The organism is Edwardsiella sp. EA181011 (genome assembly GCF_000800725.1).
In the GTDB taxonomy this organism is placed as follows: Bacteria; Pseudomonadota; Gammaproteobacteria; order Enterobacterales; family Enterobacteriaceae; genus Edwardsiella; species Edwardsiella anguillarum.
Genome location: NZ_CP011364.1, coordinates 2,238,686 through 2,296,356 on the forward strand (window position 1 = coordinate 2,238,686; position 57,671 = coordinate 2,296,356).

Sequence of the window (57,671 nt, forward strand, 5' to 3'; positions counted from 1 at the left end):
TTCCCGGCCTGCAGCGTCCGGACGGCACCCTGTTTTGCGCTAATGTGCCGGCGGCGATGGATCGCCCGCTGGCCCGGGATCTGGCGGCGCGGGTTGGCCGCGAGGTGCGGGTAGAGAACGATGCCAACTGTTTTACCCTGTCCGAGGCGTGGGACAGCGCGGCGCAGCCCTACCCCAGCGTGCTGGGGATCATTTTGGGCACCGGCGTCGGCGGCGGTCTGGCGATCGATGGGCGGGTGTACCGCGGCGCCAACGGCGTCGCCGGCGAGTTTGGCCATCTGCGCCTACCGCTGGATGCGCTCGATCTACTGGGCGCCGATACGCCGCGCCTGGCCTGCGGCTGCGGTCAGCGCGGCTGTATGGAGAATTACATCTCGGGGCGCGGATTTGCCTGGCTGTACCACCATGTCTACGGCGAGGCGCTGACGGCGCCGCAGATCGTGGTCCGCTACCGGGAAGGCGACGCCCGGGCGCAGGACCACGTCGCACGCTTCGCTGAGGTGCTGGCCATCTGTCTGGCCAATCTGTTCACCGTCCTCGATCCCCATCTGGTGGTGATCGGCGGCGGATTGTCTAACTTTAGCGAGCTGTTTGCCCTGCTGGAAACGCGAATTTCGCGTTACCTGCTGCGCGTCGCCCGGGTGCCGCCGATCATTGCGGCCCGCTATGGGGACGACGGCGGCACGCGCGGCGCCGCTTTTTTACATCTGAGCGACACCCGCTGTATGGCCCGTACGGCGGCATGCGCGGATAAGGAGCCATCATAATGAAAACGCGTCATCGTATTTGTCGCATCAGGAAAAACAAACGGCTACGCCACCAGCGTCTGCGCTCTCTGGTCTATTATCAGGATATCGTCTGGGGACACGTCGCGGAGGCCGATAGGGGGGAGACCATGAAGCTGCCTTTCATCGTGGTACTGACGGGGGCCGGCGTATCGGCGGAGTCCGGGATCCGGACCTTCCGCGCGGCCGATGGCCTGTGGGAGGAGCACCGGGTGGAGGATGTGGCCACGCCGGAGGGGTATCAGCGCGATCCTGCGCTGGTGCAGGCGTTCTATAACGATCGCCGCCGCCAGCTACAGCAGCCGGCGATCCAGCCCAACGCGGCGCATCTGGCGCTGGCTCGTCTGGAGCAGGCGCTGGGCGACCGTTTTTTGCTGGTCACCCAGAATATCGATAACCTGCACGAACGCGCCGGGAGCCAGCGGGTGATCCATATGCACGGCGAGCTGCTCAAGGTGCGCTGTACCCAGTCGGGGCAGGTGGTGAAGTGGCTGGGCGATCTGAGCGTGGACGACCGCTGTCACTGCTGCCAGATCCCGGCGCCGCTGCGTCCGCACGTGGTGTGGTTCGGCGAGATGCCGATCGGGATGGATGAGATCTACCAGGCGCTGCAGCAGGCCGATGAGTTTATCGCCATCGGCACCTCGGGCCACGTCTATCCCGCCGCCGGGTTTGTCCATGAGGCGCGCCTGTGCGGCGCTCATACGGTGGAGCTGAATCTGGAGCCGAGCCAGGTGGAGAGCGAGTTCGATGAGCGACACTACGGCCCGGCCAGCCAGGTGGTGCCGCAGTATCTGCAACAGCTGCTGATCCGCTGCGGTTTTCCCTCCGACGGGCAGTAATGTCCGCGCCCGCCGCGCTGCGCTGACGTCAGGGGCGGCCGACGGCCGCCCCGTTTACGGCGTGACTTACGCGCGCGTTCAGTCCTGAAAGAACCAGTACCCGCTGTTGATAAGCCCGGTCAGGGCGGTTAGGAAGGCGGGATCGTCCAGCGCACTGCCCAGCGCGGCGGCGTTCAGGCAGGTATGGCGCGCCAGCGTATCGAGCGCGGCGGCGTTTTCGCAGTCGAGGGGCTCCCCGTTGATGTAGCAGCGTTCCGCGATACGCAGTACCCGAATCCCCCCAGACGCTCCAGCATCTCGCCGGCCTGCAGCAGCTCATAGACCTCGCCGGCCTGGTAGGGCGGTTCCGGCGGAGCGATGTCCAGTTCGTGGCGAGACTGGCTGATGAACTCGCCGAACCAGCGCTGGAAGCTGTCGCCGTCGTTGAGCTGGGCCACCATCATGGCGCGCAGAGCCTCCAGCTCCTGCGGCAGGATCTCCGCCGGATTGTCGCGCTGCGCCAGCCGCGGATCGGCATAGTGGTTGCCGCCGAGATCGTGGGCCAGCATGTGGTCGGCAAAGCCGCTGATCAGCTCACGGGCGTTGGGCGCCCGGAATCCCACCGAGTAGTTCAGGGCGTTCTCCAGCGCATAGCCCTCATGGGGGAAGTGGGGTGGAATATACAGAATATCGCCCGGGGACAGCTCGACGTCGATGATGGCGTCAAAGGGATCGACCTGCAGCAGATCCGGGTGCGGGCAGTGCTGCCGGCGCTGCCCTTTCTCGCCGACGCGCCAGCGCCGCCGCCCGCTGCCCTGGATGATAAAGACATCATACTGGTCGATATGGGGGCCGACGCCGCCGCCGGGGACCGAGAAGGAGATCATCAGATCGTCAAGGCGCCAGTCCGGCAGGCGCCGAAACGGCCGCATCAGCGCCGCCGCCGGCGTATGCCAGTGGTCGACGGCCTGCACCAGCAGCGACCAGTTGGTCTCGCCCAGGTGATCGTAGCTGGTAAACGGGCCGTGGGACACCTGCCACTGCCCATCGTCGCGGCAGACCAGGCGGCTATCCACCTCTTGCTCCATCGCCAGCCCGGCCAGCTCATCCGGTGAGAGCGGATCGATGAAGTTTTTGAAACCGTGCCGGATAACCAGCGGGCGTTTTTGCCAATAGTTTTGCAGAAAGTCCTGCCAGTCGAGATCGAGCTGATAATCCATGGTGAGTGTCCTGTGATGGTGGTGGGCACAGAGGTCGCAGGTGCTCCGCCGCGGCAGGACTCCGGGGTCACATCGCGCGGCGGGACACAGCCTAGTATAACGGATGACGCGGGGCGATCCGCCGGGCTAAGGGGAATATTGTGCGGCCGGTGGCCGATTTAATCGCAATCCGGGTGCTGCTGGCCAAAGCGTACGCAGATGCGCGCGCCGCCCAGCGGGCTGTCGCCGACGGTGATGCTGCCGTCGTACTGATTGACCAGCTCGTCCACCAGGGCCAGCCCTAGCCCCTGGCCGGGGCGTAGGGTGTCGGCGCGCTGGCCGCGGGCGAACACCAGCTCGCGTTTGTCGCGCGGAATGCCGGGGCCGTCGTCGTCGACCCACAGCATCAGACCGTCGCCGTGCAGGCAGGCGCTGACCTCCACAAACTCCAGGCAGTATTTGCAGGCGTTATCCAGCAGGTTCCCCATCACCTCCATCAGATCGTTCTTTTCGCCGATAAAGGTGAGCTCCGGCGGGATATCCAGCGAGATATCCACCCCCTTGCGCTGATAGACCTTGTTCAACGCCGAGGTCAGGGCGTCGAGGATCGCCGATACCGAGTGCACCTCGCGGTTGAGCACGCTGTGCTCCGAATGGGCGCTGGCGCGGTGCAGGTAGTAGCCGATCTGCTGGGAGATACGGCTGATCTGCTCCAGCATGATCGGTTCTGCCTGTTCGACGTTCAGCGCCTTGCCGTTGCGCAGGGAGCGCAGGGTACTTTGTAGCACCGCCAGCGGGGTCTTCAGGCTGTGGGTCAGATCGGCGAGGGTGGTGCGGTAGCGGGTATAGCGCTGGCGCTCGTTGCTCAGCAGGATGTTCAGGTTGCGCACCAGCCCGCGCAGCTCATGGGGCGGGTTTTCGCTGAGGCTATCGCGCTGTCCCTTCTCCAGCTCGCGCACCTGGGTGGCCAGGGCCTTGATCGGCTGCAGGCTCCAGTAGGCGGCGAGCCACAGCAGGGGGATCACCAGCAGCACGTTGGCGATCAACACATAGCTGAACCAGCCCCAGACCATGTCGGAGTTTTGCAGCTCTTGGGGAATGGTATCGACCACCACGATGGTCAGCGCCGGCAGGTGCTCGGTGGCGGCATACTGGCTGACGGCGACGGAGTGGGTCATGGCGTCGGCGCTGTCGTCGTCGTAGTCGTAGTCCTTCAGCTGATCCTGCATCTGCGGGTTGTCGCCGAGCACGGTGCTACTGAAATGCTTGTTGCTGTCGATTTCATAAAAGCCCGGCTTCTCCAGCCAGCTGCGCTCAATGCGTTTTTCCAGCGCCGGCACCTGGCGCTGGGACCAGAGCAGACGTCCTTCGCGGTCGTAAATCATCACCAGCGTCGGGGTATTCAGCGCCATATTGGGCGGCGGGGTGATGGTTAGGCGCCCATCTTGCCAGTGGGCCAGGCTAAAAAACAGGTTGCTCTCGCCGCGCAGCAGGCGATAGGTGGTTTTGTCAAAGCTGACGGCGTAGCCAACCACCGCCACCAGGCCATAGGCCAGCGAGAGCAGGAACACCATCGCGGCAGTGGCCAGCATAAAGCGGGTGCGCAGCGAGAAGGGGCGGGTCTTCCATGCCCGCCAGCGCTGCAACATCATGCCGGCACGTCGAAGCGGTAGCCCTGACCGCGTACGGTGGTGATGACATCGCCTGGGTATTCATTCTGCAGCTTTTTACGCAGGCGCCCCATCAGTACGTCGATGGTATGGCTTTCGCGCAGTTCGGCGTCGGGATAGAGCTGCAGCATCAGGGCATCTTTGCTGACCACCTTGCCGCTGTTGCGGATCAGGGTCTCCATGATGGTGTACTCGAAAGCGGTGAGCTTGATCAGCGTCTCGTTGACCCGCAGCTCGCGGCGCGAGAGATCCGCCTGGAAAGGGGGCATGCTAATGATCTGCGAGGCCAGACCGCTGTTGCGGCGCATCAGGGCTTGCATGCGCGCCAGCACCTCCTCCAAGTGGAAGGGTTTGGTGACATAGTCATCGGCGCCCGCCTCCAGCACCGCGACCTTTTCCTGCCAGCTTTCCCGGGCGGTGAGCACCAGAATGGGCAGGGTGATCTGCTCGCTGCGCCAGCGGCGGATCATGCTCATGCCGTCTTCCCCCGGCAGGCCGAGGTCGACGATCGCGATATCAGGGCTCTGTTCACGGACAAAAAAGTCCGCCTCTTTGGCGTTTTCTGCGGCATCGACCTGGTGGCCCAGCTCGCGCATCTGTACCGACAGGTGATGGCGCAGCAGATTGTTGTCTTCGACGACTAAGATACGCATGTATAGATTCTTTCACTCCCGAATCGGGTTACCGGCCGTTCGCCGGATCCACTGTTTCACCCTAGCGGAAAGTCTGTGCAGCGTCCACGCAAATGATGCCGAGATCTACTCTCCCTAGGCCGCGGCGGGCCGCCGTAGCGTACCCTCCGTCGGCTAACCATAAACACCGCAGCGTCAACGGTAGGTAAACTGAAGGAGAGGCAGGGGCGATAGTGGACATTTGAGTGATGGAATAATGCGATCGGGGGCGGCGGGGATCGCTGCCGTAGACTGTCTGTTGTGGTGTCATTAAGGTACTATGTGGCGCCGCGGCAGCGTCGCCGTCGGACAGAGAGAGAGGAAGGTATGACATTATCCGCCGCACAGGCAACCGCACAAACCACGGGCGAAGCGGAGATCGAGCAGCGCATTCTCGGCGCGCTGTACGGGCAGATGCTGGGTGATGCGCTGGGGATGCCGTCGGAGCTGTGGCCGCGTGAGCGCGTGCGCCGTCACTTTGGCTGGATAGATCGCTTTCTGGACGGGCCGCAGGAGAACTGCGCCGCCTGCTATTTTGGCGCCGGACAGTATACCGATGATACCGCGATGGCGCTGGCGCTGGCCGATGCGCTGCTGGAAGCGGAGGGCGAGGTCGTCCCGGAGCTGATCGCGCGCAATATCATGGCCTGGGCGCAGGGGTTCGGTGCCTTTGAGCGCAATATTCTTGGCCCCAGCTCCCGCCGCGCGCTTAGCGCGCAGCAGGAGGGAGTGGCCATTGCCGATCTGGAGAACAACGGGGTGACCAACGGCGCCGCCATGCGGGTCTCCCCGCTGGGCTGTCTGCTGCCGTCGGCGCCGCTGCCGGTGTTTGTCGAGCAGGTATGGCAGGCCTCCAGCCCCACCCACAAGTCGGATATCGCAGTCGCTGGCGCCACCGTGATCGCCTGGGCCGTCTCCCGTGCCATCGAGGGGGCCGATTGGGCGACAATCCGCCTGGCGCTGCCGGGCGTTGCCGACTATGCCCAGCGCTATCGTCCATCGACCTTCAGCCCTTCGCTGGCGGCGCGGATCGAGCTGGCGCTGTCGCTGACGGCGGCGGCGGCGGGCTATGAACAGGGCAGCGAGCGGGTGTATCAGCTGATCGGCGCCGGGGTTGACACCGTTGAGTCGGTGCCGGCGGCGATCGCCATGGTCGACCTGGCCGGCGGGTGCCCCAATCGCTGCGCCGAGCTGTGCGCCAACCTGGGCGGTGATACCGACACCATCGGGGCGATGGCGACGGCGATCTGCGGGGCGCTGTCCGGGGTTCAGGGGATCCGCGCCGACTGGCTGGCGACGCTGCGCCAGGTGAATCCGCGCGATATGGGACACTACAGCGCCGGGCTGCTGCGCCTGCGTCAGCGGCGCTGCGCGGGCTGATCCGCGCCGTCACCGTCAAGGGCGGGCCGTCGCGGCGGATGGCCCCGCCGCTTACTCCTCCGCCGTGTATTCGTACATGTCCCCGCGGCAGTAGTTAATGCTGTACTCCAGGGGCCGCCGGGCGCGATCGCTGAGCACCTGGCGGATCACCAGCATGGCGGTCGGTGCGCCGATCCCCAGTTTTTGCTGCAGCGAGGGGTCGGCCAGACAGGCGCCGATTTGGCTGGAGAGGCGGCCGAACTGAATCTGCCGCGCGCGCAGGTAGTCGTACAGCGATTCGCCGATCGCCTGACAGTCATCAATAGCCTCGCGTATCACGTAGGAGATGGCGACGGAGAGCGCCTGACCGTCCACGGTGCGAATGCGCTCCAGGCGGTAGACCGGGGTGTCGATCGCGATGTCCAGCTTGTCGGCGATGGTCGCCGAGGCGGGCACCAGCTCGCGCGACAGCCAGCGGGTTCCGGGCTGTCGTCCCTGCATGGCGACCTCGCCGGAGAAGCCCTTGATGTTAGCCAGCGAGTAGGCCAGCGAGGACATGGGCACCTGCTTGATCTGGGTGCCAAAGCCGCGTCCGCGACCAATGATGTCATCCTGCTCGAGGCAGGCCAGCGCCTTGCGTACCGTGATGCGTGAAATTTTCAGGGCATCGGTAAAGGCGCGCTCGCTGGGCAGAAAGTCGCCCGGCTGCAGCATGCCCTGGGCGATGGCCTGGCGGATGGATTCGTTAAAGCGCAGATAGATCGGCATTGAGCCGCTTTGCGCGAGATCGTCACGCAGCTTGTGTAGCAGTGGGGTTGGGTCGGCACTCATAGCGTTCAGGGTCCGGAGATGGTCTCAATGATAAGCAATATTGTAGGATCTCAGTGTAGTCGCTGACGGGGCGCGGCAGAAGCAAAAAGTCGGCGCAGTGTGACCGCGGGCGCGTGGAGGAGTACGGCGACGCCACCCGCGTAGACGGGTGGCGTAATTTCATACAGTTCAGCGTGTTACTTTAATTTATCGACCAATGCCGCCGCCGCGCCGATATACGCGGCCGGGGTCATGGCCTTCAGGCGCACCTTCTCCTCTTCCGGCAGCGCCAGGCCGTCGATAAAGCGCTGCATCCCGGCGGCGTCGACCCGCTTACCGCGGGTCAGCTCCTTGAGCTTCTCATAGGGCTTTTCGATGCCGTAGCGGCGCATCACCGTCTGCACCGGCTCGGCCAGCAGTTCCCAGTTATGATCCAGCTCGTCCAGCAGGTGATCCTGATTGACCTCCAGCTTACTCAGCCCCTTGAGGGTCGAGGCGTAGGCGATCAGGGCGTAGCCGAGGCCGACCCCCAGGTTGCGCAGGACGGTGGAGTCGGTTAGATCGCGCTGCCAGCGCGATACCGGAAGCTTGGACGCTAGATGCCCCAGCAGGGCGTTGGAGAGGCCCAGATTGCCTTCGGAGTTTTCAAAGTCGATCGGGTTGACCTTGTGCGGCATGGTCGAGGAGCCGATTTCGCCAGCGATGGTTCTCTGCTTGAAGTGATTGAGTGCGATATAGCCCCATACGTCGCGGTCGAAGTCGAGCAGAATGGTGTTAAAGCGGGCGACGCAGTCAAACAGCTCGGCGATATAGTCGTGCGGCTCGATCTGGGTAGTGTAGGGGTTCCACTGGATCCCCAGCGAGGTGACAAAACTTTCGCTGAAGGCGTGCCAGTCGATCTGCGGGTAGGCGGCTAGATGGGCGTTATAGTTGCCGACGGCGCCGTTGATTTTGCCCAGGATCTCAACCTGCGTCAGCTGACGGAACTGACGCTCCAGACGGTAGGCGACGTTGGCGAACTCTTTGCCGACGGTCGAGGGGGTGGCCGGCTGACCATGAGTGCGCGCCATCAGCGGAATATCGCGGTAGCGCTGCGCCAGATCGCGCAGGGTATCGATCAGCTGGCGCCAGACCGGCTTAAGCACCTCTTCACGCGCGCTGTTCAGCATCAGGGCATGGGAGAGGTTGTTGATATCCTCAGAGGTGCAGGCGAAGTGGATAAACTCAGAGACCGCGTGCAGCGCAGGCTGGTCGGCCACTTTTTCTTTCAGGAAGTACTCGACCGCCTTCACGTCGTGATTGGTGGTACGCTCGATGGTTTTGATGCGGCGGGCATCCTCTTCGCTGAATTGGTCGACGATCCGGTCAAGGAAAGCGTTTGCGTCCGCGTCAAAAGCGGGAACTTCGCCGATTTCTGCGCAGGCGGCCAGTTTTTGCAGCCAACGCACTTCTACCTGGACGCGAAACTTCAGCAGACCGAACTCACTAAAGATCGGCCGCAGGGCACTGACTTTATCGCCGTAGCGGCCGTCGATCGGGGATACGGCGGTCAGGGAGGATAATTCCATCGGTAGCAACTCCTGGGATTGGGAAAGGTTAACTGTGGGTCAATAAATTCTGCGCCATCTGGAACAGGCGGTTACGGGAGAACATCAGCTGCAGCCGGCTGCCGCCGACCTGCTGCCACAGGATCCCGGCGCGGATCCCCGCCAGCAGCGCAGCGCGCACTCGCGCCTGCACCAGGGCATTTTGCAGCACGGCGGGAGAGCCGGTGACCTGAATCCGCGGCCCCAGCGGGCTGATCACATCCACATAGATGGCGGCCAGCGCGCTGACGATGGTATCGGACTCCAGATCGAAGTGCGCCAGCTGGCGATCGAGCTCGCCGATACGCTCTGAGAGGGTGCACAGGGCCTGCGGGTTGCCGAACAGCTTGCGCTCCAGCAGCATCAGGCTGAGGCAGTAGCGGGTCAGCTCTGCGCCCGGCCCCTGGCGGTTGGCGTTCAGGACGTTGAGCAGGGTCTCCAGACCCGGCTTCAGTACGCGCTCATGGTCGCCGAAGACGGCCAGGGTGCTCGGCGGATCGGTTTGAAGAATACTGTTCAGCGAGGTACGCAGCGCGGTGTTGTCGCATTGCCCTTCATGGGCCAGCTGCTGAACCAGACGCGCTGACTGACAGATGCCGGCCAGCGCCAGAGTGATGTCATAGTAATTCTTCGCCACGTGGACTCCTGTTTGCGGGCAGCGAAACACTGGCGCCGCGGCACCGGTGTCAGATTCTGACGCACGATCATGCCATAAACGCGGCGTTAAACCTAGCGGCACGGGCGATTGGCGCGGGTAACTGGCGCACATCTGCGCAAACGATGGCGCCTACGCCGTGCGTCAGGCGCACTCAACGCGGTTTTTACCGCGGCGCTTGGCGCGGTATAGGGCGCCGTCGGCCCGCGCGATGGCCTGCTGCAGGCTGTCTCGACCGTCGAAATAGCTGAGGCCGAAGGAGGCGGTCGCCCGGATTTGCTGGTCATGGCAAAGGTAGATGGGGGTACTGCAGATAGCCTGACGGATTTGCTCGCAGCGCGCGTTGGCCCGCTCGAGCGTCTTCCCGGGAAATAGGATGACGAACTCCTCTCCGCCGAAGCGGGCCATGTAGTCCCGGGACTGCAGGGTCTGCGAGGCGATGGCGGCGACGGCGGTCAAGACCCGGTCACCGCACAGATGGCCATAGCGATCGTTGATTTGCTTAAAGTTATCGATGTCGATCATGGCGATGCAGCAGGCGCTGCGGCTGTGCTCCAGGCGCAGGATCTGCTGCTGGAGCCCCTGGCGATTATTGGTCTGGGTCAGCTGGTCGCGCAGGGCCGACTCGCTCAGGGTGAAATAGGCGCTGATGCTGCGCTGCTTGAGTGCCAGGGTCTGGTAGCAGACCAGCAGGCAGAAGTAGGTGATGGTCTGATGCAGCAGCACGTCCAGCAGATAGATGCGCTGGGTCACGTAGGGGATAACGATCAGCAGGCGGAACAGCGTCACCAGCGAAATGCACAGGATAAAGGTGCGCAGGGTATTGTGCCGCCACACGCGCGCCATCAGCACCGGCGCCAGCATCATGCCGATAAACAGGTTGTCGAGGACAAAGCCGCCGGTGGTGACAAAGTTGAGCAGCCAGGCCGTCAGGCCGGCGCACCAGCCGCCGAAGAAGGTCACCAGCAGCATGGGAACGATTTCAAAGGTGTAGTGGATCTGCGCGGTAAAGTACATCTTGCTGCCGGTCAGATACCAGGAGAGCAGGCCGGCGACGATCCCCCACAGAATACGACCGGAGAGCGGCGATGCGGGCCCCAGGGCCCCCTGTTTACTCAGCGCGAAATAGCTCACGGAGAGCGTGGCGTAGGTAACGCAGGCGTTGATATACAGAACGTCGAGGGATTGCAGCGGGCTCATCAGGACTACGGGCGCAAAATTAAGATTTTTCTTAGTCTATCACAGGGAGGCGAGCGACCGAAAAGCGCGGGCGGAATCGTCACTGGGGGAATGTAAAGCCAGCCAGACAGCGGAAGAGACCCGCGCACCGGTGGGGCGCGCGGGGAGCGCTGGCGCGATCAGTCGAGCAGGCGGGTTTCGATGATCCCACCGCCCAGGCAGACCTCATCCTGGTAGAACACCGCGGATTGCCCCGGCGTGACGGCGGCGACGGGCTGGTCGAAGCGCACCTCAATGCGGTCATCGGCGAGCGGGGTAATCCGACAGGGGATGTCGGCCTGACGGTAGCGGGTTTTTACCGTGCAGCGCAGCGGCGCGTCGAGGGGACGACGATCGACCCAGTGCAGCTGCTGGGCGATCAGGCCGTTGGAGAACAGGCGCGGGTGGTCATGGCCCTGCGCGACCACCAGGACGTTGTTGTCCAGATCCTTGTCCACCACGTACCACGGATCTTCGCTGCCCTCTTTGGTACCGCCGATGCCGAGCCCCTTACGCTGTCCCAGGGTGTGGTACATCAGCCCCTGATGCTCGCCGATCGTCTCGCCGTCCACGGTGACGATCTTGCCCGGCTGCGCCGGCAGATAGCGGCCCAGAAACTCACGGAACTTCCGTTCGCCGATAAAGCAGATGCCGGTAGAGTCCTTTTTCTTGGCGGTGGCCAGATCCAGCTGGGCGGCGATGCGCCGCACCTCGGGCTTCTCCAGCTCGCCTACCGGGAACAGGCTCTGCGCGACCTGCTGGTGGCTGAGGGTGTACAGGAAGTAGCTCTGATCCTTGTTGGTATCGACGCCGCGCAGCAGCTGGGTGGTGCCGTTGATGTCGCGGCGGCGCACATAGTGGCCGGTGGCAATGTAGTTGGCGCCCAGATCTTCGGCGGCGAACTCCAGAAACGCCTTAAACTTGATCTCCTTGTTGCACAGAATATCCGGATTGGGCGTGCGCCCGGCGCGGTACTCCTGCAGGAACAGCTCAAAGACATTGTCCCAGTATTCGGCGGCGAAGTTAACGGTATGCAGCTCGATGCCCAGCCTATCGCAGACGGCCTGGGCATCGGCTAGATCGGTAGCCGCTGAACAGTATTCGTCGCTATCGTCCTCTTCCCAGTTCTTCATGAACAGGCCAGCAACCTGATATCCCTGTTGTTGTAATAGGTAGGCGGATACGGAGGAATCGACGCCGCCGGACATTCCGACGATCACTTTTTTCTGGCTGTTATCTGACATGAGACTCTCGCAGTCTGAGTGGAACATAAACGAAGCCGCATTTTATCACGTTGCCCACGCGCGCGCATCGCCTCTCCGGTGCCCCGTTCGCCTCAGGGTAGGGTGGGGTAGGCGCACAGCAGGGTCAGCGGGTAGCGCGCGCCTCGCTGGTAACAGCGCAGGCTTTCCGCCACCAGGGGGGAGCGCAGCTGCGTGGCGCGAAGGATTTGCGCCGCGTCTAGCCACAGGCAGCGATCGATATCGTCGTCGTGGGGGAGTGCGTTGACCATGCGCGGCAGATCGATGGCGAAGGTAAAACGCAGAAACGGCGTGGCGTCTGGCGCCACCCACTGAAAGATCTGTAGCAGATGCTGCGGATCGGCGCGGAGGCCGCTCTCCTCCCAGAGTTCGCGGGACGCCGCCTGCAGCAGGGTCTCCCCGGCCTCTAGGTGGCCGGCGGGCTGGTTCCAGCGCGGCTGGCCGTCAATGGTCTCTTCCACGATTAAAAAACGCCCTTCGGCCTGAACTACGCAGGCCACGGTCACATGGGGTTTGAGCACGGTAATGCCTCCGCTGCGGCGCTGTGGCCAGAGGCCATCAGGGCCAGTCGATCAGGCGCCATTCCCCCGGCGCTAGATCCTGTAGGGTAAGAGAGCCCATACTATAGCGGATCAGGCGCAGCGTAGGGTAACCGATATGGGCCGTCATGCGGCGGACCTGGCGGTTACGCCCCTCATACAGGGTGATTTTAAGCCAGCTGGTCGGGATATTCTTGCGTTCGCGGATCGGTGGGTTGCGCGGCCAGAGCCACTCCGGCTGCGTGACGCACTCGGCCAGGGCGGGCAGGGTCGGGCCATCCTTCAGCGTCAGCCCTTGGCAAAAGCGCTGCAGATCCGCCTCGCTAGGTTCACCCTCGACCTGCACATAGTAGACCTTGCCGGTGCGCTTGCCGGGCTGGGTTAGCTGCGCCTGCAGTCGACCATCGTTGGTCAGCACTAGCAGCCCCTCGCTGTCGCGATCCAGCCGCCCCGCGGCGTAAACCCCCTGCAGCGGGATATACTCTTTCAGGGTGGCGCGCCCCTGCTCATCGGTAAACTGCGGCAGGACGTCGAAGGGCTTATTAAAAATCACCACCTGACGCGGCGCCGCGGGGCGTTTGGCTATACTGGGACGGCGGGAGGATGACGCCGGGCGCCGAGCGCGGGAAATGGGGGCTGTTTTTGACATTTCTGTGGCCATATAGGATGTTAGCAAGGAGCGGTCCGCGCAGGATTGTGCGGCGGCGCACGGATTATACCTAAAAATGGATTCCGATTGGCGTCTGTCTTTAATTTCAGTAATATTGACATAAGTTTTACAGTGGTTTAACAAAATGACAGCGAGAAATAAGGTGTAATTTTTATTAAATCAACCGGTTGTCGTCTGTTAACGCAGGCGAGGCCTGAGAGAGTTACGCGGAGGGATAGGTTAATGGAAAGTAAAGTCATTATTCCGGTCAACGGGCAGAAGATTAGCGCCGATGCGCAGGGAAAGCTGAGTGTCCCGGCGACGCCGATTATTCCCTTCATCGAAGGCGATGGTATCGGGGTGGATGTGACGCCGGCGATGATCAAGGTGGTGGATGCCGCCGTTGCCAAGGCGTACCGCGGTGAGCGCCGCATCGCTTGGATGGAGATCTACACCGGAGAAAAGGCGACCCAGGTCTATGGCCCGGATGTCTGGCTGCCCGATGAGACGCTGGATCTGATCCGCGAATACCGCGTAGCGATTAAGGGCCCCCTGACGACGCCCGTCGGCGGCGGGATCCGCTCTCTCAACGTGGCGCTGCGCCAGCGGCTGGATCTGTATATCTGCCTGCGTCCGGTGCGCTATTACCAAGGGACGCCCAGCCCGGTCAAACAGCCGGAGCTGACGGACATGGTGATCTTCCGCGAAAACGCCGAGGATATTTACGCCGGCATCGAGTGGAAAGCCGACAGCCCCGAGGCCAAAAAAGTCATCGATTTCCTGCGCGAAGAGATGGGCGTCAACAAGATCCGCTTCCCTGAGCACTGCGGCATCGGGGTGAAGCCGTGCTCCGAGCAGGGGACCCAGCGCCTGGTGCGCGCGGCGATCGAGTACGCTATCGCCAACGATCGTGACTCGGTGACCCTGGTGCACAAGGGCAACATCATGAAGTTTACCGAAGGGGCCTTTAAAGACTGGGGATATCAGCTGGCGCGCGAGGAGTTTGGCGGCGAGCCCATCGACGGCGGCCCGTGGCTGGCGGTGAAGAATCCGCACAGCGGAAAAACCATCGTGATCAAGGATGTGATCGCCGATGCCTTCCTGCAGCAGATCCTGCTGCGTCCGGCGGAGTATGATGTGATCGCCTGCATGAACCTGAACGGCGACTATATCTCCGACGCGCTGGCGGCGCAGGTCGGTGGCATCGGCATCGCGCCGGGCGCCAACATTGGCGACGCATGTGCGCTGTTTGAGGCGACCCACGGCACCGCGCCGAAGTACGCCGGTCAGGATAAAGTGAATCCCGGCTCGATCATCCTGTCTGCCGAAATGATGCTGCGTCACATGGGCTGGACGGAAGCGGCGGACCTGATTGTTAAAGGCATGGAAGGGGCGATCGCCAATAAGACCGTAACCTATGACTTCGAACGTCTGATGGATGGCGCTAAGTTGCTGAAATGCTCTGAGTTTGGCGACGCGATCATCGACAATATGTGATTTTCTGAGTGGTTAGAAAAATCAACGGAGGTGTAATAACCTCCGTTTGGTTTTATAGTATGCGAATGGGTATCAAAAAATTACCAAAGCGCCATTCATTACACCGAGACACCTAGCTTGCCGCCCATTTTCTCCTGCTAATCGTCATCGGTATCCCACCGGCTAATTGGATGAATTATGGATCAACTATTGCCTGGTATACCGCTTATAGATAATAATTTTTGCCCTGTGTAGCCTGTAGACACCGATGTATCGCTCCATACCTTTGGGGCTATACCCTCTTCGTCATGGTAAATAACTTCCCATCAGATACGGTATGCTGAATATCGTTTTTGACTAATGATCAATCCAAAAGTTATTCTTATCTTCATACATTAGCGCCTCGCGCTGATTACGGATAATCAACACGATTGGCATATGTGGGGATTTATATAGAGAATACTATCTTTGACAATCTTACGCCACGCTGCGCATTACGAGTGACGACTTAATAATGATGATTTCAAAAGCATTTTTTATATCATCGATACTTTTGATGTTATTGATTCAAATAATCCAAATGTAATTACAACAAAAAATGAAATTGAAATGTTTAATAAGGTCATAAAAATCATCAGGGATGAAGTAGATGTAAGGCATAAGGATGCTGAGCCATATTTCAGCGTTCTTTTTGAAGGTAAGGCAAATCGGTGGATACTTAGATTTTATGACAAGAAATCATTATGTATAGTATTCTAGATAGAATTATCTGGTGTTCAAGTTAACGAAATCTCTAGGACGAAGCTGGAATGCGAAAATAGCAAAACACACATATTATCACCAGATGATATACTGCGCATTTCTGGAATCATTATTGATTCGCTAGAGTATGTGAAAAATGATGATAATTTTAGAAAAGCTAAAAGAGGCTCATCATCCGAGGATGGATGAATGCTATTTCAGTAGAGTTGATATTGCTGGGGTACACTGATATTTATTGATCGTTTTATTCATTTTGAAATAAATTCCCCGTTTTCGGGGCGTTCTGTTATGAATGACTTACCCGTCTATCAAGTAGGCCTTTCTATGGAGAGGCGCTCTGCGTTCTCAAAATGCTCGGGGCAGCCTGTGGTTTGTCACGAGAGGCAGGGCAGGGTAAGGACCCAGCCTACGTCCATGAAGGCTAAATCCTCATGCTGCCGCAGAAGCGCGGCGGCTCGTAGCGTGGGGAGTTGATGCTCCAGTTGCCACCAATGGATACAGAGACGAGTGGCTTTCGGTTAAACAATAATACGCTTGATCATCCTTGATAATGACGGTGCCTCCTATACTTAACTGGCATATTGATAGCCACGATGAGGAATGGAATGAAACAGAATCTCAGTCAGCAACCGGTGCCCGATCGCGCGGAGCCGAATGCGTTTTTCCCCTCGGCGTTTTCGCTGAATCAATTTACCCGTTCCACTTCCGATCTGAGCGGCGCAGACTATGCACGTCGCTACGACGGTGGTAAAAAAATCTTAGTGATTGCGACAGATGAGCGCTATCTCGCGATGGCGAACGGCACGCTTTTCTCCACTGGAAACCATCCGGTAGAGACGCTGCTGCCGATGTATCATCTGCACCAGGCGGGCTTTGCGTTTGATATTGCTACGTCCTCGGGCCTGATGGTGAAGTTTGAGCATTGGGCGATGCCCCGTGAAGATGCGGCGATTCAGGGGCTGTATCAGCATTATCTGCCACAGTTGCGCCGCCCGCGTCGTCTGCGAGAGGTGCTGTCGGCTCTGACGGCGGGAGAGCAGGACTATGCCGGGGTATTTATTCCCGGCGGTCACGGTGCGCTGATCGGCCTGCCCTTTGACGCCGACGTGGCGGAGACGATCCGCTGGACTATGTGTAGCGATCGCTATCTGATCGCTATTTGTCACGGTCCGGCGGCGTTTATCTCCCTGGCGCAGGGAGATAATCCGCTGCGGGGCTATGCCCTGTGTGCCTTTCCCGACAGCGCCGACCGACAAACGCCGGCGATCGGCTATATGCCGGGCGAGCTGCCGTGGTTTTTTGGGGAGCGGCTACAGGCGATGGGAATGACTCTGGTCAATACGGCGATTTCGGGGCAGGTGCATCAGGATCGTAAGCTGCTGAGCGGAGACAGTCCGTTTGCCGCCAACGCGCTGGGGCAGCTGGCTGCGCGGACGCTGCTGGCGCACTACGGCAGCTGAGGCATCGCGGTGTGTTTCCGAGGGTAAGCGTCGCTCAATGCCCCCACTGCAGGATCAGCAGCGCGGCGGCGATCCCCCAGGCGACGACGGCGCCCAGCAGCGCCAGCGAGAGGCGAAGATGGGGAACCAGCAGGTATAGCGAAAGCAGGTAGATAAAATAGGGAATGATGGCCCAGATGCCGAACAGGATGGTCCGACGTAGGGCATCGACGCTGTGTTCACGGCCGACGATATAGTGCGCGATCAGTGCGAAGGTGGGGAACATGGGCACCAGCCCAGCCAGGTAATAGCTTTTACTGCGCGAAAATAGGGCGATCAGCAATACCGCCAGCGCGCCGATCAGCGCTTTGAGGGTGAGTCCCATGGTGCGGCACTCCTTTGCGGATGGGCAGCGGGAAAGCCCCCGGCGCGGATGCGCCGTTGACAGCGGCGGCCGCCGCGCCGGGGAGATCCGCCCGGTTACCGGAGAGAACCGGTTACTGGCGGTAAACGTGCTTGATCTGCGCCATGGTTTTCTTAAAGGCGTCGGATTGGTCCTGATCCTCGATACGGGCGGCGTATTTTTCCATGTTGATGATCACTTTACCGGCGTCGGCCTGACCCATCGCCTTGAGCATCTCGGTCAGGGTCGCTTTCAGACAGGTGACCTCGTGTGTTAAGGCCTCAATGGTCGCTTCGGTAGAAAAATCAACGTTACTCATAAGTTACCTTTCGTTCAGATAATATACCGCTCGCCTGTGGCACACGGCTGTTCATCGGGGGTCGATAGCAATTGCGCAGGGCAAAACCGATAGCGGAGTATATCACAAAACCCGGTTTATTGCGCTGTAACGTTACGAGGATTGATCCGATTATAGCGCCGTTTAATTTTTACTTTATATACACAGAAAAATGTCGTTTTTGTATACACTAAGGCGATGGGCGCGCAATTTATCTGCGGCTGTATTAAGTCATTTTTGTCGTGTATTTTTTCAATGACTGACAATATCCAGCCTATTACGTGGCTGCGTCAAAATCGCGTTTTTTATGCGGTAGTTTATCGGGTAACGGGGCGCTTTTAAACGATTTTTATTTAATGTGTTGTTTTTAATGTGATTTTTATGTGAGGCGCCGGCGCGTGAGGATATCTGCATGTGCCAACGACCTTATCAATATTTCCGCATTAAGTAACATTTACACTATTCATTCTTTCGGCAAAAAACAGTAAACTGAGACAGTTTGGTATAAAAGTATGCTGTTGTTTCCTCTAGCTGGGAGATTTATCTTTGATTAGCGTTCTTCTTGTTGATGACCACGAACTGGTGCGCGCAGGGATCCGACGCATTCTTGAAGATATTAAAGGGATTAAAGTGGTAGGCGAGGCGCAGTGCGGCGAGGATGCGGTGAGGTGGTGCCGTAGCAACTGTGCGGATATCGTATTGATGGATATGAATATGCCGGGCATCGGCGGGCTGGAGGCCACACGTAAGATCCTGCGGGTAAAGCCGGAGGTCAAAGTCATCATGCTGACCATTCATACGGAAAATCCGCTGCCGGCGAAGGTAATGCAGGCCGGCGCGTTCGGCTATCTGAGTAAAGGCGCGGCACCGCAGGAGATGATCAGCGCGATCCGGGCGGTATACGCCGGTCAGCGCTATATCGCCTCTGATATCGCCCAGCAGATGGCGCTGAGTCAGCTGACGCCGCAGAGTGAGTCCCCGTTTGGCTCGCTTTCCGAGCGCGAGCTGCAGATTATGCTGATGATCACCAAAGGCAGCAAGGTGACAGAGATTTCCGAACAGCTGAATCTGAGTCCAAAAACAGTGAACAGCTATCGTTACCGCATGTTCAGTAAGCTGAACATCAGCGGGGATGTCGAGTTAACCCACCTGGCTATCCGTCACGGGCTGTGCAACGCAGAGAAAATCTTGAGCAGTGAGTGAGCGCTTTGATGCGGTCGCCTTTCTAAAGACGGTGACCAACCAACCGGGTGTATACCGGATGTACGATGCCGGCGCAGAGGTTATTTATGTCGGTAAGGCGAAAGATCTCAAAAAACGCCTCTCCAGCTACTTCCGGCGTCAGCTTGCCAGCCGCAAAACCGAAGCTCTCGTCCGCCAGATAGCCCAGATCGACGTGACCGTGACCCACACGGAAACCGAGGCGCTGCTGCTGGAGCACAATTACATCAAGCGCTACCAGCCCCGCTATAATGTGCTGCTGCGCGACGACAAATCCTACCCCCTGATCTTTCTCAGCGCCGAGCGTCACCCGCGTCTGACGGTACACCGCGGCGCCAAGCGCGCCCGGGGCGACTACTTTGGCCCGTTTCCCAACGCGAACGCGGTGCGTGAGACGCTGGCCCTGCTGCAGAAGCTGTTCCCCATTCGCCAGTGTGAAGACAGCGTCTATCGCAATCGCTCACGCCCCTGTCTGCAATACCAGATCCAGCGTTGCCTGGGCCCCTGCGTCGCCGGGCTGGTCAGCGATGAGGAGTATGCCCGCCAGGTAGAGTATGTGCGGCTGTTCCTCTCCGGGAAGGACAGCCAGGTGATCGACGCGCTGGTGATCAGGATGGAGGAGGCCAGTCGGGCGCTGCGCTTTGAGGAGGCCGCGCGGCTGCGCGATCAAATCCAGGCGGTGCGGCGGGTGACCGAGCGCCAGTTTATCTCTGGCGATCACGACGATATCGACGTGATTGGCGTCGCCTTTGAGGCGGGGATGGCCTGTATTCACGTGCTGTTTATCCGCCAGGGGCAGGTGCTGGGCAGCCGCAGCTACTTCCCGCGGGTTCCTGCCGGTACGACGCTGGCCGAGGTGCTGCAGACCTTTGTCGGCCAGTTTTACCTGCAGGGCAGTCAGATGCGCACACTGCCGGGCGAGATCCTGATCGACTTTGCCCTGCCGGATCGCCAGCTGCTGGGGGACTCCATCAGTGAGCTGGCCGGAAGGCGGATCCATATTCAGTCGCAGCCGCGCGGCGATCGCGCCCGTTACCTTAAGCTGGCGCGCACTAACGCATCGACGGCCTTGAACAGCCGGCTCTCACAGCAGTCGACCATTCTGCAGCGCCTGGCGCAGCTGGAGCAGGTGCTGCGGCGGGCGGACATTCAACGCATGGAGTGTTTTGATATCAGCCATACCATGGGGGAGGAGACGGTGGCCTCCTGCGTGGTATTCGATCGCAATGGACCGCTGCGCAGCGAATATCGGCGCTATAATATTAGTGACATTACCCCGGGTGATGACTATGCCGCCATGCGCCAGGTGCTGCGCCGTCGCTATGGCAAGGCGCTGAACGAAGAGAAAATCCCCGACGTTATTTTTATCGACGGCGGCAAGGGACAGCTGGCGCAGGCTAAACAGGTGTTTGCCGAACTGGAGGTGCCTTGGGATACGCATCGTCCGCTGCTGCTGGGGATTGCCAAAGGGAGCGATCGCAAGGCGGGACTGGAGACGCTGTTCTTTGAAGCGCAGGGGGAGGGCTTCTCCCTGGCGCCAGACTCACCGGCGCTGCATTTGATCCAGCATATCCGCGATGAGTCGCACAACCATGCGATCGCCGGGCATCGGAAAAAACGGGCGAAGGTACGCAGCACCAGCGCGCTCGAGTCCATTGAAGGCATCGGGCCCAAGCGGCGTCAGCAACTGCTCAAATATATGGGCGGAATGCAACCGTTGCGCGATGCCAGTGTTGATGAGATCGCAAAAGTGCCCGGTATTTCAGTCGCATTGGCGGAAAAGATCCACTATGCGTTGAAACAATGAGGGCGTTGTAGCAACATAAACGCAGTATCCACGAAAGGAAGATAGTCCAGTACTATGCGATTAAATATCCCCACGTTATTAACGCTGTTCCGCGTTATATTGATTCCGTTTTTTGTTCTGGCGTTCTATCTTCCGTTTGCCTGGGCCCCCTTCGCCTGCGCGCTGATCTTTGTTGTGGCGGCGGTGACCGATTGGTTTGACGGCTATCTCGCCCGCCGCCTGAAGCAGACTACCCGCTTTGGTGCCTTCCTTGATCCAGTGGCTGACAAAGTGATGGTGGCGACGGCGCTGGTGCTGGTCACGGAGTATTACCACGTCTGGTGGGTTACCCTGCCGGCTGCCACCATGATCGCCCGCGAAATCATCATCTCCGCCCTGCGAGAGTGGATGGCGGAGATCGGCAAGCGCAGCAGCGTCGCCGTCTCCTGGATCGGCAAGGTGAAAACCACCGCGCAGATGATGGCACTGGTCGGCCTGCTGTGGCGTCCGGACATCTATATCACCGTCGCTGGGATCGTCGCGCTGTATATCGCCGCGGTGCTGACCTTCTGGTCGATGTTCCAATACCTGAGCGCTGCCCGCAGCGATCTACTGGACTCTTGACGATGCTGTGTTAAAAAGCGGCAAACGGGCGGCCGATGCGAAAAAGAGAGTTGACGCCGCCGGTCAGATAAGTAGAATGCATCGCATCGGACGGCAATAATGAAAAGCCAGAAGATACAACTAAATAAGTTGATTATGCGGGAATAGCTCAGTTGGTAGAGCACAACCTTGCCAAGGTTGGGGTCGCGAGTTCGAGTCTCGTTTCCCGCTCCAAATTTAAGATCTTGCCCTACGGCGGGGTCAATCAGTTTGGCGCGTTAACAAAGCGGTTATGTAGCGGATTGCAAATCCGTCTAGTCCGGTTCGACTCCGGAACGCGCCTCCATTTTATTTGTCGCCGCCCGGATGGTGGAATCGGTAGACACAAGGGATTTAAAATCCCTCGGCGTTCGCGCTGTGCGGGTTCAAGTCCCGCTCCGGGCACCATGACAAAATGGTATAAAAATCAAAACGATATGTTTTGTTATTAAGCCACCGCAAGGTGGTTTTTTTGTGTCTTAAATTTGTCCAGTGGCAGCAAAATGGCAGCAGAGTGGCAGCAGAGAAAAAAACGCCCCCGGCTCCTCTGTGTTTTTCTACCCCCTGTTTCTCCCGTCGCGATAGGGTGGCGACGTGCCATGCTACGTATAAACAGAAAAGCCCGCGGGTTTCCCTGCGGGCTTTTTGTATTACTGAGGTTTGGGTGCCTTGGGGCCATGCGCTCGACAATGCGATCGGGGCGGCGAACCGCCCCTGTCGCTCACTTACTCGGATCCGTAGGCCATGTGAGCCACTATCTCCACTTTGCCGCTTCGGAAGCTAACGTCGCAGAGATTTTGCTTTGTCAGCAGCAGTACGCCTAATAGCGTGATACTGATAACGATTAGCGCAATCAGCGCTGGTTGTTGTGGCTCCATAGCCTGCTTCTCCTTGCCTTTTGGCGAGTAAGTGGGCTATTCTCACGTTGTCTAGGCATGAGAGAAGCTCCACGTTGATTTATCGTCAGGTGGGGCTTTTTCTTTGCCTGCCGATTGCCCGGACAGACAAGTCCAAGGCACCCGCGGCTAATCTATCGCCTTTCCCTATTCTGCGCAAATAATCACCACATACGCATCCTGCCGCCGCGTAGTCCACTGCCGATTTCACGTGAGTTTCGCACCTGATGCCGCTGTGCCCTCACGGTCGTTTTGCGCGATCGTCCTGTGATCATTTTTGCAATTTTCCAATGCGTCCCAAAAAATGCGTAGACCGCACTCTGTAAGGTTTCCCTCGTTTTGTCGCTGAGTGGCGCGATCCCGATGCGATCGTCTAAAACTGCAATGAACTGAAAAGCGTGAAATTTTGGAACCTTCCCAACCCCCCAGTGCAGGCGTGGGTTGGTGGGGAATTTTGGGGCAGGGGGTATCCTGCATTCTTTGACGATGAGACCGTGGGTTATTGGCGTTCGCTCAGGTGGTTCGTGGGTGGCTATCTCGCCGGATAATGAAGAAAATTCCAGCTTCACGCAGGCTCTTACATGTTTGGATGAAATTTTATATCTGGTCAGCAATTTGATTGTCTTATTGGGGATGCTGCTCTCCTCCGAAGAGTGTGGGCTAGCCTGAATGGTGTTATTCATTTTGCTTCTCCTTTACCGGGAGAGTGCGAGTATTTGTTGATCATCCGCATCACTTCCTTTTCAATTGTCTCCTGCAGAGCCAGAGCCAGAGCCAGAGCCAGAGCCAGAGCCAGAGCCAGAGCCAGAGCCAGAGCCAGAGCCAGAGCCAGAGCCAGAGCCAGAGCCAGAGCCAGAGCCAGAGCCAGAGCCAGAGCCAGAGCCAGAGCCAGAGCCAGAGCCAGAGCCAGAGCCAGAGCCCAGAGCCAGAGCCAGAGCCAGAGCCAGAGCCAGAGCCAGAGCCAGAGCCAGAGCCAGAGCCAGAGCCAGAGCCAGAGCCAGAGCCAGAGAGCCAGAGCCAGAGCCAGAGCCAGAGCCAGAGCCAGAGCCAGAGCCAGAGCCAGAGCCAGAGCCAGAGCCAGAGCCAGAGCCAGAGCCAGAGCCAGAGCCAGAGCCAGAGCCAGAGCCAGAGCCAGAGCCAGAGCCAGAGCCAGAGCCAGAGCCAGAGCCAGAGCCAGAGCCAGAGCCAGAGCCAGAGCCAGAGCCAGAGCCAGAGCCAGAGCCAGAGCGTCCATCCTCGTCTATCCTGGCATCGCTGAGTCGCTCAATCCGCGGGCGCGCGTCGCGCTAAATGGGCCGTCGCTGATGCTACGGATGGTCTTCTTTTACCCTGGGTTTTCGCCTGCCTCGCATCCTCCCGCTGTACGACCCCGGCGCTTTCCCTGAGCGCCTTGACGCGATCGATCGCTACGTCCGTCCGTTATCTCTCCAGGCTTCGCCAGATCTGAACTTCTGCTTTGCTACGGGATGCTCTATGCTGCAGGATAATGCGCGATCTGATCCTTCAACTCAGTAAAAATTCGAGTTATTCAATACAACCCATTAAAACACAATGTGTTTGTCATCAGCGTCCACAAATAAATAGTCAATAAATATAAAATTAATAAGCCTGGTATTCTTTTTTATGAATTTTCGATAAAGTATCAGCGCTTCTGATAGAGCGCCAACAATAAAAAATAGAAAGTCTGAAAAATATAGTCGATGCTTGCTTTTGTCGTTGAAATACTGATTAATGCTTAGACTTTAATCTAGACGGCGCTGGGCGATTTTTTGCCCCGTTATTTATATAAATAGGATGGGGTGTATGGCAGGAAGTTTCCAGGACGAAGTGCCAAAGGCGCGCATTAATCTCAAACTTGACCTGCATACCGGTGGCGCAGGCAAAAAGACTGAGCTCCCCTTGAAGTTGCTGATCGCGGGTGACTTCAGTAATGGTCAGGCGTCTGCACCATTGTTTGAGCGCGAAAAGGTTAATTTAGATAAAAACAATTTTGACGCAGTGCTTTCCGAATATTCCCCAAAGGTTAATCTTACCGTTAAAAATCCCCTTGCTGATGACGCTGGCGAAGATAATATCAGCCTGAGATTCCAGAGCATGAAGGATTTCTCTCCAGAGCAGGTTTCACGGCAAATTCCCCAGCTGAAGGCCATGCTTTCCATGCGTAATTTACTTCGTGATTTAAAGGCGAACCTGCTGGATAACCAGACTTTCCGAAAAGAGCTGGAAAAAATTCTGCGGGATCCGGCGTTAAGCGCAGAGCTCAGGAGCGAGCTATCCGCTCTGGCTCCAAAACAGCCTTAACCCCTCACGATGTTATAACGGATTAATCAAGGAATGCTCATGTCTGTACAAAATGAAAATATCGCGGGTAGTAAGAGCGAGGTGCTCGAACACCCTGTCGCTGGCGGGGTTTATGCGTCGCTGTTTGAAAAAATCAATTTGAGCCCGGTCTCCGCGCTGAGCGCGCTGGATATCTGGCAGGACGCGCAGGCGATGTCCGATGCGACGGCAGATGAGCGGTTAACGGCCGGGATGCAAGTATTTCTGGAATGCCTGAAAAAATCGGGTTCAAAAGTTGAGAAACTCGACAAAAACCTGATTGACCATCATATCGCTGAGCTGGACTACCAGATTAGCCGTCAGCTGGATGCGATAATGCACAGCGGAGAATTCCAGGCGGTAGAAAGCCTGTGGCGCAGCGTTAAATCTCTGGTCGATAAAACCGATTTTCGCCAGAATGTGAAAGTTGAACTGCTGGATATGTCTAAAGACGACCTGCGTCAGGATTTTGAAGACAGTCCGGAGATTATCCAGAGCGGGCTGTATAAACACACCTATATCGATGAATACGATACGCCGGGTGGCGAGCCGATTGCGGCCTTGATTTCTGCTTACGAGTTTGATGCCTCTGCGCAGGACGTTGCCCTGCTGCGCAATATTTCGAAAGTCTCTGCCGCTGCCCATATGCCCTTTATCGGCGCGGCCGGCCCGAAATTTTTCCTCAAGGATTCGATGGAGGAGGTGGCGGCCATTAAAGATATCGGTAACCACTTTGACCGCGCCGAATATATCAAGTGGAAATCCTTTCGCGAGACGGACGATGCCCGCTATATCGGCCTGGTAATGCCGCGCGTGCTGGGGCGTCTGCCGTATGGCCCGGACACCGTGCCGGTGCGCAGCTTTAACTATGTGGAAGAGGTCAAAGGCCCGGACCATAACAAATATCTGTGGACCAACGCCTCGTTTGCCTTCGCGGCCAACATGGTGCGCAGCTTTATCAACAACGGATGGTGTGTACAGATCCGTGGCCCGCAGGCTGGTGGTGCCGTTCAGGACCTGCCAATCCATCTTTACGATCTGGGCACCGGCAGCCAGGTGAAAATCCCGTCCGAAGTGATGATCCCGGAAACCCGTGAATTTGAGTTCGCCAATTTGGGTTTCATTCCTCTCTCTTACTACAAGAACCGCGACTACAGCTGCTTCTTCTCGGCCAATTCCACCCAGAAACCGGCGCTGTATGATACCGCCGATGCGACGGCCAACAGCCGCATTAATGCGCGTCTCCCATACATCTTCCTGCTGTCACGTATTGCCCACTACCTGAAGCTGATTCAGCGTGAAAATATTGGCACCACCAAAGACCGTCGTCTGCTGGAGCTGGAACTCAACACCTGGGTGAAAGGTCTGGTCACCGAAATGACCGATCCGGGCGACGAGCTGCAGGCGTCCCACCCGCTGCGCGATGCCAAAGTGGTGGTCGAGGACATTGAAGATAACCCGGGCTTCTTCCGTGTGAAGCTGTACGCCGTCCCGCACTTCCAGGTGGAAGGGATGGACGTCAACCTGTCACTGGTCTCTCAGATGCCGAAGGCGAAATCATAAGCTAAGGCAGGAAGCCGATGAAAACGGAACAACCGTTATGGGGCAGGGGCGTTATGGTCTCTCCTCAGCACTTCCAGCAACAGGCCGCATACACGGCCTGGTCTGCGGAATGTATTGCCCGGCTGGGTCTTGCACAGCCCTGGGGCGTGATAAATGCCGTTTTTGAACCGGATGCACTGAAACTGGGCCGCCTGCAGGCCCGCCACCTGCATATCCGGTTTCCGGACGGTACGCTTATCGATACGGATAATGCTGACGACCTGCCGCCGGCGCTGGCGCTTGAGGGTGAATCACAGGAAGTGGTGGTGGTTCTGGCCCTTCCGCTGCTGCGGGCGAATGGTGGCAACTGTCTTAAACCCGATGAGGTGGCCGGGCGCCCTGTTCGCTATCGCCAGCGCTGGCGGGATGTCCGCAATACCTTCGGGGAGGATACTCGCCAGATTGCGGTGATGCAGCCGGAGCTGACGCTGCGTTTCATCCATCAGAACAACAGCGATTACCTGATCTGCCCGGTCGCTCGTCTGCGGCAGGATTCACAGGGGCGCTGGGCGCTTAGTGAGGCGTATCTCCCCCCGCTCCTTACCATCCAGGGCAGTCGCTGGCTGGTGACCCAACTGGAGCAACTGATGACGCAGCTGCGCGCCCGCCGCCGTCGCCTGATGGCCATGCGCAGGGAAAGTAACGAGCGCATGGCGGATTTTGCCGTGGCGGACGTCTCCCTGTTCTGGCTGCTCAATGCCCTAAACAGCGCGGAGCCGGTGCTGGGGCAGTTTCAGTGTCACCCGCAAAGCCCGCCCGAGCGTCTGTATCCGGAGCTGGCGCGCCTTGCGGGCAGCCTGTTGACCTTCTCACTGGAGCACCAGGTGAGTGCTATTCCTGTCTGGCAGCATGAGCAGCTGAATAACGTTTTTCCGCCGCTGTTTGATTTGCTGGGCGATCTGTTGGAAGCCAGCCTGCCGTCGCGGGTGGTGTCGATTGAGCTTGAGCACGATGCCCGGCTTCACGTCTGGCATGCCCGTCTGCATGACCCGCGCCTGCGCGAAGGGGCTGATTACTATCTCTCCGTACGTTCATCGATGCCGGCGGCTCAGCTACAGGAACAGTTCCCGCGTCAGTGCAAGGTCGGTAGTCCCGATCATGTCAGGAGTATCGTCAATTCTTCACGGGTGGGTGTGCCTCTGGCGCCGCTACGTCATGTGCCGGCCGCCATTCCGCTGCGCCTGGAAAATCAGTATTTCAGCCTCGATGTGACACACCCACTGGCCACCGAGATGCTGCAAAGCGGCAGCTGTATGTTTTATGTCCCGGGGATGCTCGGCGAGCCTGAGCTTGAACTCTTTGCGGTATTGAGAACATGAGTGAGCGTAAACGCGGCGCGGCCGCGTCCATCGATATTGACGCCCTGCTGCAGGATACCTGGCTGCAGGTCATCAGCCTGCGTCACGGCCCGACATTCCAGGATGGCGAAGGGCGCACCTTGTGGGAGCGCTGTATTGCTGATGTGGAGCGGGTCCAGCAAGAGCTGAAAGCGCGTGAGCTGGATGAGGCGGGTTGTCAGCACATTCTTGCCGCGCAATGTGCGCTGCTTGATGAGACGGTCAAGGGGCGCGGCGTGGAGGATGACGCCTGTGTGCAGTGGTATGACATTCCCCTGCAGGGACATTTTCTCGGCACCATGGATGCCGGCGATACGCTGTGCGATCGGATGCGTGATGTGCTGCGTGAGCCGGCGCCTGATCATGCCGTTGTGACCTGCTTCCAGCGTGTGATGATGCTGGGTTTCCTGGGCAGTTTCCATTCTCAGAATGACCCGGAACGTCAGAAACTCGTCAATGCACTCAATGAACATGTCACGCCGTTCCGCTATCCAGCGTCCCATCCGGTGCTGGCGGAAAGCCGTGCTGGATGGGGCGTGGGGGGCTGGCTGGCGTCATGGCCCGTGAGTATTGCTTTGAGCATGTTGGCGGTCGCCGCACTCTGGTGGGGCCTGGATCACTGGCTGGATCAGATGCTGTTGAGCCTGCTGCCGGGAGTCGTGAAATGAGTCCGGCACAACAGCGCGGACTTGCGCTGTGGGCCGCCCTGCTGAGTACGGTGATCTGTCTGGGTTTTCTGCCGGGATCCCGAGGGGGTTCCATGCTGCTTCTGCTGGCGCTGCTGGGGGTTATCCTGGCGTGCTGGATTGTGGCCAGCCGGCGTGCAGAGCATGAATCGACGTTGCGCCCCGACGACCTGCCTGACGCCACGTATCGCCAGCCAGTGGTGCTGGTCTGTGGGGATCTCCCCCAGGCCTGGCCCGGGCAATCTCAGGTCCTGACCGTCACCCAGGGGTGCTGGATCCGGGTGGAGAGCCCTCAGGATCTGGAGCAGACAGCCCGTCAGCTGTTATGGCTTCGCCCTGGCTGGGGAGATCAGCTGTCGGTGATGGTCAGCGTCTGTCCGCAGAAATACGCCGACAGCGGGCATCTAACCCGTTGCCTGCTGGCCCTGCGCTGGCAAATCAGCCGGCTGCGTAAAGAGACGGGTCATTCTGTGCCGCTGGTCCTGCATGGTCAGATTGGCAGCGCGATGACGAATGATCTGCTCTGGCAGGCGGCTATCCCAGGGGAAGGCGTGAGAGTCTGGCGTGCGTCTTCGGCGCCGGGTTCCATCGCTGCATGGGTCACCGCCGGTGGGTCGCCTGCGATGCAGCAACAGGTGTTGATGAACAGCCTGATGAGCTGGTTCCATCAACACGTCAAAGCTGTCTTTATGGATGAGAACTCCGATGTTCCTGCCATTATACCTGTTGCGGAGCTGTGGGGTATGGGGCCGATCCTTGCCGGAAGTCTGGCCACATCGGCCTGGACCGCGTGGCTGTCCCGCCACACCGCCATGCAGCAGGTGGCGGGCTGGCAGCCGCTGGGAACGAACGGTACGGTTATCTCCCCGTTGCCAGATTTTATCCTGCCGCTGCTGCCGGAGGGGCGAGGCCTGACGCCGCGTGGGCGAACATGGCGCGGTGTGCTCGGGCTCTTTACGCTGGCGGCGATTGCAGCGCTGCTCAGTAGTGGCTGGAACAATCGCCAGCTGCTGCAGCGTGTGAGCGTTGATATTGCCCGCTACGACCGTATCCCGATGCATGATTTCGGCCCCAAAGCCGACGCCGTTGCTGTCCTGCGTGACGATGCGGCAGCGCTGGATAATCTGGCGCGCAACGGGATACCGCCCCGTCTGAGCCTCGGTTTATATCAGGGTGAGCGTCTGCGAATGCCGCTACTGGATGCGATCCATGCTTATGTGCCCCCGCCGTTTGAATCTGAAGCGCAGCCGACGCCCAAACGGGTATCGAAACCTAAACCGGTACCGAAAATTGTCCGCCTCGACAGCATGTCATTGTTCGATTCCGGCAAATCGGTACTGAAAACCGGCTCCACCAAATGGCTTGTGAACTCACTGGTCGGCATCAAGGCGAAGCCGGGCTGGCTGATTGTCGTCAGTGGTCACACCGATAACACCGGCAGCCCTCAACTGAATCAGATGCTGTCCCTGAAGCGTGCCGAAGCGGTACGCGACTGGATGCGTGACACTGGCGATGTGCCGGAAAGCTGTTTTGCGGTGCAGGGCTATGGCGCAAGCCGCCCGGTCGCAACCAATGACACCCCGGAAGGGCGCGCACTTAACCGTCGTGTCGAAATCAGTCTGGTACCGCAGGCTAATGCCTGTCAGATACCCGGCGAAACCCCAGCGTCATCGCAGGATGATGACGTATCACAATCAAATGGAGAGTAACTCTCATGGCAATTCCTGTTTATCTTTGGCTGAAGGACGACGGCGGTGCGGACATTAAAGGGTCTGTGGACGTGCAGGATCGCGAAGGCAGCATCGAAGTGGTGGCCCAGGAGCATAACCTGTATATCCCGACCGATAACAACACCGGCAAGCTGACCGGCACCCGTATCCACACCCCATTCCTGTTCACCAAGGAAATCGACTCGTCCAGCCCGTACCTGTACAAGGCGGTGACCACCGGGCAGACCCTGAAGTCTGCGGAATTCAAGTGGTACAAAATCAACGATGCGGGCCAGGAAGTGGAGTACTTCAACACCAAACTGAAAAACGTGAAGGTGGTGAAAGTGGCTCCGAAGATGCACGACATCAAGGATCCTGCCTTCGAGAAACACAACCACCTTGAGCAGATCGAACTGCGTTACGAAAAAATCACCTGGACCTACAAAGACGGCAACATCATTCACTCCGACTCCTGGAGCGAACGCGCTACCGCGTAAGTCACCAGCGGGCAGCGTTTCTCTGTCCGCTTTCCCATTTTTGCTCAACGTCTGTCTGCGCGGGCGTTGAGCAAAGAAAACCACAAACTGCCAGCCCGACCGTGTGCGCTTTGGTCCCCTGAACGGGAAATAGTGAGGGGCGGTAGCGTGTCCAGGAACCGACAAAGAGATCAATTCATGGAAAATCCAGCCGTTCTGTTACGTCGCCTAAACCCTTACTGCGCCCGTGCGATGGAGGGGGCGGCCTCGCTCTGCCAGATCCGCACCCATGCGGAAATCCTGCCTGAGCACTGGCTGCTGAAGCTGCTGGAGCAGGGGGAGGGTGACCTGACGGTGCTGGCCCGCCGTTATGAGTGGGATATGGATGCGCTGTGGCAGGATTTGCTCGGCTGGCTGGATTCACTTCCCCGCTCTGTTTGCAGTCGCCCGCAGCTTTCAAACAGCATTCAGACACTGATGCAGGAAGCCTGGCTGATTGCCTCCCTTAATGGCGAAGAGCATATCCGCAGTGTGCATCTGCTGATGGCGCTGGCCGATAGGCCAAAACTGGTGCGCTGCGATGGCCTGTGGCCGCTGCTGACCCTCGGCCAGAGTCAGCTGGAGCGTCTGCGTCCGCTGCTTGATGCGCAGTCAGACGAACGCCCGGATGTGCAGCTGGATGAAGAATTAGCCAAAAGCGATACGGTTGAGTTCGTGGGCCGCCCGGTCGGCGTTTCTGAAGGCAAAGAAGGCGAGTTGTCGCCTGCGCTGCAGAACGCGCTGGATAAATTCACCCTCGATGTCACCGCCAAGGCCAGAGAGGGCAAAATCGACCCGGTGTTTGGTCGCGACACGGAAATCCGTCAGATGGTGGATATTCTCTCGCGCCGTCGCAAGAACAACCCGATCCTGGTCGGCGAGCCGGGTGTCGGCAAAACGGCCCTGGTTGAAGGGCTGGCGCTGCGCATCGCCGAGGGCAACGTTCCTGAATCCTCAAACCGGTCATCCTGTGCACCCTCGATCTTGGCCTGTTGCAGGCGGGCGCAGGCGTAAAGGGCGAATTTGAGCAGCGTCTGAAAAACGTCATCGATGCGGTGCAGCAGTCGCCGGTGCCCATCCTGCTGTTTATCGACGAAGCCCACACCATTATCGGGGCGGGTAACCCGGCGGGCGGTGCGGATGCCGCCAATCTGCTGAAACCGGCGCTGGCCCGCGGCGAACTGCGCACCATCGCGGCCACTACCTGGAGCGAGTACAAGCAGTACTTCGAGCGTGATGCCGCGCTGGAGCGCCGCTTCCAGATGGTGAAAGTGGACGAGCCAGACGACGAGACCGCCTGCCTGATGCTGCGTGGCCTGAAATCCCGCTATGCCGAACACCACGGCGTACATATCACTGACGACGCGGTACGCGCGGCGGTCACATTGTCGCGCCGCTATTTGACCGGACGCCAGCTGCCGGACAAAGCCGTTGACCTGCTGGATACCGCCTCTGCCCGTGTGCGAATGAGTCTCGACACGGTGCCGGAACAAATTGTGCGTCTGAAAGCGCAGCTGAATGCACTGGCGCTGGAAGAGCAGGCGCTGCTGGAAGACATTGCCGCAGGCAGCAACCGTCATGGTGACCGCCTGGGTGTCATTGAGCAGCAGCGGACTGAACTGGAAGCGCGTATCGAGGAGCAGGAAGCACGTTTCAGCAACGAAAAGGCGCTAGCACAGCAGTTGATGGCCAGCCGTCAGGACATCAGTCAGCAGGCTGAAATTACTGGCCTGCAACAGCAATTGGAGCAGGCACAGCAGGGTGATGTGCTGGTCCAGGTGGACGTAGACACCCGCACCGTGGCCAACGTGATTGCCGACTGGACCGGCGTTCCGTTGTCTTCACTGATGAAAGACGAGCAGACCGAACTGCTGACCCTGGAAGCTGAAATCGGTAAGCGCGTAGTGGGGCAGGACATGGCGCTGATCGCCATTGCCCAGCGCCTGCGCGCGGCGAAAACCGGCCTGACGTCTGAGAACGGCCCTCAGGGCGTGTTCCTGCTGGTTGGTCCGAGTGGCGTGGGGAAAACCGAGACCGCGCTGGCGCTGGCCGATGTGCTGTACGGTGGTGAAAAATCGCTGATTACCATCAACCTCTCCGAATACCAGGAGGCGCATACCGTTTCCCAGCTAAAAGGTTCGCCTCCGGGCTATGTGGGATACGGCCAGGGCGGTATTCTCACCGAAGCGGTGCGCAAGCGCCCGTACAGTGTGGTGCTGCTGGATGAGGTGGAAAAAGCCCATCGTGACGTGATAAACCTGTTCTATCAGGTGTTCGACCGCGGCTTTATGCGCGACGGCGAAGGGCGTGAAATCGACTTCCGTAATACCGTTATTCTGATGACCTCGAACCTCGGCAGCGACCACCTGATGCAGCTGCTGGATGAACAGCCAGGTGCCAGCGAAAGCGACCTGCACGAACTGCTGCGCCCGACTTTACGTGACCACTTCCAGCCCGCGCTGCTGGCCCGTTTCCAGACAGTTATCTACCGTCCGCTGGCAGAATTAGCCATGCGCACCATCGTGGAGATGAAACTCAGCCAGGTGAGCAAACGCCTGCATCGCCATTACGGCCTGACCACCCATATCAACGAGAGCCTGTATGACACGCTGACCGCCGCCTGCCTGTTGCCGGACACCGGGGCGCGCAACGTCGACAGCCTGCTCAACCAGCAGATTTTGCCGGTGCTGAGTCAGCAGCTGCTGAGTCATATGGCCGTAAAACAGCAACCTCAGGCGTTACGTCTTAGCTGGAGTGAGGAAGAGGGGATCGGACTGGCGTTTGACCGGATGCAGGGGACGTGCGCATGAGCCATGTTCCCCCGATGAGATTCAGCCATAGCCATCACCTGTTAGCGGTGAAGGGATGTGAGGCAGCGCTCGATGTGCTGGCTTTCGAGGGGATGGAGGCCCTGAGTCAACCGTTTAGCTACCGTATTGAGTTCACCAGTGCAGATCATGCCATCAGCAAGGAAATGATGCTGATGAAAGCCGCTTCCCTGACGCTGCAGGCACCGGTGGATCAGGGCTACGGCATTAAGGTGCAACAGGCCGTTCGCGTGATTCAGGGGGTAGTCAGTGGTTTTGAACGCCTCGGTACCTCAAAAGACGAAACCCATTACGCCCTGACGCTGACGCCGCGCCTGGCGTTGCTCAGCCGTTCACACCAGAACGCCATTTATCAGGACATGTCGGTTCCGCAGATTGTTGAAAAAATTCTGCGCGAGCGCCACAGCATGCGCGGCCAAGATTTTCTGTTCTCGCTGACGCAGGACTATCCACGCCGCGAGCAGGTGATGCAGTACGGCGAGGACGATCTGCATTTCATCACCCGACTGCTGGGTAAGGTGGGCATCTGGTTCCGCTTTACCACCGATATGCGCCTCAATATCGATGTGGTGGAGTTTTACGACGGCCCGCAGGGCTATGAGAAAGGGCTGACCCTGCCGTCGGTGCCGCCGTCGGGCCAGCATTCGGCAGGCGTGGACTCGGTGTGGGGAATGGAGACCCATCATCACGTGGTGCAGAAGCAGGTCAGCACCTGTGATTACAACTACCGTGCGGCAAACGAGGACATGAACACCCAGGTCGATGTGACCCGGGGGGACGCCACTACCTACGGTGATGCCTATCACTATGCCGACAATTACCTGACGCCGGGCAGTAAATACGACCGCCATCCGGCCCCGGAATCCGGGGCGTTCTATGCCCGTATTCGCCACGAACGTTACCTGAACGGTCAGACACAAACCCACGCCATCACCAGTTGCCCGACGCTGTTCCCGGGTATGCTGTTAAAGGTCACCGGCGGCTATGAGGTGGCAGACGTGTTTGCGCATGGCGTGGTCATCACCGCGATGCGCAGCCATGCGCGCCGTGATGAAGATTTTGGTGTGAATTTTGAGGGTATCCCGGACAGCCCCGATTTTGGCTTCCGCCCGGCCCCCGGTGACCGTCCGGTGATGGCCGGCACGCTGCCGGCCCGCGTTACCAGCACCACCGAAAATGACGCCTACGGCCATATCGACCGCGATGGCCGCTACCGCGTCAACATGCTGTTCGACCGCGATAACTGGGAGACCGGTTTTGAAAGCCTGTGGGTGCGCCAGTCGCGCCCCTATGCCGGTGACACCTATGGCCTGCACCTGCCGCTGCTGGCGGGCACCGAAGTGGCGATTAGCTTTGAGGACGGTAACCCGGACCGGCCGTACATCTCCGGCGTACTTCATGACTCGGCGCACGGCGACCACGTCACCATTCAGAACTACAAACGCAACGTCCTGCGCACCCCCAAAAACAACAAACTCCGCCTGGATGACTCGGAAAATCAGGAGCATATCAAGCTCTCAACCGAGTACGGCGGCAAGAGCCAGCTGAACCTTGGCCATCTGGTGGATGTTGAGCGCCAGAAGCGCGGTGAAGGCTTTGAGCTCAGAAGCGATAGCTGGGGAGCCATCCGGGCGCAGAAAGGGATCTTCATCAGCGCTGACGGTCAGACGATGGCGCAGGGGGCGGCGCTGGAGATGCAGCCGGCGGTCAGCAATCTGGGTGACGCTCGGGAGCAGATGACCTCCATCTCCGATGACGCGCAGAAGGCGGCCACGACCCCGGCGGATCTCCGGGCGCAAATCACACTGCTGGAGCAGCAGCTGACAGATCTCAAAAAATCGGTGCTGCTGCTCAGCGCGCCGGATGGGATGGCGCTGACCAGCGGACAGCACCTACAGGTATCGGCCGGCCAGAATCTGATTGCCACTGCCGGTAAAAATGCGGACGTCAGCGTGGTGAAAAATCTGTTTATCGGGGTCGGTAATGCCCTGAGTGTGTTCGTCCGTAAGCTGGGGATCAAGCTCATCGCCAACCAGGGGCCGGTGAGGATCCAGGCGCAGAATGCGTTGATGGAGCTGCTCGCCCGTGGAGAGATCCGCGTCGTCAGCACCGAAGATCGCATCGAAATCATTGCCAAAAAACAGGTCACGATTAACGGGGGCGGAAGCTATATCACCCTCGATGCCAATGGCATTGAATCAGCCACTCAGGGTGAATACCTGACCAAGGCCGGGTATTACGGACGAAAAGAAAAGGCCAGCAAGCAGGTAGCGTTTCCGAGCATGGCGCCTGAAACCGCAGAGTCCTCCAGTAAATGCAGCTTTTCATGACGGGGTGTTGGCCGATGATGATCGGCCCACCGCCTCTGAAGGCGAGAGCGGCCCATGTAACGGATGCGGCCTGCCTCGAAAGGGGCATGACTGACGTTCATCGTCGTGGGTACCCGGTTCACGCTCATGGCGCGTGGCAGGGCGGGAGCTACATTTGCCAGACTGCCGCAGGAGGCGCGGCCGAGCGCGTGCGAGCGATTGCGGAGGCGTTCATCGTTTCACTGCGCACACGCGTCGCCAGACGCGATCTGGCACCGCAGAACCTCAACGCCGATAAACCCAATCTGATATGGGATGAATCAGATAACACTTATGGTTACGACAAAGATGAGTTGCAAGAGAAATGCCGTATTCCCTGAAAAATCCTCCCGAATGTCATCCTCGATCGGCACCACCGAAAATATCACGTTGGCTTGCGGCTCTGGCGATACCGTTGGTCATTGTCGTGATCCTCATGCGGATATTGGGAGTTTATATCGATAACAAGCACTTCGGGTTGATTGCTATGGGGACCCCTGTCGTGGTGTGGATCGTGAGTTTCAGTATTCGTCTGTGGGGCTGGTCATTACAGGACAGTAAAGCGAATGCTTTTGACCGACGTCGGGAACAATGGATCTTGCGTGAGACCCGCCGAGCGCGCCGTGCGCTTCAGATACTGAATACGACATTTATCACAGCCCATCAGGAGAGCGAACCAGGTTCTGTCGCCGTTGAAATGCGCAATAACCACAGCATTATCATTTCTCAGTCGGACTGGAAAAACGAGAAGAGTAACAGGATGAGCCGCATCGGGGCGGGACCGGATGAGACGCCTGAGCGGCTCGTCTCACGCCTGCTTTCAGCGCTCATTGCCGATCTGCCCGCCGACCAGTTTCCTGAAAATGCCGCGCTGGCGGTCATCCTTGATGTCTCGTCATCTCTGTCATGCCCTACTGTTCGGGCGATTTGGCAGAAAGCCTGGCAGGAGAGCGGCATAGCCTGCGCGGTTGAGTATGTGGACAGCCGTGGTCCGGGGGGCGTCAGCCACTGGCTGGATCACCGAATCCAAGATGAGGCGATGTTGTTGATTATTGGCCTCCAGGTTGATCCGGTTATATCGAACAACACGGCGGAAGCCGCCGTTGCCCTGCTTCTGGGCAACCGCCTGACGCAGCAGGCTATTGACCCCCTCGCGCTGCTGCACCGGCCAGATGCGGCCCCTCCGGGTGAGCTGTGCGGGGGATGAACATGGCCGCCTATAACGTCCCGCTCAAAGAGAATATCGTGAAAAATTTATGGCTTGCCGGGCTGACGGGGGCGCAGCGCGCAGAAGTGATCGCGTGCCAGAATGCGCATCCTGCGCAGTCCGTAGAGGACGAAGCCGTGATTTCACTCGATATGTCGATGGGATATGCCGGCGCCGCTGCGCCCTGGTTGGCCATCGCGGCCGCCACTGAAATCGCACGGCAAACGCAGTCACCCCAGATGATTATCTGCGGCGACACCACGCAGAATGCGCTGTGGAGCACGCTCATTACCCCGATGGCTTCCCGACAGGAGATGGATCCGTGACGCTACCTTTGGCACCGAAGACGACGGAAGGGCGCTATCTTTCTGGCGTATTCATTCTCTTTTTACTCCTTGCCGCAATGACGTTTATGGTCTGGCGGTATCCGGACATCGCCGGGCTGGAGAGGGGGAGTCCGCAGCAGACTTACTGGCTTATTGGCGGGTGCTGCATTAGCGGATGCACATTTATTATGCTGGTTACGCTCCTGTGGGCCGCGCTCAGTGCCGGCAAAACGGCGTTTGATGCTCTCGTCGACGCGACAAATGGCGATGACGAGGGGGCGAAAAGGGAAAGTGAACACCCCCCTGAGTCTCCGGCGGGGGTGATGTCTGGAGCGATACGGGCCCACCTACGCTCACGGGTTGGCTTTTACTGGCGTGGAAAAGCCCGCCTGTTGTTGGTGACGGGCGACGCCGCCGCGATTGAGCAACTGGTTCCCGGCCTGCAGCAGCGGCAGTGGCTTGAGGGTAACCGTACCGTTCTGATTTATGGCGGCAGTCTGATATCGGAGCCCGACCATGAAAAATACGCGGCGCTGCGCAGGCTGCGTCGCGGACGCCCGCTGGACGGTATTGTCCGTGTCATGCCGGCGTCGCTTCACCTGACACCACACATCAGTGACAACGATTTACGCGGGCTGGAAAAAATCAGCGAGCTGCTGCGTTATTCCGCACCGGTCTGGCTGTGGCAACTGTGCGACAGTCCATGGTCGCAGACTAACCGCACAGAACAGACGGTAGGGGCCTGTTTTCCGCTACGTGCGAAAGCCGAAGATATTACCCGCCAGCTTGAATTGATGCTGCCGACGCTGCGGGCGCAGGGGGTGAGTCAGATCGCTGATAACGATAGCCACGACTTCCTGCTGCGCCTGGGGCAGCGCCTGAAAGACGGCGGTATCGCCCGCTGGGCTCAGCAACTGCGGCCATGGCTCTCCGACGCTCAGCAGCGCGTTTCGCTGCGGGGCCTGATGTTCAGCCTGCTGGAGAATAAACCCGCTGATATTTTCGAGAGAAGCGCCGGCGCTGAGAAATATGTCCCGGAGTCACAACGCCATGCGCTGACCCTGCCGGTGACCTGGCAGGGTATCGTTGACCGCTGCACCCGTATTCGTGGTCGCCGGGTCGGTAGGGCGTGGGAACAGACGCTGGCCTGGGCCATGATGGCGATCATCGGCGTCTGGGGCGCCGGGCTGCTGCTCGCCTTTGCGCTGAACTCCGGCCAGATATCTTCCGTGGCGGCAAAAGCCCGATACCTGGTGGCGCATCCTTCCGTCTCCGATGCACAGCTGGTGGCCTTGCACGATCTGCGTAATGACGCCGGTCGCCTGCTGCATCATGTCCGGGAGGAGACGCCATGGTATCAGCGCTTCGGCCTGAACCATAGCCCGCAGCTGCTCGACGCGATGCTGCCCTGGTACGGCGTGGCGAACAACCGCCTGATACGCGACCCGGCATATGCCGCCCTGATGCAGAAGCTCAGCGCGCTGGTAAACTCAGCGCCCAGCAGCGCCCTGCGGGCACAGCTGGCAAAGCCGGGCTATGACCAGCTGAAAGCCTGGCTGATGATGTCCCGTCCGGATAAAGCCGACGGTGCGTTTTTCGCGCAGACCATGCAATCCGTGCAGCCGACGCGCATGGGCATCTCAACCGGCCTGTGGCAAAGCCTGTCGCCGACTTTGTGGGCATTCTACATCGCCGAACTGCCCGAGCAGCCACGGTGGAAAATCGCGCCGGATGCGCAACGGGTCAGCCAGAGCCGTCAGGTGCTGCTGCAGCAAATTGGACGGCGCAACGCCGACGGCACGCTGTATGAGAACATGCTCAACTCGGTGCGTCGTAACTTCGCCGACGTGTCACTGGAAGACATGACTCGCGGCACCGATGCGCGCCGACTCTTCACCACCGAGGCGGTGGTGCCGGGCATGTTCACTCGTCAGGCGTGGGAAGGGGGATACAGCAGGCCATCGAGAAAGCCGCGACTTCCCGACGCGATGCAATCGACTGGGTGTTGAGCGATGCCGCTACGTCAGTACCCGCTGAGCTGGCGCCGGAAGCGCTGAAAACGCGCCTGCTGCAACGTTACTTCACCGACTTCGCCGGCAGCTGGCTGAACTTTCTCAACAGTCTGCGGCTTAACCCGGCGAACAACATTGCGGACGTCGCAGACCAGCTGGCGCTGATGAGCGACGTCCGCCAGTCGCCACTGATTGCCCTGATGAATACCGTCGCCTGGCAGGGGCAGGCCGGCCAGCAAAGTGAAGGCCTTTCGAGTTCCATCGTCTCATCGGCTAAGGCGCTGATGGGGGGGAAGAGACACCAGCGATTGACCCGTCTGCCACGGAGTTGCAGGGGCCATTGGATGACACCTTCGGTCCGCTGCTTCAGCTGCTGGGTAAAAACAACGGCAGCAACCTCATGTCGGCCGACAACTCACTGAGCCTGCAGACGTATCTGACCCGCATCACCCGCGTGCGTCTGCGCCTGCAACAGGTGGCCAGCGCCTCCGACCCGCAGGCGATGCTACAAACCCTGGCGCAGACCGTATTCCAGGGCAAAAGCGTGGACCTGAGCGACACCCAGCAATATGGCAGCCTGATTGCGGCAAGCCTGGGCGAAGCGTGGAGCGGTTTTGGCAGCACCGTGTTTGTTCAGCCGCTGACCCAGGCCTGGGAGACCGTGCTTCAGCCGTCGGCGGCGAGCCTGAATGACAAATGGCGCCGCGCCGTGGTGGCGAACTGGCACACGGCATTCGACGGCCGTTTCCCGTTTGCTGACAGCAAAAGTGATGCCTCTTTACCGATGCTGGCCGAGTTTGTGCGCAAAGACAGCGGCCGTATTGAACGCTTCCTGACCGCAGAGCTCAGCGGCGTGCTGCACAAAGAGGGCAGCCGATGGGTAGCGGATAAGGTCAACAGCCAGGGGCTAAGCTTTAATCCGGCCTTCCTGCGCGCCATTAACCAGCTGAGCCAGCTGTCGGACATCCTGTTTACCGACGGCGGTCAGGGCATCAGCTTTGAACTGCAGGCACGCCCGGCGCCGCAGGTGGTGGAGACTCAGCTGATCATCGACGGACAAAAGCTGCACTACTTTAACCAGATGGCCGACTGGCAGCCCTTCCGCTGGCCGGGAGACACTTACACGCCGGGCACCATGCTGACCTGGACCACCGTCAGCGCCGGAGCGCGTCTGTTCGGGGACTACAGTGGAACCTGGGGCTTTATTCGCTGGCTGGGAGAGGGTAAACGACAGCCGCTGGACCGCAGCCGGTGGATGATGAGCTTCAGCGCGCCGGATGGATCCACCCTACGGTGGGTGCTGCGCTCGCAGCTGGGCAGCGGTCCACTGGCGTTACTGGCACTGCGCAACTTCACGCTGCCGGATCAGATCTTCAACGTCGACAGCGTGGCCACGGCTCCGGCGCGGATGGCCGACGCGGAAGAGAGTGACATGGACGGAGTCGAATAATGGGCACGCTGCCGAATCTGATCGCCGCCTGTCAGGTGGATGAAGTTCAGCTGCGACAGCAGGCGCAGGCGCTCACGGAAAGCTGGCACCCCTGGCTTGCCCCGGTCAGCGATAGCCGTCCAACAGGAGAGGATCCGGGATATGACGATGATTTTCAGCGCATTCGTGAGGAGGTCGACAGGCTTTCCGGCGTTGATACCGGGCTGATTTGCCAGCTGGCCGAGAGGCTGTTGACCCGCACGGCGCAAGATATCCGGGTCGCGACCTATTATTGCTGGGCGCGTCTGCACCGGGACGGCGAAGCCGGCTTCGCTGAGGGGCTTGCACTGCTGGCGGGGTTACTGCAGCGCTATGGCGCGCAGCTTCATCCGCAGCGTGAGCGGAGCCGTAAATCGGCGCTGGAGTGGCTTGCAGGCCCCCGTGTTCTCGACGGCCTGTCACGCTGGCCGGAGGTGGTACGCGACGAGGCCCTGCGCACTGTCGGTGCGTTGCTGCTTATCCGCGACAGCCTGGAGGCCGAGCCGGAGGCGTCACGGCCGGAGCTGAGTGCCCTGTACCGCGCGCTGGAGTCTCGCCTGATGAAAGCCGGTGGCGTGGATGCCGTGGTGCCGCAGAATGCCGCTCATCAGGCTCCGCCGCCGCCCCCATTACACACGGCCGAGCCTGACGCACCGCGCCTGAGCCGTATCACCTCCGGTCAGGATTTGCTGGCTCAGGCCCGCACCCTGGCGGGGTATCTGCGAGAACAGCCCGCGGGCTGGCTCGCCGCACACCGGCTGATGAAAAGCCTGCGCCATGACACGCTGAGCGCTATCCCGGCGCCGGATGCCGAGGGGAAAACGCGCATTGAGCCGCCGCGGGCTGACCAGCGAGCCATGCTCAAACGCCTGTACCTGCAGCAGAGCTGGCCGGAGATGCTGGCGCAGGTGGACAGCACCTTCTCGCGCGGCGCCAATCACCTCTGGCTGGATTTGCAGTGGTATACCCACCAGGCCCTGGTGAAGTCAGGGCAGGAGGTGCTGGCCGAGATTATCACCGCCGATCTGAAAGGGCTGCTGCGCCGGCTCTCCGGGCTTGAAACGCTGGCCTTTAATGACGGTACGCCGTTTGCCGATGAGATCACCCTGAACTGGATAAAACAGAGCGTGCTGGACGGTATATCCGGCTGGCGTGAGGCGCCGGTCAGCGCCGTCAGTGAGACGGATAACGATATCCTGGCCCTTGAGCCGGAGGCGCTGGAGAAAGCGGACACGGAGGGTCTGGATGCCACGCTCCACTGGCTACAGACACGCCCAGGCGCGGACTCCACAAAAGGCAAATGGCTGCTGCGCCTGCTGATGGCGCGCGTGGCGGAGCAGAGGGGCCGGAATGAGCTGGCACTGCATCTGCTGGGTGAGCTTGAGAGTACCGCACAGGCCATCACGCTCACGCAGTGGATACCGGCGCTGTTGTTTGAGGTGAAATCGCGTCGCCTCAGGCTGCTGCGCATGAAAGCCACCCGCAGCGAAACCGATAAATTGCGGCTTCAGCCCGAGATGGATTTGCTTCTGTCCGGCCTGATTGCGCTCGATCCGGTCAGCAGTGCGGTGCTTTGCGGGTAACCCGGAGTGAATTCAGCGAAAGGGGAAACATATGCCGGTAACAGGCTATTATCTGGTGCAGGGCGATAAAACGACCTGCGGCGGGAGGATCACCACGGGCGCAGAGGATCACACGCTGTTTGATAAACCTGTTGCCCGCGAGCAGGACAGCGTGACCTGTGGAAAATATGTGGGACTGTATAGGATAGCCGGCGGCATCGACAACGATACCATTCACGGCAGGCGGATGGCCGGAACCCTCGACAGCTACAGCACCTGCCCCTGCAAGGCGAGGTTTATTCCGTCGATGATGCAGGATACCTATGAGAAATCATCGGGTTCGGGCATAGCCACGAACGCAGCCGAGGAAAAAGCAGAGGCGACGGTAAGCCCAGCCGTGACGGCTGGCCCGGAACCGTGTGTCAGCGCTGAGGCCGATAAGCCTGATGAGCAACTCAGCGGCTGGCTGGCTTATTACGGTACGGATATGCAGCCGCTTAAAAACCTGGCTTTCCGGAGTTTTGTCGACTCCGATGTACCCAAAGTGATCATTGCGGGTGACGGGCATCGGAAACCTCCTTTCATCTATTCTCAGCATATGCCCGGTGTCCTTTCCGCCTTTAGCAAAGGGAAGCTGCGGTTGTATGTCGAATATACGCAGTCAGGGTGGTCTCTTCGGAACAAAACACCCGGGGCGTTGCCGCCATATCTTACGCAAAAGAAAAGCTTCTTTAAAAAAGACATTGTCACCCCATGGGAGAATGAGGTGATGGGGGAGTCCTCAACGGCGATATATGAAAAATTAATTGAAAAAATAGGCGGTCTGACACCGCTTACAGCGGCAGAGGCGAAAAAATTAAAATTGCAGGGACAACAATTTGCAGACGGATTGAACGCCATCACTCCAGACCTGGCGGTAACGGTCAGAAAACATATCAATAATCTCGTCGCGGCAGCAGGCCCCTTGCCGGAGCAGGATGTTATGGCGCTGGTGAGTATTATCTCGGGGCAATGGCGAGACCTGTTTGTGAATGAAGACTTAGCCGAACGTTTAGCGGAAGAGATCACCAAGGCGCCGGATTTAACCCGGCTGATTTCAATAGGAGATGCGCATCTTGATGACAATAACAACCCTTTTCATATATTACTTGCTGAGAAACTATCAAAACGAATGAAGTCGCCTCCAGTTATTCTGGTAAATAAAAGAAGCGAGTTTTAATCCTATTGGTTTCTCCGTTTATTGATTTATTATCCGTTGGGCTTATTAATGGACGACTTAACCCTGCGTTACTATGACGCTGAAATGCGCTACCTACTGGAGGCTGGCGAAGAGTTTGCCCGCGCTCACCCCGAGCAGGCGGCCATGCTCAATCTCGATAAGGCGGGCGCGCGCGATCCGTACGTGGAACGCCTGTTCGAGGGCTTTGCCTTCCTGATGGGGCGCCTGCGTGAGAAGCTCGATGATGACTTGCCGGAGCTCACCGAAGGGCTGGTCAGCCTGCTGTGGCCGCATTACCTGCGCACCATTCCGTCAATGTCGGTGGTGGAGATCACCCCCGACTGGCGCGGGATGAAGGAGCCGATGCGTATTGTCAAAGGCTTCGGGGTGAACTCGCGGCCGATCGGTGAGAAGGGTACGCGCTGTCGGTACACCACGACCAAAGAGATCACCCTTCAGCCGCTGTCGCTGGAGTACGCCCGCCTGTCGACCGACCCTGATGGGGGTTCGGTCATCACGCTGCGCTTCAACTGCAGCTCTCTTGCCGACTGGAGCCGTGTCGACCTCAGCCAGATCCCGTTTTACTTTAACGCCGATGCGCCGCTGGCCTGTGCCATGCACGAAGCCTTTACCATCAACGCTGCACGCCTTTGGCTGCGGATGCCGGGTGATATGGAGAGAAGGCCGCTGGACGGGTATTTCAGCGCGCTCGGCTTTGGCAATGACGATGATCTGTGGCCGAAGGGAAGCAGCAGCTTTCGCGGCTATCAGCTGCTGCTGGAGTATTTCACCTTCTGTGAGAAGTTCATGTTCACCGGCCTGCGCGGGCTGGAGACCGTGGCCCTTCCGGCTGAGCTCTCCTGGTTTGAAATCGACGTGGCGCTGGCGGAACGCTGGGAGCATGATTTCCGCTTTACCGAAAAACATCTGCGCCTGCACTGTGTGCCGGTGATTAACCTGTTCCCGCTGGAGTCTGACCCCCTGACGCTCAACTCCCTGCAGACCGAATACATGCTGCGTCCGATGCGCGTACAGGATGGTCATACCGAGATTTACGCCGTGGATTCGGTGATGTCCTCGAGCCAGCATACCTACGTGCCGTTTTCGAGCTTCCGCCACAAGGGGGGAATGATGCGTCACGAAGCGCCGGAATATTACTACCACACCCGCGTGCGCCGAGGCCCGTCCGGGCTGCATAACACCTGGCTTATCCTCGGCGGTGAGGCGTTCGATAATCACACCGTACCGGAGGACGAAAGCCTGTCCCTGACGCTCACCGGCACCAACGGCCAGCTGCCGCGGCGGGCGCTGCAGAGTACCGTGCTCGATACGGTGATGCAAACCACCTCGGCCAGCATCGCCGTGCGCAACCTGTGCGCGCCGACGCTGCCCTGCTATCCACCGGCGCGGGATCGTTTCCACTGGCGCGTGCTGAGCCACCTCGGCAGCGGGTTTCTGTCGATGATGGATAACGCCGAGGTGCTGCGCGGCACCCTGGCGCTGTACGAGTGGACCGACAGCGAGATGAACCGCCGTCGCCTGGAGGCGATTATCGACGTGAAGCACAGCGAAATAGAACGCTTCGAGCAGGGCTACCTGCTGCGTGGCGTGCAGATTGACGTCACGTTGGACAGCCACGGCTTTGCCGGACGCGGCGATATCTGCCTGTTTGGCGAGATGTTGAGCCGCTTCTTCGCACTCTACACCGACATCTACTTGTTTAACCGCCTGATTATCATTCTGCAACCGACCGGAGAGCGCCTGGAATGGCAAGAGAAGCACAACCGCCGCATTCCCGGCTGACTCCGCGGCTGGAAGCCGACCTGCACCGCATCAACTTTTACCGTTTATGTCAGCTGCTGGAGAAACGTAATCCGGGCGGGCCGCTGATGGGATCGACCAGCCATCTCGCGGATGATCCGGTGCGGTTTGCACCGCATCCGGGGATGGGATTTCCGGTCAGCGAACTGAAGGCCGTTGAATATGACGAGGACGACGACGGTAAGCCGCCGGTTATCCGTACCACCTTTATGGGGATATACGGCGTCGACTCGCCTTTGCCGACGGCGTATCTCGATGACATCACCCAGCGCCGGGAAGGGCATGAGGCTCTTCAGGGGTTTCTGGATATCTTCGGCCATCACATCCTGACGCAGTTTTACCGCATCTGGCGTAAGTACTCCTACCCGGCCACGTTTGAGCCAGGCGGTACCGACAGCATCTCGCGCTCGTTGCTGGGGCTGGTGGGCCTGGGCATTCCCGGTACGGCAGAGCATATCGCCACGCCGGTGTCGCGTTTTCTGGCGCTGCTTGGCGTACTGCGTCAGCCAGGTAAAACCCAGGAGGGGATGCAGGCGCTGGTCAGCCTGCTGGCACCCGATACTACGGTACTGGTCAGTCCGTATTGCCTGCGGCCGGTGGAGATCAGCCAGCCGCTAGGTTTTTACGATAATGACGATTTTCTGCTGGACGGCAATACGCCGCTGGGGGACGAAGCGATGGATGCGGGCAGCCAGCTGCTGGTTGCGCTCACGACGGATAACGAATGGGAGGCGAAAGGGTGGAAGCCGGATGGCCGGCTGTACCAAGACTTTCTGGTAATGCTGCGGGTGTATCTCGGCTGGCGTTTCAACGCCCGGATTACCCTGACCACGTCTGCCCGCCTGCTGGCTGTGCCGCCGCTGGGCATAGCTCCTTTCTGGCTGGGAATGAACGGCGTTCTGGGTGCCGAAGGTGCAGATCTCCCGGACGATATCCCGCAGACCTTTACGACGGAGCTGGGTTACTACACCGGCCTGCAGCCCGCGACACCACGACAAGGAAACCGACGTGTTACGTATCAGTTTTACTAAAACCGCGCGCTGGCTGATGCTGCTGATGGCCTTCAGCCTGGCGGGATGCGGGGTGACACAACGCGTCACCGAGGGTACCCAATCGGCGTTTAACGCTGTGTTCTACAAAAAGATTAAGGTGCTGCACCTGGATTTCACCGCGCGTGAGGCGTTGAACACCGACTCCCGTGAGAGTAACACGCTGTCTGAACCGCTGGTGGTGCGGATTTACCAGCTAAGAGACCGCAAGATCTTTGACAAGACGGTCTATCAGCAGCTGCTCCAGGATGACAGCAGTATTCTGAAAGCCGACCTGCTGGCCAGCCGTGATGTGGTGGTGACGCCGGGCGGCGATGTCAATCTGGATATGCCGCTGGAAGACGCGGCGCAGTTCGTGGCCGTGGTGGGGCTGTTTCGCGATCCGGATATGATCAACAACGCCTGGCAGCAGGTGATTCAACGCGAAGAGCTCGATCCGGATAAGCCACGTGTTCTGGAAGCGGGGAACAATCGGTTGACGCTGCTACCGCAGAAGGAGGAGTGATGTCCCGGGAACATATCACGCCTTCGCTGTATGAGATGCTCATCGGTCATTTTTCCGGTGGCCTCGACCTTCATCAAGCCAGCGAGGAGAATCAGGTCATCCTGTCGGTGCTGGATAATATGCAGCGCATTCTTAACTGTCGCGCCGGGACGCTGGCGCATCTGCCGGACTATGGACTGCCTGACATGACCAAAATCCTCCAGGGGATGCCCGGTACGGCCCATGAGCTGATGGGCACCTTATCGGCTGTGTTGCTCAAGTATGAACCGCGCCTGAAAACGATAGCCGTGGTCCTGCAGGAACAAGAGACGCCCGGGAAGCTGCGCTATGCCATTGATGCTGAAGTCAAAGATATCGGACTGGTACGCTACGGTACGGCGTTTATGCCGGAAGGACGGGTGTTACTTCGACACCTTAAGAACCAGCGGTATCTCGACACCGCAGCCCGCATGTCAGGCCCGATAACCCCATATCGATAAAGCCACCGAGCCTCAACAGGCTTCAGGCCAGGCAGCCCGTCCCGGCCTCGTCTGACGATAGGCATCGGCGGATATCGCCATGCTGCGTCTGAGAAGGGAGTCGCTGCATAAGCGGATGGCGGCGTGGCTGGTGGATACCGGACTGAATATGGAGAAACGGACGGTACCCGTTACGGCGCTGCCGGTGAAAAGGCGCCATCCTCGGACTGACCCGATGGCTGGCGCTCATGGGGCGCCGCTGCGCCGTTTGATGTTGACGTTCATGCCATGAGCTCCTGAGATGGTGCCCCCCGTACGGGAAAGAGATGGCATGATCATCGAGAACTATCGGAGATAGCTTTACTGACATAGACCAGCAGGAGCGACAGGATGACCAGATATAAAACGTTCAAAACGGGTGGCGATCCGCGTACGCTACCGGACTACGCCGCCCTGTGTGATGAAATCAGTAGACTGACCCATCCGGCGCGCCCGGAGGTGAACTGGCGATATGTCGAAACGCGCTGTCTCTCACTGTTTGAGCAGAACGGTGTGGAGTTACAGACCGGCGCCTGGTACACGCTGGCCCGTATGCAGCGTGCCGGATTATTCGGCCTCAATGAAGGCCTGGCGATACTGGAGGCGCTGATAAGTCAGCAGTGGGGCGTACTTTGGCCGCATCCTGTTCATGCCCGCGTGGAAATCCTCAGCGGCCTGAGTCAGCGTCTTCAGCAACAGATACGCTTGCTCCCGCTGAATGACGGTGAGCTCAGTCAGTGGTATCGGGCGGAGCAACTGCTTACCGGTCTGGAGGCGGTGTTGCAGCGCCTGGAGCTTAGGCATCTGAGTCAGCTTGATACGTTGCGAACCCTGATACACAGCCGTGCTGTCCGGCTGGAAAACAGCAATGATACAGCCGGCACCGGGCCGAACATGCTGTCTGGTATCGTGTTGCCCGCCAGCGTAATGAATGGCGCGCGAACGTCAGCGGGGGCCCTGACAGCTCCGCCTCCTGAAGAGAATAGCGCGCCAGACAGCGCGGTGAAGTGGGTGTACGTCGCGCCGTCGGGACACCAGGCGAATGTGGAAGTCCTTGCGGCAGTACCCACCCCGGTAAAAAAGTGGAAATCCTTTGCCGCCGGGATGTGTACCATGCTGGTGATCAGCGCCGCCGCGGTATGGGGCTGGCAGTATATTTACCGGCCAGACCCGCTACAGACTCAGTTTGCTGTATCGCTGGCTCCGTTACCCACAATGCTCACGCCTGCGCAGCTGGATGTATTGCGTCAGCAAACTGCGTTGCCAAAGCGTTTTATCGCCCAAGCTCAGCAGCAGCTTGCCCTGCTGGATAAATTACCTCCTGACTGGAATATCACCTACGGCAGAAAGCTGGCAGAACAGGCTCAGACGCTGTGGCCGGAGGAGACTCTCGCCCTGATACAACAGCGGCAGCAGCAGATACGCGCATCAGCGCTGTCCGCGGATGCAATGAACGGCTGGCATGAGGGGATGCGCAAGCTGCAGGCGCTGACGACACAGCTACATGCCCTGGATGGGCAAAAAGGAAAGTATATTACTGTCAGCGAGCTGAAATCACAGCTGTTTGCTGCTATCCAGGCATTTAGCCAAACAGTGCCTGTCGAAGAGCAGCTGCGGCAGATGAGTATGCGGGAAAGCCCAGAGATGATCCCGGCTACGCAAAAAAGCCAGACAGAGCAGCACCTGAAGCAGCTTATCGCGAACTACTCGGCGGTGACTGCGGGTCAGTAGGCCGCTCCCCCGCATTCTGTCATCGTATCGCTTGGTGGAATAACGTGAACGTTGGCTGAGTTGGGGAAATCAGATCACGCATCATCCTGCAGCACAGGTCGTCTCGCGGCAACGCAGAGCTTCGGGATCGCCCACTGGCGCAGCGACAACAACGCGCCCGTCAACCGCGGCGCCATCACTTTCTGGCTGAACGGTGAGGTGATTCACGCGTGGTATGCGTCAGCTATACCCTCGCCTCGGGGCCCTTTCACCACGACGGTTCTATTGATTAAACGCATATTATTGTAAATTAATTTAACCGCCCCATCTTGAAATATAACTCGGCATGGTTGCTCCCATCGGTAAAATTCCGCTGGCGCTCGACGCTTATCAGCTGAAAATATGAAAGTCGCCATTTCAAATATAGCAACCCCAATGGTATTAACATTGTCAAAACATTACTTAATATAATCCCCTGTGGTTAATATTATTTATTTATCGAATAATATCACAAAACCATATCCTGTGTATATCTATAACGGATCTATAATTAAAACAAGGGGTTATAAATGCGCTCTGTTTCTAAAGTATTAATATTAAGTATTATAGGTGTTCCATTCATATCGATTGCTGCAGATGAAGGCGCTTTGCCGGTAACAAATGATTTATCTACTGATATTGCAACCATTGTCAATAATATTGTCGGTGGTTTAAAAGTAACGCCGGAGGTAATATCTGCTTCTATTACGGGAATTGCAAATAATGTTATTCAGCCCATCAATGCCAATCTAGGGGCGGCCGGTGCCGCCATTCAGCAAAATCATGAGGGGCTTAGCGCGGCAAACGCAGAGATCGCCGCGGCAAAAGGGCGTCTTGATCGGCAGCAGCAGTTTGATCAGGTCACCGGTGTGACGCTGGAGGCGAACCGTCAGCGGCTGGCCGCCCATCAAGCCGAGATCGCCGCGGCTAATGCCAACCTAGGGGCGGCCGGTGCCGCCATTCAGCAAAATCATGAGGGGCTTAGCGCGGCGAACACAGAGATCGCCGCGGCAAAAGGGCGTCTTGATCGGCAACAGCAGTTTGATCAGGTCACCGGTGTGACGCTGGAGGCGAACCGTCAGCGGCTGGCCGCCCATCAAGCCGAGATCGCCGCGGCTAATGCCAATCTGGGGGCGGCCGGTGCCGCCATTCAGCAAAATCATGAGGGGCTTAGCGCGGCAAACACAGAGATCGCCGCGGCAAAAGGGCGTCTTGATCGGCAGCAGCAGTTTGATCAGGTCACCGGTGTGACGCTGGAGGCGAACCGTCAGCGGCTGGCCGCCCATCAAGCCGAGATCGCCGCGGCTAATGCCAACCTAGGGGCGGCCGGTGCCGCCATTCAGCAAAATCATGAGGGGCTTAGCGCGGCGAACACAGAGATCGCCGCGGCAAAAGGGCGTCTTGATCGGCAGCAGCAGTTTGATCAGGTCACCGGTGTGACGCTGGAGGTTCATCGTCAGCAGCTGGAGGAGTTAAACAACACGGTTAATACTTCCAACGCTAAGGTTGTACAGAATCTTTCAGGAAGGATGGATTATTTACAAGAGTGGCAGGGTATGGCGAATAATCGCATTAACGACTTAGAGAGAGTGACTGCAGAAAATAGAAAGGTATCATCTAGAGGTATTGCGGGTGTAGCCGCCATGGCTAATATTCCTACCCCAATGGATGGTGGGCTCTCTCTTGGTATCGGATATGGCTATTACGATAACCAAAATGCCTTTGCCGTTGGTGCATCTAAATACTTTGAGACTGGCGTTGCGATTAAAGGTGGTGTTTCCTTAACCGGTAAGTATGCTGTTGTCGGCGCAGGCGCCAGCTTTAGCTTTAAGTAAAAGCATGTGGCTAAGGGCTACCACACCGATGGCCCTTAAAAATATAACACCAGTAGGGATCTCTTTCATAAGCCGCGACCGTTTTCCGGTGACGCCTTTTTCATCCTTTCAATAAGCGACGTAGCCCAGCTCGTTAGACGCGGGCCTTTGGTGCGCCGCGTGCTTAAGGGGCTGCTGTCCCGGGATGCCGGATGGCGTCATTTTCCCGCGATCCGTTGCCATATGTTGATGGCGGGTACCGTTGTTGACCCGAGTTCGAGCGGCGGGCCAGCATGGAACGCTTTTCTATTCTCGAGCGTATGTTTCCGGCTCGCTCGCCGGTGCGATCTCTGCAGCGTTATTGCCTGATCGAGGAGGCCTCGGGCATAGATGAAAAAACGGAGCTGAAGAGGGCGATGCGCTGATCCGTCAAGTTCCCTTATTGGATGATTTCAAGTTAATGTTCTCATTCAGCCTTTACAGCCGTCAGTATCTACAGCACCGCAGGCCGGACGCCTATGGGCGGCGCATCATATGAACACCGGCGGGCGATGGGCCTTCACCATTTAGCGCCGGGATGGGGCGGTTTTGCTCGTTTACTGATATAGGAAGGGGTCACAGAGCGTGAGAGAGAGCGCACTCCGCTGCTACAATAGGGCGCCGATATCCATGGTGTCCTAGCCATTATGAGGTTTTTATGCACTCTTCCGCCAAAAGTATTGCGCCCCGACTGTCCCGCGATGGGGCGGCGCAGAGGGGGGATGCGGGTTTTATTCAGGGCGTTACCTGGCTCGCCTTCCCCGGTTATCCCGGTCGGATAGGCGCCTGCCGCTTCTCGCTCAGCCGCTATCGCGATGAGGGTGAATATCAAGGGATTGTGCTACCGCCGCCGCTCCGGCATGCTGCGCCGAAGCGGCAGGCCGAGTTTATTGCGGGACGCTGGGTCGCCCGCCAGGTGATGGCGGCGCTCGGGGTGCGCGATGGCGTGATTGCCCGCGGTTCGGATCACGCCCCGCAGTGGCCGCCGGGGATTGCCGGTTCGATTAGCCACTCAGCCGGGATGGCGCTGTGTGCCGCGCACCCGACCTCCCGCCGCGGCGGCGTGGGGATCGACGTCGAAGCCTGGCTTGCGCCGTCGCGCGCGCGCGCCGTTCAGCCGGCGATCGCCTCTTCGCACGAGCTGGCGGATCTGCGCGCTCGCGCACCGGATTTCAGTCGGCTCATCACGCTGATCTTTTCGGCCAAAGAGAGTCTCTTTAAGGCCCTGTACCCCGAGGTCAATCGGTGGTTTGACTTTCATGACGCCCAGCTGACGGCCATCGACTGGCGCCAGCAGACCTTTCAGCTTACCCTGCTGACGCCGCTGGCGCCGGACTATCCGGCCGGTCGCTGCTTCCTCGGGCAGTTTCAGGCCGATGATGAGGCGATCGTCACCTTGATTTACTGTTAGCGCGGAGCCGATGGGTCGACGCGGTGAAGGCGCGCTGCGCCGGCGATATCTACAGAATATACAGTCAATCTGGACACAAAGATAAAATAGCGGAACACATTCTCGTTGAAGCGATGGATGACGTTGGTTTAGATCCGGTCGTCACCTATCGATTTTACAATGGCGGAGGATACGTAGCCAGGATTCAGGTGGTCTATATCGATCAGCAGGGCGAGACCCACACCATCGATAGCAGCCAGGTTTCTGTTGGTATCTCAACAGATGTCCAGATTCCTACGGTCGGATCAGAGCGCTGCACGATATTTGTGCAGCTCGATCTGGAGGGGTTTAAAACCTTTAAACTCTTGTTCCCGGACAACTTCAAAAGCCAGCTGATAAAAAGCTGGGGGACCGTATTCTCGCCGCAGGCGGAGATATTCCCCTTTGAATAAGCGTAATTGAGATAGGTTGTCATGTTAGAACCAAACTGACAGGAAGATATAATACTATTGATTCCTGTCAGTTTATTACTGCTCGGGGTTATTCCAGGCCGCGAGCCCTGACCCGCTGGCCGATTCTCGCCGGGCGTCAATATATTATCCCCTCACTCCCTCATTCCCTCATCCTCTCGATACATACGAGAGAGGTCCCATCATGGGGTATGGCGCGTCAGGCCGCCGTTTGCATCGCTGCAGCCTCAGGTCGCGGCGCGCTGCCTAAAACGGAAGGGGCGTTTACCGGCTGAGCGGCGGTGGGCGTCCGGATGACCGGTTTGGCCGGCATTGGTACCGGGGATACATGCTGCTGCGCGTTTATTCGTACGGGCGGAGGGGCGGGGGAACAACGGTGGGGCCCACGGGATAAGCGGTATCCCGTGGGCGGAGGGTTATGCGCGAGGCAACAGATCGCTTAGCTGCTGGCTGGCGGGCAGCAGCTGCAGGGTGGTGCGATAGTCATGCGCAATGCGTTCGGCCAACGCGGCAGAGAGCTCTGCGCTGTCATAGAACAGGCTGAACGGCATGCTGTCGGCGGGAAACTGACACAGCACGATCTGGTGGTTACTGCCGCTGACGGTGCCCCGATGGTGGTACTGCACCAGGTCGTGCTCCTGGCTTTTCTGCTCCGGGTAGTTCTCAAACACAAACAGGGTGCCAAAGGGGGCGGTGGGGCGCCAGCGTTCGTCATAGCGGTTCAGATCGTGGAAGGCATGCTCTGTGCGCGGCTCGGCGGCGTCGATCAGCTGCTGTGCCACTGCGTCCAGGCTTTCCGTGAGTTTGACCCGAAGCGGCGGGGTGGCGACAAACAGCCCGACCAGGTCGGTAACCCGGCTAATCTCCACCGGGCGCCGGGTCAAGGTTGTGCCGAACACGATATCGCGGCCGTGGGTATATTTTGCCAGCGTAATGGCCCAGGCTAACTGGCAGAGCTGGTTCAGCGTCAGGCCGTACCGGCGCGCAAAGGCCTGCAGCGGCGCGCCGTGCTGCTCCTCCAGGCGGCACTTGACCGACTGAACGCGCAGGGCATGGCCGCCGTCGTCGCAGACGTCGGCGGGAATGCGCATATTCATCGGGGCATCGGCCAGATAGGCGCCCCAGAAGTCGGCGGCGGCCCGTGTATCCTGCGCGGCCAACCAGCGCGGAAAGGCGGCAAAGCTGCTCGGCGGCAGGGGGATGCGCTCCCCGCGCGTGAGGCGCTCATAGTCCTGCCTGATTTCGCGCAGGAAGATCTGCATGGACCAGCCATCGAACAGCACATGATGGAAGGTGAACAGCAGCAGATGGCGCCGATCGCTCAGCCGGGCCAGCGCCAGGCGCAGGAGCGGCGGTTTGCTCCAGTCGAACGGGCGCTGCCGCTCCTCGATGATGCACTGCTGCAGGAGACGCTCGCTGTCCTGCCCCTCCCAATCCATGATGTGCAGCGGCAGCGGCACCTGGCGCGCTATCAGCGCCAGCGGCTGCCCCGGATCGACGCTGTCGCTAAACCCGGCCCGCAGCATGTCGTAGCGGGCCAGCACGCGGCGCCAGGCGTCGGCAAAGGCCTGCCGATCCAGCGCGCCCTCCAGCTGGAAAACGAGCTGATCTATCTGATAGTCGGGGTTGGCACGGTTAAAATAGAGCAGCTCGCGTTGAAAGTCGGTGGCGGGGTAGATCGTATCCAGCGGGCCGACCTGATGCTCTAAGCGCGCGATGGTCGCCTGATCCAAGGCCACGTCCTCCAGATCGCAGGGCACCAGTCCTCCGCGGCAGCGGGGGTCGCAGCAGTGCGTCAGCAGTTGGTCTACAATCTGGCCAAAGCGCTCGCAGAGCTGCGCTAAGGTCATCCCGGCGACCTCTACGCCGGCCATCTCAACGTCGATATAGAGCCGATCTGCGCTAATCCAGGCATTGATATCCAGATCGCGCAGCGGCTTATTCGATGCGGCCACCAGATGGTGGTTAAAGTGATGCTCGATCGCCCATTCTCCCTCGCCGCCGTGGCCGAAGCGGCCCAGGAAGTTGAAGCTGACGGGGAGCTGTAGCATCGCCTGAAGCGACTGCTGAACGCCCGGATCTGGATGGTGATAGGCGATGTGCAGGTAGTTCTCCCCCTTGTCGGGGAGGGTGCGCAGCGTCTGTTTGGTTTGCTTGATCAGCGAATCCCAGCCGCCGGCGTGCGGCGGAAGGTGGAGGGGGAAGATGCTGGTAAACCAGCCAACCGTCGCCTCGCTGCGGATCGTGTCGCCGAACGCTTTACGACCATGTCCCTCCAGCAGGAGCCCCAGACCGTGTTCGGGATGGTGCAAGAGGCGATACAGCGCGCTGATTAACAGCTCATTGATCTGGGTGCCATAGGGGTGGTTGGCCTGGCCGAGCAGCGCCTGAGTCTGCTGCGGCGTCAGGCTGATCTGGCGGCGCTGGAGCCGGCTATCGGCGGCGCCGGTACGGCAGGCGGCGAGGGCGTCGGCATGGCGTAGCCAATAATCGACCTCTTGAGCGCCTGGCTGGAATGTCTCCCACTGGCTGCGGTAGCACTGGGTGTTCGAGTAGGGGGCGGGGGTGAATGCCGCCCCCTGTTCATAGTAGCTCTGCAGATCCGCGGCGATACGGCGCCAGGATACGCCGTCCACAATCAGATGATGGGCGCAAAGATAGAGATAGGTCGCACCATCGTCCGCCAGGGTGAAGCGCAGTGCCTGGAGTAAGGGGCCATGCCGCAGTTGGAATGCGGCGTTCATCTCCGCGGCCTGCCGCTCGACCTGCGACCAGCCGACGGCGTCAAGGGTCGCCAGGGTGACGTGGGCCGCCCCGGGGTCGGCAAAAAATTGCCGTCCGTCCGGCGTAAAGCGCAGCCAGAAGCTGTCGTGATAGCGGGTCAGCAGCTTAAGCGCCGACGCCAGGCGCGCATCATCCACCGGCGCGGGTAGCCTCAGGGTTATCGCCTGGTTAAAGTGCGCCGGCGCGTCGAACGCCTGCGCGAAGAACCAGCGTTGGGCGGGAAGCAGCGCGACATCCCCCGTCTGTTTGCCGAGGCAGGTTTGAGCGCTGGCGACCCATGAGGCCTGGCGGGCCATATCGGCAAAGCAGCGATATTTCATAATATCGGCGGTGGAGAGTCGGATCCCTTGCTCCTCTAACCCGACCGAGAACAGGATGGCAGAGATGGAGTCTCCGCCCTGCGCGACGAAGTCGTCACCGAGGGTCAGGGAGGGCAGTGATAAAACGCTGGCGGCCTGGGCGAGCAGCGCCTGCTGTAGCGGCGTCAGGCTGTCATCCTGCTCGACGATGAGCTCCGGCTCGGGCAGGGCCTGGCGATCCAGTTTCCCATTGCGGTTGAGCGGGAGCTGCTCCAGATAAATCAGCTGCGCGGGAACCATATAGCTCGGCAGACGCTGCTGCAGCTGCTGGCAGAGGTACTGATTGTCCAGCGGCTGCGCCGCCTGGTAGTAACCCAGCAGCCGTTTGTGCTGGCCCTTGCGGCTGAGCACCGCGATGGCCATCGTCACCCCGTCGATCTGCTCCAGCGCCTGGCGGATCTCACCCAGCTCGATGCGGTAGCCCCGCAGCTTGACTTGGTGGTCGCGCCGCCCGCAGAAGACCAGCTCGCCATCTTCCCGCCAGTAGCCATAGTCGCCGGTACGGTAGATCCGGCGCGCGGATTCGCCCGTCGCATCGGCGAGCCGGATAGACGAGAACGCCTCATGCTGCGGCTGCCCCAGATAGCCCTGCGCCAGCCCGTCGCCGCTGACGATGATATGGCCGACCATGCCGATGCCTAACAGGTTATCGCGATCGTCGACAATCCAGGTTTGGGCGTTCGGCCGGGGCTTACCGATGGGGATGACCCCCGCCGCCAGATCCCGGGGGCCGCAGCGGTGGGCGGTAACATAAATGCTGGTCTCGGTCGGGCCATACAGGTTGATCAGATGTCGGATATTGCATTCGAGTCCCTGCGCTACCGCCTGCTGCGAGACGCTGTCGCCCCCAAAGCACAGGATCTCCAGCTGGCCGAAGATCTCGCGCTTGGCGGAGGCCATGTAGGTTTCAAACAGCCCAGTGGTCAGAAAGAGGTGGTCTATCTGATGCTGCTGCAGCAGCCGGGTCATGGCGTGTGGGTTGGCGATATCGCCCCGCTGGGGGATCACCAACGTCCGCCCATGCAGCAAGGCGAGCCAGAGCTGTAGGGACGCCGCGTCGAAGGCCTCATTGGCGGAATAGAGCAGGCGCTCTCCCACCGGGATCGCGTCATTCTGATACAGGGTACTGACCAAGGCGCGGTGCGTCAGCGCGACCGCCTTGGGCTGGCCGGTGGTGCCGGAGGTAAAGATATACTGGCTGATCTGCTCGGCGGCGCCGGCGTGCGGTAGATATCGACCGGGCGCCGACGGGATGTGTTCCAGCGCGGCGAGATGGTGGGCGTGGCTCGCCTGCGCGCCGGGGATCGCGTCGCCGATCAGGAGTAACGGCGAGAGCTGCTCCATGATCAGCTGCTTTCTGGCCATCGGGGCGCTGGCATCGACACAGGTAAAGGCGAGGCCGCAGTATTGCGTCGCCAGGATCGCGACGACGGTATCCACCAGGCTCGTCAGGTTAATGACGACGCAGCCCTGCCCGCGGTGATCCGCCGGGGTCAGCGTCGAGAGGTAGTGGGCGATAGCCGAGACCCGCTCATGCAGCTGCGCGTAGCCGATCGCCTGATTATGCTCACTATCGATCAGCGCCGTCGCCGCGGGTGTCTCCTGTACCCAGCGGTGGACCCGTTGCGCCAGGCTGTCATCCGGGTAGGGCTGGCGCCGCTGATTCAGCTGCGTCAGTCTGTCCAGCTCCGCGCGCCCGAGAAAGGGCATCTGCGCCATCTCACCGTCATCCTGCGCTAGCGCCCATTCGATCAAGCGCTGGAAACGCGCCAGGAAGCCGGTGAACAGGCCGCACGGCTGAAAGCCTTGCAGATAGTCGAAGCGGAAATTGAAGCTGTGCTGGCTGGACTCACAGAACAGGAGCTGCAGA

The 57,671-nt window shown here is 59.3% G+C and carries 42 protein-coding genes, 3 tRNA genes and 4 pseudogenes (2 of these 49 running past the window's edge); 34 read left to right on the forward strand and 15 right to left on the reverse strand.

The window, feature by feature from the left end; translation table 11 throughout:
- Together nagK and cobB are read left to right on the forward strand one after the other, a co-directional pair.
- Nucleotides 1–767, forward strand: partial view of an N-acetylglucosamine kinase gene (nagK, locus tag QY76_RS09895; RefSeq protein WP_034165480.1) — the 3' portion only. It extends 190 nt beyond the left edge of the window; only the last 767 of its 957 coding nucleotides appear in the window; the start codon falls outside the window, past its left edge; the stop codon is at nucleotides 765–767.
- Entirely contained in the window at nucleotides 767–1,627 is an 861-nt protein-coding gene (cobB, locus tag QY76_RS09900) for a Sir2 family NAD+-dependent deacetylase (protein WP_034165478.1), read from the forward strand. Before nagK ends, cobB begins: the two co-directional genes overlap by 1 nt.
- Before the next feature lie 78 nt (nucleotides 1,628–1,705).
- Here the strand turns inward: cobB and QY76_RS09905 are convergent.
- The 3 genes and pseudogenes from QY76_RS09905 to phoP all read right to left on the reverse strand — a co-directional run bounded on the left by QY76_RS09905 (nucleotide 1,706) and on the right by phoP (nucleotide 5,128).
- Nucleotides 1,706–2,826 (reverse strand): annotated as a pseudogene (locus QY76_RS09905) (JmjC domain-containing protein).
- 158 nt (nucleotides 2,827–2,984) lie between these two features.
- Nucleotides 2,985–4,457 (reverse strand): two-component system sensor histidine kinase PhoQ, encoded by a 1,473-nt coding sequence (gene phoQ, locus QY76_RS09910; protein WP_045428044.1) that lies wholly within the window; start codon nucleotides 4,455–4,457, stop codon nucleotides 2,985–2,987.
- Nucleotides 4,454–5,128, reverse strand: coding sequence for a two-component system response regulator PhoP (phoP, locus tag QY76_RS09915; RefSeq protein WP_034165474.1), 675 nt, complete (start codon nucleotides 5,126–5,128; stop codon nucleotides 4,454–4,456). Before phoP ends, phoQ begins: the two co-directional genes overlap by 4 nt.
- Nucleotides 5,129–5,473: 345 nt before the next feature.
- Between phoP and QY76_RS09920 the strand changes: the two genes are divergently transcribed.
- Nucleotides 5,474–6,526, forward strand: coding sequence for an ADP-ribosylglycohydrolase family protein (locus QY76_RS09920; protein ID WP_034165473.1), 1,053 nt, complete (start codon nucleotides 5,474–5,476; stop codon nucleotides 6,524–6,526).
- A 51-nt stretch (nucleotides 6,527–6,577) separates the two neighbouring features.
- Here QY76_RS09920 and QY76_RS09925 read toward each other — a convergent pair whose 3' ends face one another.
- The 7 genes from QY76_RS09925 to rluE form a co-directional block, all read right to left on the reverse strand.
- A complete protein-coding gene (locus QY76_RS09925) occupies nucleotides 6,578–7,336 on the reverse strand; it encodes a GntR family transcriptional regulator (RefSeq protein ID WP_034165472.1) in 759 nt (252 codons plus the stop codon).
- Nucleotides 7,337–7,512: 176 nt separating this feature from the next.
- The gene (purB, locus tag QY76_RS09930) at nucleotides 7,513–8,883 is read right to left on the reverse strand and encodes an adenylosuccinate lyase (RefSeq protein ID WP_045428041.1); all 1,371 of its coding nucleotides are present in this window, start codon (nucleotides 8,881–8,883) and stop codon (nucleotides 7,513–7,515) included.
- 28 nt (nucleotides 8,884–8,911) lie between these two features.
- Nucleotides 8,912–9,538, reverse strand: a complete 627-nt coding sequence (gene hflD, locus QY76_RS09935) for a high frequency lysogenization protein HflD (RefSeq protein ID WP_045428038.1) — start codon at nucleotides 9,536–9,538, stop codon at nucleotides 8,912–8,914.
- Between the two features lie 162 nt (nucleotides 9,539–9,700).
- Complete coding sequence (locus tag QY76_RS09940) at nucleotides 9,701–10,756, reverse strand: GGDEF domain-containing protein (protein WP_034165469.1); 1,056 nt, start codon at nucleotides 10,754–10,756, stop codon at nucleotides 9,701–9,703.
- Between the two features lie 158 nt (nucleotides 10,757–10,914).
- Nucleotides 10,915–12,018, reverse strand: coding sequence for a tRNA 2-thiouridine(34) synthase MnmA (gene mnmA, locus QY76_RS09945; RefSeq protein WP_045428035.1), 1,104 nt, complete (start codon nucleotides 12,016–12,018; stop codon nucleotides 10,915–10,917).
- 92 nt (nucleotides 12,019–12,110) lie between these two features.
- The gene (locus QY76_RS09950) at nucleotides 12,111–12,557 is read right to left on the reverse strand and encodes an NUDIX domain-containing protein (protein WP_034165465.1); all 447 of its coding nucleotides are present in this window, start codon (nucleotides 12,555–12,557) and stop codon (nucleotides 12,111–12,113) included.
- A gap of 37 nt (nucleotides 12,558–12,594) precedes the next feature.
- On the reverse strand, nucleotides 12,595–13,236 hold the full coding sequence (gene rluE / locus QY76_RS09955) for a 23S rRNA pseudouridine(2457) synthase RluE (RefSeq protein WP_071844156.1): 642 nt from the start codon (nucleotides 13,234–13,236) through the stop codon (nucleotides 12,595–12,597).
- 231 nt (nucleotides 13,237–13,467) lie between these two features.
- Between rluE and icd the strand changes: the two genes are divergently transcribed.
- Nucleotides 13,468–14,721, forward strand: a complete 1,254-nt coding sequence (gene icd, locus QY76_RS09960) for an NADP-dependent isocitrate dehydrogenase (protein ID WP_045428029.1) — start codon at nucleotides 13,468–13,470, stop codon at nucleotides 14,719–14,721.
- Between the two features lie 1,346 nt (nucleotides 14,722–16,067).
- Entirely contained in the window at nucleotides 16,068–16,922 is an 855-nt protein-coding gene (gene hchA / locus QY76_RS09965) for a glyoxalase III HchA (RefSeq protein ID WP_045428026.1), read from the forward strand.
- Nucleotides 16,923–16,956: 34 nt separating this feature from the next.
- On the opposite strand, the gene QY76_RS09970 is transcribed toward hchA, so the two are convergent.
- Nucleotides 16,957–17,286 carry a GlpM family protein gene (locus QY76_RS09970; protein WP_034165461.1) on the reverse strand — a complete coding sequence of 110 codons (330 nt, stop codon included), beginning with the start codon at nucleotides 17,284–17,286 and terminating at the stop codon, nucleotides 16,957–16,959.
- Between the two features lie 112 nt (nucleotides 17,287–17,398).
- Nucleotides 17,399–17,623 (reverse strand): DUF2594 family protein, encoded by a 225-nt coding sequence (locus QY76_RS09975; RefSeq protein ID WP_012848881.1) that lies wholly within the window; start codon nucleotides 17,621–17,623, stop codon nucleotides 17,399–17,401.
- A 564-nt stretch (nucleotides 17,624–18,187) separates the two neighbouring features.
- Between QY76_RS09975 and uvrY the strand changes: the two genes are divergently transcribed.
- The 6 genes from uvrY (at nucleotide 18,188) to QY76_RS10005 (ending at nucleotide 21,698) form a co-directional block, all read left to right on the forward strand.
- Nucleotides 18,188–18,844, forward strand: coding sequence for a UvrY/SirA/GacA family response regulator transcription factor (gene uvrY / locus QY76_RS09980; protein WP_045428023.1), 657 nt, complete (start codon nucleotides 18,188–18,190; stop codon nucleotides 18,842–18,844).
- Nucleotides 18,837–20,669: an excinuclease ABC subunit UvrC gene (gene uvrC / locus QY76_RS09985; RefSeq protein WP_045428020.1), complete on the forward strand. Its 1,833-nt coding sequence runs from the start codon at nucleotides 18,837–18,839 to the stop codon at nucleotides 20,667–20,669. Before uvrY ends, uvrC begins: the two co-directional genes overlap by 8 nt.
- A 54-nt stretch (nucleotides 20,670–20,723) precedes the next feature.
- Nucleotides 20,724–21,272, forward strand: coding sequence for a CDP-diacylglycerol--glycerol-3-phosphate 3-phosphatidyltransferase (gene pgsA, locus QY76_RS09990; protein ID WP_012848878.1), 549 nt, complete (start codon nucleotides 20,724–20,726; stop codon nucleotides 21,270–21,272).
- Between the two features lie 137 nt (nucleotides 21,273–21,409).
- A tRNA-Gly gene (locus QY76_RS09995) sits at nucleotides 21,410–21,485 on the forward strand.
- Between the two features lie 38 nt (nucleotides 21,486–21,523).
- Nucleotides 21,524–21,597 (forward strand) — tRNA-Cys (locus tag QY76_RS10000).
- Nucleotides 21,598–21,611: 14 nt separating this feature from the next.
- Nucleotides 21,612–21,698, forward strand: a tRNA-Leu gene (locus tag QY76_RS10005).
- 317 nt (nucleotides 21,699–22,015) lie between these two features.
- On the opposite strand, the gene QY76_RS17945 is transcribed toward QY76_RS10005, so the two are convergent.
- On the reverse strand, nucleotides 22,016–22,168 hold the full coding sequence (locus QY76_RS17945; RefSeq protein ID WP_071844157.1) for a Hok/Gef family protein: 153 nt from the start codon (nucleotides 22,166–22,168) through the stop codon (nucleotides 22,016–22,018).
- 182 nt (nucleotides 22,169–22,350) lie between these two features.
- The gene (locus QY76_RS19275) at nucleotides 22,351–22,869 is read right to left on the reverse strand and encodes a hypothetical protein (RefSeq protein WP_034165339.1); all 519 of its coding nucleotides are present in this window, start codon (nucleotides 22,867–22,869) and stop codon (nucleotides 22,351–22,353) included.
- Nucleotides 22,870–22,892: 23 nt separating this feature from the next.
- On the opposite strand from QY76_RS19275, the gene QY76_RS17950 reads away from it, so the two are divergent.
- The 23 genes and pseudogenes from QY76_RS17950 to QY76_RS10130 all read left to right on the forward strand — a co-directional run bounded on the left by QY76_RS17950 (nucleotide 22,893) and on the right by QY76_RS10130 (nucleotide 52,640).
- Entirely contained in the window at nucleotides 22,893–23,444 is a 552-nt protein-coding gene (locus QY76_RS17950) for a hypothetical protein (RefSeq protein WP_158409690.1), read from the forward strand.
- Between the two features lie 545 nt (nucleotides 23,445–23,989).
- On the forward strand, nucleotides 23,990–24,487 hold the full coding sequence (gene tssB / locus QY76_RS10025; RefSeq protein WP_049648795.1) for a type VI secretion system contractile sheath small subunit: 498 nt from the start codon (nucleotides 23,990–23,992) through the stop codon (nucleotides 24,485–24,487).
- Nucleotides 24,488–24,520: 33 nt separating this feature from the next.
- On the forward strand, nucleotides 24,521–26,068 hold the full coding sequence (gene tssC / locus QY76_RS10030) for a type VI secretion system contractile sheath large subunit (protein ID WP_049648796.1): 1,548 nt from the start codon (nucleotides 24,521–24,523) through the stop codon (nucleotides 26,066–26,068).
- 17 nt (nucleotides 26,069–26,085) lie between these two features.
- On the forward strand, nucleotides 26,086–27,426 hold the full coding sequence (gene tssK, locus QY76_RS10035) for a type VI secretion system baseplate subunit TssK (RefSeq protein ID WP_045428376.1): 1,341 nt from the start codon (nucleotides 26,086–26,088) through the stop codon (nucleotides 27,424–27,426).
- On the forward strand, nucleotides 27,423–28,112 hold the full coding sequence (gene tssL / locus QY76_RS10040) for a type VI secretion system protein TssL, short form (RefSeq protein WP_034166038.1): 690 nt from the start codon (nucleotides 27,423–27,425) through the stop codon (nucleotides 28,110–28,112). The genes tssK and tssL overlap by 4 nt, the downstream gene beginning before the upstream one ends.
- Nucleotides 28,109–29,839 (forward strand): OmpA family protein, encoded by a 1,731-nt coding sequence (locus QY76_RS10045; protein WP_049648797.1) that lies wholly within the window; start codon nucleotides 28,109–28,111, stop codon nucleotides 29,837–29,839. The genes tssL and QY76_RS10045 overlap by 4 nt, the downstream gene beginning before the upstream one ends.
- 5 nt (nucleotides 29,840–29,844) lie before the next feature.
- On the forward strand, nucleotides 29,845–30,336 hold the full coding sequence (gene hcp, locus QY76_RS10050) for a type VI secretion system effector Hcp (RefSeq protein WP_045428371.1): 492 nt from the start codon (nucleotides 29,845–29,847) through the stop codon (nucleotides 30,334–30,336).
- A 177-nt stretch (nucleotides 30,337–30,513) separates the two neighbouring features.
- Nucleotides 30,514–33,164, forward strand: a pseudogene (tssH, locus tag QY76_RS10055) (type VI secretion system ATPase TssH).
- Nucleotides 33,161–35,512 carry a type VI secretion system Vgr family protein gene (locus QY76_RS10060; RefSeq protein WP_049648798.1) on the forward strand — a complete coding sequence of 784 codons (2,352 nt, stop codon included), beginning with the start codon at nucleotides 33,161–33,163 and terminating at the stop codon, nucleotides 35,510–35,512. Before tssH ends, QY76_RS10060 begins: the two are co-directional and overlap by 4 nt.
- Before the next feature lie 86 nt (nucleotides 35,513–35,598).
- Nucleotides 35,599–35,871, forward strand: coding sequence for a hypothetical protein (locus tag QY76_RS10065; RefSeq protein ID WP_144242841.1), 273 nt, complete (start codon nucleotides 35,599–35,601; stop codon nucleotides 35,869–35,871).
- Nucleotides 35,856–37,063 (forward strand): annotated as a pseudogene (locus QY76_RS10070) (hypothetical protein). The gene QY76_RS10065 and the pseudogene QY76_RS10070 overlap by 16 nt, the downstream one beginning before the upstream one ends.
- Nucleotides 37,060–40,525, forward strand: a pseudogene (locus QY76_RS10075) (ImcF-related family protein). The pseudogenes QY76_RS10070 and QY76_RS10075 overlap by 4 nt, the downstream one beginning before the upstream one ends.
- On the forward strand, nucleotides 40,525–42,126 hold the full coding sequence (tssA, locus tag QY76_RS10080; RefSeq protein ID WP_045427258.1) for a type VI secretion system protein TssA: 1,602 nt from the start codon (nucleotides 40,525–40,527) through the stop codon (nucleotides 42,124–42,126). Before QY76_RS10075 ends, tssA begins: the two are co-directional and overlap by 1 nt.
- 31 nt (nucleotides 42,127–42,157) lie before the next feature.
- Complete coding sequence (locus tag QY76_RS19280) at nucleotides 42,158–43,324, forward strand: PAAR domain-containing protein (RefSeq protein WP_051905109.1); 1,167 nt, start codon at nucleotides 42,158–42,160, stop codon at nucleotides 43,322–43,324.
- Between the two features lie 48 nt (nucleotides 43,325–43,372).
- Nucleotides 43,373–45,127, forward strand: a complete 1,755-nt coding sequence (gene tssF / locus QY76_RS10090) for a type VI secretion system baseplate subunit TssF (protein ID WP_045427261.1) — start codon at nucleotides 43,373–43,375, stop codon at nucleotides 45,125–45,127.
- Nucleotides 45,091–46,176, forward strand: a complete 1,086-nt coding sequence (gene tssG, locus QY76_RS10095; protein WP_045427264.1) for a type VI secretion system baseplate subunit TssG — start codon at nucleotides 45,091–45,093, stop codon at nucleotides 46,174–46,176. The genes tssF and tssG overlap by 37 nt, the downstream gene beginning before the upstream one ends.
- Nucleotides 46,154–46,699, forward strand: a complete 546-nt coding sequence (gene tssJ / locus QY76_RS10100) for a type VI secretion system lipoprotein TssJ (protein ID WP_034165886.1) — start codon at nucleotides 46,154–46,156, stop codon at nucleotides 46,697–46,699. The genes tssG and tssJ overlap by 23 nt, the downstream gene beginning before the upstream one ends.
- Entirely contained in the window at nucleotides 46,699–47,178 is a 480-nt protein-coding gene (gene tssE, locus QY76_RS10105; RefSeq protein WP_034165887.1) for a type VI secretion system baseplate subunit TssE, read from the forward strand. The genes tssJ and tssE overlap by 1 nt, the downstream gene beginning before the upstream one ends.
- Before the next feature lie 369 nt (nucleotides 47,179–47,547).
- Nucleotides 47,548–48,927: a VasL domain-containing protein gene (locus QY76_RS10115; protein ID WP_045427270.1), complete on the forward strand. Its 1,380-nt coding sequence runs from the start codon at nucleotides 47,548–47,550 to the stop codon at nucleotides 48,925–48,927.
- A 548-nt stretch (nucleotides 48,928–49,475) separates the two neighbouring features.
- Nucleotides 49,476–50,780 (forward strand): YadA C-terminal domain-containing protein, encoded by a 1,305-nt coding sequence (locus tag QY76_RS10120; RefSeq protein WP_082171491.1) that lies wholly within the window; start codon nucleotides 49,476–49,478, stop codon nucleotides 50,778–50,780.
- 272 nt (nucleotides 50,781–51,052) lie between these two features.
- Complete coding sequence (locus QY76_RS19585; RefSeq protein ID WP_255640280.1) at nucleotides 51,053–51,184, forward strand: hypothetical protein; 132 nt, start codon at nucleotides 51,053–51,055, stop codon at nucleotides 51,182–51,184.
- 272 nt (nucleotides 51,185–51,456) lie between these two features.
- Nucleotides 51,457–52,209: a 4'-phosphopantetheinyl transferase gene (locus QY76_RS10125; RefSeq protein WP_235439372.1), complete on the forward strand. Its 753-nt coding sequence runs from the start codon at nucleotides 51,457–51,459 to the stop codon at nucleotides 52,207–52,209.
- Between the two features lie 23 nt (nucleotides 52,210–52,232).
- Nucleotides 52,233–52,640, forward strand: coding sequence for a hypothetical protein (locus QY76_RS10130; protein ID WP_045427277.1), 408 nt, complete (start codon nucleotides 52,233–52,235; stop codon nucleotides 52,638–52,640).
- 434 nt (nucleotides 52,641–53,074) lie between these two features.
- Here the strand turns inward: QY76_RS10130 and QY76_RS10135 are convergent, their stop codons facing one another.
- Nucleotides 53,075–57,671 carry the 3' portion of a condensation domain-containing protein gene (locus QY76_RS10135; protein WP_045427279.1) on the reverse strand. It continues 1,106 nt past the right edge of the window, so only the last 4,597 of its 5,703 coding nucleotides appear in the window; its start codon lies beyond the right edge, outside the window; its stop codon occupies nucleotides 53,075–53,077.

Coding starts and splice junctions, on each gene's coding strand:
- tssK (WP_045428376.1), top strand. CDS start 26,086: ATGAAAACGGAACAACCGTTATGGGGCAGGGGCGTTATGGTCTCTCCT.
- QY76_RS09920 (WP_034165473.1), top strand. CDS start 5,474: ATGACATTATCCGCCGCACAGGCAACCGCACAAACCACGGGCGAAGCG.
- tssE (WP_034165887.1), top strand. CDS start 46,699: ATGTCCCGGGAACATATCACGCCTTCGCTGTATGAGATGCTCATCGGT.
- QY76_RS17945 (WP_071844157.1), bottom strand. CDS start 22,168: ATGGAGCCACAACAACCAGCGCTGATTGCGCTAATCGTTATCAGTATC.
- QY76_RS19275 (WP_034165339.1), bottom strand. CDS start 22,869: ATGAATAACACCATTCAGGCTAGCCCACACTCTTCGGAGGAGAGCAGC.
- QY76_RS09925 (WP_034165472.1), bottom strand. CDS start 7,336: ATGAGTGCCGACCCAACCCCACTGCTACACAAGCTGCGTGACGATCTC.
- QY76_RS09970 (WP_034165461.1), bottom strand. CDS start 17,286: ATGGGACTCACCCTCAAAGCGCTGATCGGCGCGCTGGCGGTATTGCTG.
- tssG (WP_045427264.1), top strand. CDS start 45,091: ATGGCAAGAGAAGCACAACCGCCGCATTCCCGGCTGACTCCGCGGCTG.
- hcp (WP_045428371.1), top strand. CDS start 29,845: ATGGCAATTCCTGTTTATCTTTGGCTGAAGGACGACGGCGGTGCGGAC.
- QY76_RS10060 (WP_049648798.1), top strand. CDS start 33,161: ATGAGCCATGTTCCCCCGATGAGATTCAGCCATAGCCATCACCTGTTA.
- cobB (WP_034165478.1), top strand. CDS start 767: ATGAAAACGCGTCATCGTATTTGTCGCATCAGGAAAAACAAACGGCTA.
- QY76_RS19585 (WP_255640280.1), top strand. CDS start 51,053: ATGGAACGCTTTTCTATTCTCGAGCGTATGTTTCCGGCTCGCTCGCCG.
- icd (WP_045428029.1), top strand. CDS start 13,468: ATGGAAAGTAAAGTCATTATTCCGGTCAACGGGCAGAAGATTAGCGCC.
- purB (WP_045428041.1), bottom strand. CDS start 8,883: ATGGAATTATCCTCCCTGACCGCCGTATCCCCGATCGACGGCCGCTAC.
- pgsA (WP_012848878.1), top strand. CDS start 20,724: ATGCGATTAAATATCCCCACGTTATTAACGCTGTTCCGCGTTATATTG.
- tssF (WP_045427261.1), top strand. CDS start 43,373: ATGGACGACTTAACCCTGCGTTACTATGACGCTGAAATGCGCTACCTA.
- QY76_RS19280 (WP_051905109.1), top strand. CDS start 42,158: ATGCCGGTAACAGGCTATTATCTGGTGCAGGGCGATAAAACGACCTGC.
- QY76_RS10045 (WP_049648797.1), top strand. CDS start 28,109: ATGAGTCCGGCACAACAGCGCGGACTTGCGCTGTGGGCCGCCCTGCTG.
- QY76_RS09975 (WP_012848881.1), bottom strand. CDS start 17,623: ATGAGTAACGTTGATTTTTCTACCGAAGCGACCATTGAGGCCTTAACA.
- QY76_RS10125 (WP_235439372.1), top strand. CDS start 51,457: ATGCACTCTTCCGCCAAAAGTATTGCGCCCCGACTGTCCCGCGATGGG.
- QY76_RS09940 (WP_034165469.1), bottom strand. CDS start 10,756: ATGAGCCCGCTGCAATCCCTCGACGTTCTGTATATCAACGCCTGCGTT.
- hchA (WP_045428026.1), top strand. CDS start 16,068: ATGAAACAGAATCTCAGTCAGCAACCGGTGCCCGATCGCGCGGAGCCG.
- phoQ (WP_045428044.1), bottom strand. CDS start 4,457: ATGATGTTGCAGCGCTGGCGGGCATGGAAGACCCGCCCCTTCTCGCTG.
- rluE (WP_071844156.1), bottom strand. CDS start 13,236: ATGGCCACAGAAATGTCAAAAACAGCCCCCATTTCCCGCGCTCGGCGC.
- tssC (WP_049648796.1), top strand. CDS start 24,521: ATGCTCATGTCTGTACAAAATGAAAATATCGCGGGTAGTAAGAGCGAG.
- phoP (WP_034165474.1), bottom strand. CDS start 5,128: ATGCGTATCTTAGTCGTCGAAGACAACAATCTGCTGCGCCATCACCTG.
- mnmA (WP_045428035.1), bottom strand. CDS start 12,018: ATGTCAGATAACAGCCAGAAAAAAGTGATCGTCGGAATGTCCGGCGGC.
- tssB (WP_049648795.1), top strand. CDS start 23,990: ATGGCAGGAAGTTTCCAGGACGAAGTGCCAAAGGCGCGCATTAATCTC.
- QY76_RS10065 (WP_144242841.1), top strand. CDS start 35,599: ATGACTGACGTTCATCGTCGTGGGTACCCGGTTCACGCTCATGGCGCG.
- tssL (WP_034166038.1), top strand. CDS start 27,423: ATGAGTGAGCGTAAACGCGGCGCGGCCGCGTCCATCGATATTGACGCC.
- QY76_RS10120 (WP_082171491.1), top strand. CDS start 49,476: ATGCGCTCTGTTTCTAAAGTATTAATATTAAGTATTATAGGTGTTCCA.
- tssA (WP_045427258.1), top strand. CDS start 40,525: ATGGGCACGCTGCCGAATCTGATCGCCGCCTGTCAGGTGGATGAAGTT.
- QY76_RS10115 (WP_045427270.1), top strand. CDS start 47,548: ATGACCAGATATAAAACGTTCAAAACGGGTGGCGATCCGCGTACGCTA.